Source organism: Klebsiella sp. P1954, assembly GCF_018199955.1.
GTDB classification, from domain to species: Bacteria; Pseudomonadota; Gammaproteobacteria; order Enterobacterales; family Enterobacteriaceae; genus Klebsiella; species Klebsiella pneumoniae.
Genome location: NZ_CP073373.1, coordinates 4396745 through 4452864 on the forward strand (window position 1 = coordinate 4396745; position 56120 = coordinate 4452864).

At 59.5% G+C, this 56120-nt stretch carries 58 protein-coding genes (2 of these 58 running past the window's edge); 41 read left to right on the forward strand and 17 right to left on the reverse strand.

The genetic code is table 11. The features are described 5' to 3' along the window. The 3 genes from ppk1 to purM form a co-directional block, all read right to left on the reverse strand. Window positions 1–199: the beginning of a polyphosphate kinase 1 gene (ppk1, locus tag KB890_RS21220; RefSeq protein WP_002913838.1), read on the reverse strand. Its footprint begins 1862 nt before the window's first position; 199 of the gene's 2061 nt are visible here — the first part of the coding sequence; the start codon lies at window positions 197–199; its stop codon lies beyond the left edge, outside the window. A gap of 180 nt (window positions 200–379) precedes the next feature. Next, window positions 380–1021 carry a phosphoribosylglycinamide formyltransferase gene (purN, locus tag KB890_RS21225; protein WP_004145656.1) on the reverse strand — a complete coding sequence of 214 codons (642 nt, stop codon included), beginning with the start codon at window positions 1019–1021 and terminating at the stop codon, window positions 380–382. Next, on the reverse strand, window positions 1018–2055 hold the full coding sequence (purM, locus tag KB890_RS21230) for a phosphoribosylformylglycinamidine cyclo-ligase (RefSeq protein ID WP_004180872.1): 1038 nt from the start codon (window positions 2053–2055) through the stop codon (window positions 1018–1020). Before purM ends, purN begins: the two co-directional genes overlap by 4 nt. A gap of 263 nt (window positions 2056–2318) precedes the next feature. Between purM and bglK the strand changes: the two genes are divergently transcribed. The 5 genes from bglK to KB890_RS21255 all read left to right on the forward strand — a co-directional run bounded on the left by bglK (window position 2319) and on the right by KB890_RS21255 (window position 7681). After that, complete coding sequence (gene bglK, locus KB890_RS21235; protein WP_002913833.1) at window positions 2319–3212, forward strand: beta-glucoside kinase BglK; 894 nt, start codon at window positions 2319–2321, stop codon at window positions 3210–3212. 9 nt (window positions 3213–3221) lie between these two features. Further along, window positions 3222–4655 carry a 6-phospho-beta-glucosidase gene (locus KB890_RS21240; RefSeq protein ID WP_004174870.1) on the forward strand — a complete coding sequence of 478 codons (1434 nt, stop codon included), beginning with the start codon at window positions 3222–3224 and terminating at the stop codon, window positions 4653–4655. A 217-nt stretch (window positions 4656–4872) separates the two neighbouring features. Continuing rightward, window positions 4873–5499 carry a uracil phosphoribosyltransferase gene (gene upp, locus KB890_RS21245; protein WP_002913827.1) on the forward strand — a complete coding sequence of 209 codons (627 nt, stop codon included), beginning with the start codon at window positions 4873–4875 and terminating at the stop codon, window positions 5497–5499. A gap of 95 nt (window positions 5500–5594) precedes the next feature. Beyond that, window positions 5595–6881 (forward strand): uracil permease, encoded by a 1287-nt coding sequence (gene uraA / locus KB890_RS21250; protein WP_002913824.1) that lies wholly within the window; start codon window positions 5595–5597, stop codon window positions 6879–6881. Window positions 6882–6979: 98 nt separating this feature from the next. Continuing rightward, complete coding sequence (locus tag KB890_RS21255; RefSeq protein ID WP_071527881.1) at window positions 6980–7681, forward strand: DnaA inactivator Hda; 702 nt, start codon at window positions 6980–6982, stop codon at window positions 7679–7681. On the opposite strand, the gene KB890_RS21260 is transcribed toward KB890_RS21255, so the two are convergent. The 3 genes from KB890_RS21260 to bepA all read right to left on the reverse strand — a co-directional run bounded on the left by KB890_RS21260 (window position 7678) and on the right by bepA (window position 10562). After that, the gene (locus KB890_RS21260; RefSeq protein ID WP_004180868.1) at window positions 7678–8601 is read right to left on the reverse strand and encodes an Rpn family recombination-promoting nuclease/putative transposase; all 924 of its coding nucleotides are present in this window, start codon (window positions 8599–8601) and stop codon (window positions 7678–7680) included. The two genes, KB890_RS21255 and KB890_RS21260, sit on opposite strands and share 4 nt — an antisense overlap. A gap of 128 nt (window positions 8602–8729) precedes the next feature. Next, a complete protein-coding gene (gene arsC, locus KB890_RS21265) occupies window positions 8730–9089 on the reverse strand; it encodes an arsenate reductase (glutaredoxin) (protein WP_002913810.1) in 360 nt (119 codons plus the stop codon). Window positions 9090–9098: 9 nt separating this feature from the next. Then, window positions 9099–10562 (reverse strand): beta-barrel assembly-enhancing protease, encoded by a 1464-nt coding sequence (gene bepA, locus KB890_RS21270; protein ID WP_002913807.1) that lies wholly within the window; start codon window positions 10560–10562, stop codon window positions 9099–9101. Between the two features lie 51 nt (window positions 10563–10613). On the opposite strand from bepA, the gene KB890_RS21275 reads away from it, so the two are divergent. Both KB890_RS21275 and KB890_RS21280 read left to right on the forward strand, forming a co-directional pair. After that, a complete protein-coding gene (locus KB890_RS21275; RefSeq protein WP_004221267.1) occupies window positions 10614–10730 on the forward strand; it encodes a hypothetical protein in 117 nt (38 codons plus the stop codon). A gap of 54 nt (window positions 10731–10784) precedes the next feature. Beyond that, the gene (locus tag KB890_RS21280; RefSeq protein ID WP_002913806.1) at window positions 10785–11846 is read left to right on the forward strand and encodes an AI-2E family transporter; all 1062 of its coding nucleotides are present in this window, start codon (window positions 10785–10787) and stop codon (window positions 11844–11846) included. 60 nt (window positions 11847–11906) lie between these two features. On the opposite strand, the gene bcp is transcribed toward KB890_RS21280, so the two are convergent. Together bcp and KB890_RS21290 are read right to left on the reverse strand one after the other, a co-directional pair. Next, on the reverse strand, window positions 11907–12377 hold the full coding sequence (gene bcp, locus KB890_RS21285) for a thioredoxin-dependent thiol peroxidase (RefSeq protein ID WP_002913805.1): 471 nt from the start codon (window positions 12375–12377) through the stop codon (window positions 11907–11909). Between the two features lie 3 nt (window positions 12378–12380). Next, window positions 12381–12947 (reverse strand): glycine cleavage system transcriptional repressor, encoded by a 567-nt coding sequence (locus KB890_RS21290; RefSeq protein ID WP_002913804.1) that lies wholly within the window; start codon window positions 12945–12947, stop codon window positions 12381–12383. 153 nt (window positions 12948–13100) lie between these two features. Here KB890_RS21290 and dapA point away from each other — a divergent pair, with 153 nt between their 5' ends. The 6 genes from dapA to ypfH all read left to right on the forward strand — a co-directional run bounded on the left by dapA (window position 13101) and on the right by ypfH (window position 19740). Further along, window positions 13101–13979: a 4-hydroxy-tetrahydrodipicolinate synthase gene (dapA, locus tag KB890_RS21295; RefSeq protein WP_002913803.1), complete on the forward strand. Its 879-nt coding sequence runs from the start codon at window positions 13101–13103 to the stop codon at window positions 13977–13979. 16 nt (window positions 13980–13995) lie between these two features. Beyond that, window positions 13996–15030: an outer membrane protein assembly factor BamC gene (gene bamC, locus KB890_RS21300; protein WP_002913802.1), complete on the forward strand. Its 1035-nt coding sequence runs from the start codon at window positions 13996–13998 to the stop codon at window positions 15028–15030. A 216-nt stretch (window positions 15031–15246) separates the two neighbouring features. Continuing rightward, the gene (gene purC, locus KB890_RS21305) at window positions 15247–15960 is read left to right on the forward strand and encodes a phosphoribosylaminoimidazolesuccinocarboxamide synthase (protein ID WP_002913801.1); all 714 of its coding nucleotides are present in this window, start codon (window positions 15247–15249) and stop codon (window positions 15958–15960) included. A 119-nt stretch (window positions 15961–16079) separates the two neighbouring features. Further along, on the forward strand, window positions 16080–16955 hold the full coding sequence (locus KB890_RS21310) for a KPN_02809 family neutral zinc metallopeptidase (RefSeq protein ID WP_004180864.1): 876 nt from the start codon (window positions 16080–16082) through the stop codon (window positions 16953–16955). 9 nt (window positions 16956–16964) lie between these two features. Further along, window positions 16965–18968 (forward strand): tRNA(Met) cytidine acetyltransferase TmcA, encoded by a 2004-nt coding sequence (locus tag KB890_RS21315; protein ID WP_004180862.1) that lies wholly within the window; start codon window positions 16965–16967, stop codon window positions 18966–18968. 76 nt (window positions 18969–19044) lie between these two features. Next, window positions 19045–19740 carry an esterase gene (gene ypfH / locus KB890_RS21320; protein WP_002913770.1) on the forward strand — a complete coding sequence of 232 codons (696 nt, stop codon included), beginning with the start codon at window positions 19045–19047 and terminating at the stop codon, window positions 19738–19740. Window positions 19741–19788: 48 nt separating this feature from the next. On the opposite strand, the gene KB890_RS21325 is transcribed toward ypfH, so the two are convergent. From KB890_RS21325 to KB890_RS21335, 3 genes are read right to left on the reverse strand one after another with little or no spacing between them, the layout of a single operon-like run. Next, entirely contained in the window at window positions 19789–19995 is a 207-nt protein-coding gene (locus KB890_RS21325) for a YpfN family protein (protein ID WP_004180859.1), read from the reverse strand. 26 nt (window positions 19996–20021) lie between these two features. Further along, window positions 20022–21149, reverse strand: a complete 1128-nt coding sequence (dapE, locus tag KB890_RS21330; protein WP_002913766.1) for a succinyl-diaminopimelate desuccinylase — start codon at window positions 21147–21149, stop codon at window positions 20022–20024. A gap of 3 nt (window positions 21150–21152) precedes the next feature. Next, window positions 21153–21506, reverse strand: coding sequence for an ArsC family reductase (locus KB890_RS21335; protein ID WP_002913764.1), 354 nt, complete (start codon window positions 21504–21506; stop codon window positions 21153–21155). Between the two features lie 365 nt (window positions 21507–21871). Here KB890_RS21335 and ypfM point away from each other — a divergent pair, with 365 nt between their 5' ends. Continuing rightward, a complete protein-coding gene (ypfM, locus tag KB890_RS21340; RefSeq protein WP_100181659.1) occupies window positions 21872–21931 on the forward strand; it encodes a protein YpfM in 60 nt (19 codons plus the stop codon). A 127-nt stretch (window positions 21932–22058) separates the two neighbouring features. Here the strand turns inward: ypfM and acrD are convergent, their stop codons facing one another. Further along, window positions 22059–25172, reverse strand: coding sequence for a multidrug efflux RND transporter permease AcrD (gene acrD / locus KB890_RS21345; protein ID WP_004180857.1), 3114 nt, complete (start codon window positions 25170–25172; stop codon window positions 22059–22061). Window positions 25173–25544: 372 nt separating this feature from the next. Between acrD and aegA the strand changes: the two genes are divergently transcribed. The 3 genes from aegA to KB890_RS21360 all read left to right on the forward strand — a co-directional run bounded on the left by aegA (window position 25545) and on the right by KB890_RS21360 (window position 29292). Further along, window positions 25545–27527 (forward strand): formate-dependent uric acid utilization protein AegA, encoded by a 1983-nt coding sequence (gene aegA / locus KB890_RS21350; RefSeq protein WP_004180855.1) that lies wholly within the window; start codon window positions 25545–25547, stop codon window positions 27525–27527. A gap of 58 nt (window positions 27528–27585) precedes the next feature. Next, complete coding sequence (gene nudK / locus KB890_RS21355; protein WP_002913754.1) at window positions 27586–28182, forward strand: GDP-mannose pyrophosphatase NudK; 597 nt, start codon at window positions 27586–27588, stop codon at window positions 28180–28182. Window positions 28183–28245: 63 nt separating this feature from the next. Next, window positions 28246–29292, forward strand: a complete 1047-nt coding sequence (locus tag KB890_RS21360; protein ID WP_004180852.1) for a DUF1176 domain-containing protein — start codon at window positions 28246–28248, stop codon at window positions 29290–29292. Here KB890_RS21360 and tkt read toward each other — a convergent pair. Then, a complete protein-coding gene (gene tkt, locus KB890_RS21365) occupies window positions 29282–31276 on the reverse strand; it encodes a transketolase (protein WP_004149269.1) in 1995 nt (664 codons plus the stop codon). The genes KB890_RS21360 and tkt overlap by 11 nt on opposite strands. A gap of 16 nt (window positions 31277–31292) precedes the next feature. After that, window positions 31293–32249 (reverse strand): transaldolase, encoded by a 957-nt coding sequence (gene tal, locus KB890_RS21370; protein ID WP_004174884.1) that lies wholly within the window; start codon window positions 32247–32249, stop codon window positions 31293–31295. 294 nt (window positions 32250–32543) lie between these two features. Between tal and maeB the strand changes: the two genes are divergently transcribed. The 18 genes from maeB (at window position 32544) to eutR (ending at window position 49921) form a co-directional block, all read left to right on the forward strand. Next, window positions 32544–34823: an NADP-dependent oxaloacetate-decarboxylating malate dehydrogenase gene (gene maeB, locus KB890_RS21375; RefSeq protein ID WP_002913731.1), complete on the forward strand. Its 2280-nt coding sequence runs from the start codon at window positions 32544–32546 to the stop codon at window positions 34821–34823. A 219-nt stretch (window positions 34824–35042) separates the two neighbouring features. Beyond that, a complete protein-coding gene (gene eutS / locus KB890_RS21380) occupies window positions 35043–35378 on the forward strand; it encodes an ethanolamine utilization microcompartment protein EutS (RefSeq protein ID WP_002913729.1) in 336 nt (111 codons plus the stop codon). A gap of 12 nt (window positions 35379–35390) precedes the next feature. Beyond that, window positions 35391–35870, forward strand: coding sequence for an ethanolamine utilization acetate kinase EutP (gene eutP, locus KB890_RS21385; RefSeq protein WP_002913727.1), 480 nt, complete (start codon window positions 35391–35393; stop codon window positions 35868–35870). Beyond that, window positions 35848–36537, forward strand: coding sequence for an ethanolamine utilization acetate kinase EutQ (eutQ, locus tag KB890_RS21390; RefSeq protein ID WP_004180849.1), 690 nt, complete (start codon window positions 35848–35850; stop codon window positions 36535–36537). The genes eutP and eutQ overlap by 23 nt, the downstream gene beginning before the upstream one ends. Next, a complete protein-coding gene (eutT, locus tag KB890_RS21395; RefSeq protein ID WP_004180847.1) occupies window positions 36534–37340 on the forward strand; it encodes an ethanolamine utilization cob(I)yrinic acid a,c-diamide adenosyltransferase EutT in 807 nt (268 codons plus the stop codon). The genes eutQ and eutT overlap by 4 nt, the downstream gene beginning before the upstream one ends. Beyond that, complete coding sequence (gene pta / locus KB890_RS21400) at window positions 37330–38346, forward strand: phosphate acetyltransferase (protein ID WP_004185055.1); 1017 nt, start codon at window positions 37330–37332, stop codon at window positions 38344–38346. The genes eutT and pta overlap by 11 nt, the downstream gene beginning before the upstream one ends. 38 nt (window positions 38347–38384) lie before the next feature. Further along, complete coding sequence (gene eutM / locus KB890_RS21405) at window positions 38385–38675, forward strand: ethanolamine utilization microcompartment protein EutM (protein WP_000387720.1); 291 nt, start codon at window positions 38385–38387, stop codon at window positions 38673–38675. Window positions 38676–38803: 128 nt separating this feature from the next. Beyond that, the gene (eutN, locus tag KB890_RS21410) at window positions 38804–39091 is read left to right on the forward strand and encodes an ethanolamine utilization microcompartment protein EutN (protein WP_002913719.1); all 288 of its coding nucleotides are present in this window, start codon (window positions 38804–38806) and stop codon (window positions 39089–39091) included. An 11-nt stretch (window positions 39092–39102) separates the two neighbouring features. Then, the gene (locus tag KB890_RS21415) at window positions 39103–40506 is read left to right on the forward strand and encodes an aldehyde dehydrogenase family protein (RefSeq protein ID WP_004152003.1); all 1404 of its coding nucleotides are present in this window, start codon (window positions 39103–39105) and stop codon (window positions 40504–40506) included. A 9-nt stretch (window positions 40507–40515) separates the two neighbouring features. Beyond that, complete coding sequence (gene eutJ / locus KB890_RS21420; RefSeq protein ID WP_004180842.1) at window positions 40516–41355, forward strand: ethanolamine utilization protein EutJ; 840 nt, start codon at window positions 40516–40518, stop codon at window positions 41353–41355. Further along, a complete protein-coding gene (gene eutG / locus KB890_RS21425; RefSeq protein ID WP_004180840.1) occupies window positions 41345–42532 on the forward strand; it encodes an ethanolamine utilization ethanol dehydrogenase EutG in 1188 nt (395 codons plus the stop codon). Before eutJ ends, eutG begins: the two co-directional genes overlap by 11 nt. Window positions 42533–42731: 199 nt before the next feature. Further along, window positions 42732–43964, forward strand: a complete 1233-nt coding sequence (eutH, locus tag KB890_RS21430) for an ethanolamine utilization protein EutH (protein WP_020325282.1) — start codon at window positions 42732–42734, stop codon at window positions 43962–43964. Continuing rightward, the gene (gene eutA, locus KB890_RS21435) at window positions 43961–45364 is read left to right on the forward strand and encodes an ethanolamine ammonia-lyase reactivating factor EutA (protein ID WP_020325284.1); all 1404 of its coding nucleotides are present in this window, start codon (window positions 43961–43963) and stop codon (window positions 45362–45364) included. Before eutH ends, eutA begins: the two co-directional genes overlap by 4 nt. A gap of 11 nt (window positions 45365–45375) precedes the next feature. Further along, window positions 45376–46737 (forward strand): ethanolamine ammonia-lyase subunit alpha, encoded by a 1362-nt coding sequence (gene eutB / locus KB890_RS21440; protein WP_004152001.1) that lies wholly within the window; start codon window positions 45376–45378, stop codon window positions 46735–46737. Window positions 46738–46757: 20 nt separating this feature from the next. Then, entirely contained in the window at window positions 46758–47657 is a 900-nt protein-coding gene (gene eutC / locus KB890_RS21445; RefSeq protein WP_004213213.1) for an ethanolamine ammonia-lyase subunit EutC, read from the forward strand. Window positions 47658–47666: 9 nt separating this feature from the next. Further along, window positions 47667–48326: an ethanolamine utilization microcompartment protein EutL gene (eutL, locus tag KB890_RS21450; RefSeq protein ID WP_004174905.1), complete on the forward strand. Its 660-nt coding sequence runs from the start codon at window positions 47667–47669 to the stop codon at window positions 48324–48326. An 11-nt stretch (window positions 48327–48337) separates the two neighbouring features. Further along, window positions 48338–48823 (forward strand): ethanolamine utilization microcompartment protein EutK, encoded by a 486-nt coding sequence (gene eutK, locus KB890_RS21455; protein ID WP_004213215.1) that lies wholly within the window; start codon window positions 48338–48340, stop codon window positions 48821–48823. A 45-nt stretch (window positions 48824–48868) separates the two neighbouring features. Continuing rightward, the gene (eutR, locus tag KB890_RS21460) at window positions 48869–49921 is read left to right on the forward strand and encodes an HTH-type transcriptional regulator EutR (protein WP_002913642.1); all 1053 of its coding nucleotides are present in this window, start codon (window positions 48869–48871) and stop codon (window positions 49919–49921) included. Window positions 49922–49964: 43 nt separating this feature from the next. On the opposite strand, the gene hemF is transcribed toward eutR, so the two are convergent. After that, the gene (hemF, locus tag KB890_RS21465) at window positions 49965–50864 is read right to left on the reverse strand and encodes an oxygen-dependent coproporphyrinogen oxidase (RefSeq protein ID WP_002913641.1); all 900 of its coding nucleotides are present in this window, start codon (window positions 50862–50864) and stop codon (window positions 49965–49967) included. Next, on the reverse strand, window positions 50864–51736 hold the full coding sequence (gene amiA, locus KB890_RS21470; RefSeq protein WP_002913639.1) for an N-acetylmuramoyl-L-alanine amidase AmiA: 873 nt from the start codon (window positions 51734–51736) through the stop codon (window positions 50864–50866). Before amiA ends, hemF begins: the two co-directional genes overlap by 1 nt. A gap of 211 nt (window positions 51737–51947) precedes the next feature. Here amiA and KB890_RS21475 point away from each other — a divergent pair, with 211 nt between their 5' ends. The 4 genes from KB890_RS21475 to KB890_RS21490 all read left to right on the forward strand — a co-directional run bounded on the left by KB890_RS21475 (window position 51948) and on the right by KB890_RS21490 (window position 54440). Next, window positions 51948–52373 carry a GNAT family acetyltransferase gene (locus tag KB890_RS21475; RefSeq protein WP_002913637.1) on the forward strand — a complete coding sequence of 142 codons (426 nt, stop codon included), beginning with the start codon at window positions 51948–51950 and terminating at the stop codon, window positions 52371–52373. Further along, a complete protein-coding gene (locus tag KB890_RS21480; protein WP_020325279.1) occupies window positions 52360–52809 on the forward strand; it encodes a DUF2919 domain-containing protein in 450 nt (149 codons plus the stop codon). Before KB890_RS21475 ends, KB890_RS21480 begins: the two co-directional genes overlap by 14 nt. Window positions 52810–52870: 61 nt before the next feature. Then, a complete protein-coding gene (locus tag KB890_RS21485) occupies window positions 52871–53446 on the forward strand; it encodes an RpoE-regulated lipoprotein (protein ID WP_002913630.1) in 576 nt (191 codons plus the stop codon). 94 nt (window positions 53447–53540) lie between these two features. Then, on the forward strand, window positions 53541–54440 hold the full coding sequence (locus KB890_RS21490) for a Dyp-type peroxidase (protein ID WP_004145614.1): 900 nt from the start codon (window positions 53541–53543) through the stop codon (window positions 54438–54440). A 154-nt stretch (window positions 54441–54594) separates the two neighbouring features. Here the strand turns inward: KB890_RS21490 and KB890_RS27840 are convergent, their stop codons facing one another. Beyond that, window positions 54595–54804, reverse strand: a complete 210-nt coding sequence (locus KB890_RS27840) for an endonuclease domain-containing protein (protein WP_349816781.1) — start codon at window positions 54802–54804, stop codon at window positions 54595–54597. Window positions 54805–55079: 275 nt separating this feature from the next. On the opposite strand from KB890_RS27840, the gene cysP reads away from it, so the two are divergent. Together cysP and cysT are read left to right on the forward strand one after the other, a co-directional pair. Then, window positions 55080–56096: a thiosulfate/sulfate ABC transporter substrate-binding protein CysP gene (gene cysP / locus KB890_RS21500; RefSeq protein WP_002913628.1), complete on the forward strand. Its 1017-nt coding sequence runs from the start codon at window positions 55080–55082 to the stop codon at window positions 56094–56096. After that, window positions 56096–56120, forward strand: the beginning of a protein-coding gene (cysT, locus tag KB890_RS21505) for a sulfate/thiosulfate ABC transporter permease CysT (RefSeq protein WP_002913626.1). Its footprint extends 809 nt past the window's final position; 25 of the gene's 834 nt are visible here — the first part of the coding sequence; it begins with the start codon at window positions 56096–56098; its stop codon lies beyond the right edge, outside the window. Before cysP ends, cysT begins: the two co-directional genes overlap by 1 nt.

The following is a 56120-nucleotide window of genomic DNA, read 5'->3' on the forward strand; positions in this document are numbered from 1 at the left end:
GTTCTTCACTGATAATAATCCGGCGCTTCAGCTCAGCGAAGCGCACTTTGTAAAACTCATCTAGGTTGTTGGAGTAAATCCCTAAGAAGCGCATGCGCTCAATCAGCGGGTTACTCTTGTCCGCCGCTTCCTGCAGCACGCGTTCGTTAAAAGACAACCAGCTGAGTTCTTTTTCGATGTATAGCTTTTCCTGGCCCATTACCGCTCACACTCCGTTTTACTCACAGGACGTAGACTATTATGACGAATTTTTCTGCGTAGCGATTTACTGTGTCACAACAATATGACAGTAAGAAGAATTATTTCTGTGAGATGTTTGATTAGTAAACACTTTTAATTAAAAAAAAGCCCCGCGATGTGCTCATGCGGGGCTGGTTGTTCATTCGTCGGCGGCATAGCCCTGCGGGGGAAGCTGTCGCTCATCCAGCCAGGCGTGGTTGCCTGCCATGCGCAGACGTCCATCGACGAACCAGCTGATGACCAGCGGATAAATGGCATGTTCCTGGGCCTGAACCCGCGCCGTGATTTCCTCCTCGCTGTCGCCAGCGAAGACCGGCACCTTGGCCTGCAGGATAACCGGCCCACCGTCCAGCTCATCGGTGACGAAGTGCACCGAGGTACCGTGCTCCTCGTCACCGTTCTCCAGCACCTGACGATGAGTATGCAGGCCAGGATACTTCGGCAGTAGCGAGGGATGGATGTTCAGCAGACGTCCCTGATAGTGGCTGACGAACGCCGGGCTAAGGATACGCATATAGCCTGCCAGCACCACCAGATCCGGGGCGTAGGCGTCGATTTCATGCATCAGCTGACGATCGAACGCTTCCCGGTCGGCAAACTGACTTTGCGCCAGCGCATGGGCCGGGATGCCGGCCAGGCGCGCGCGCTCAAGGCCGAACGCATCAGCCTTGTTACTGAATACCGCACGCAGGGTGCCGTTTATCTGTTTCCGGCCGCAGGCGTCGATGATCGCCTGCAAATTGCTGCCGCTACCGGAAATCAGCACCACGATGTTTTTCATGCAATGACCACACGCTGTTCGGAATCGGAGGCTTTGATATACCCGATTTTCCACGCGTTTTCACCTTTGTCATTCAGCAGGGCAATCGCTTTGTCCGCTTCCGCTGCCGGCAGGGCGATAATCATCCCTACGCCGCAGTTAAAGGTACGGTACATTTCATGCTGGCTGACGTTACCGGCGGTTTGCAGCCAGTTGAAGACGGATGGCCACTGCCACGAGGACTCATCGATGATCGCCTGGGTGTTATCCGGCAGCACGCGCGGAATGTTTTCCCAGAAGCCACCGCCGGTCAGGTGGGCAATAGCGTGGACGTCAACGCTGGCGATCAGATCAAGCACCGATTTCACATAGATGCGGGTTGGCGCCAGCAGATAGTCGGCCAGCGGTTTACCGTCAAGGACGGTAGTTTGTGGGTCAACGCCGCTAACCTCAATGATCTTACGCACCAGCGAATAGCCGTTAGAGTGCGGGCCGCTGGACGCCAGCGCCACCAGCACGTCGCCATCGGTCACTTTGCTGCCGTCGATGATTTCTGATTTTTCCACTACCCCGACGCAGAAACCCGCCACGTCGTAATCTTCGCCGTGGTACATCCCGGGCATCTCTGCGGTTTCACCACCGACCAGCGCGCAACCGGACTGCAGGCAGCCTTCGGCGATGCCGTTGATGACGCTGGCTGCGGTATCGACGTCCAGTTTACCGGTGGCGTAATAATCCAGGAAAAACAGCGGCTCAGCGCCCTGAACCACCAGGTCGTTCACGCACATGGCGACCAGGTCGATACCGATGGTGTCGTGACGCTTCAGATCCATTGCCAGACGCAGCTTGGTACCGACGCCGTCGGTGCCGGAGACCAGTACCGGCTCGCGGTATTTCTGCGGCAGTGCGCACAGCGCGCCGAATCCGCCCAGTCCCCCCATCACTTCCGGGCGACGGGTTTTCTTCACCACGCCCTTAATACGGTCGACGAGAGCGTTGCCTGCATCAATATCCACGCCGGCATCTTTATAGCTGAGAGAGGTTTTATCGGTCACTGCGAAGTCTCCACGCGTTTGCGGTAAGCAAGAAAAATCGGCGCAATTCTAACAGGGAAAGCAAACGTTTGCGAGCCTGCTTTACAGTTGGCGTAAAACCGCTGATGAATGGTTAAATTTGATACTGCTCACGAAAATGAAACCGGGTACAGTCTGGTGCTTGCCTCTACGTAAAGGAATCCTCATTATACGACTGAAACCGGTTTCCGTGTTGGTTTGCCACGCATTTTGTCGGTGATTGACGCGGGTCAGGAGAGGGATGAATGAAGATTGCGGCATTTGATATCGGTGGCACCGCGTTAAAGATGGGCGTGATGGCCCGCGACGGCAGGCTGCTGGAAACCGCCAGGCAGTCAATCAATGACAGCGATGGCGATCGGATCTTACAGGCAATGCTGTCGTGGCTGGCGGCCCATCCGTCGTGTGAAGGAATAGCCATCAGCGCGCCGGGCTATATCGATCCGCACAGCGGTCTTATCACCATGGGCGGCGCTATCCGTCGATTTGATAACTTCGCCATGAAATCGTGGCTCGAGACGCGAACCGGGCTGCCGGTCTCGGTGGAAAACGACGCCAACTGTGTGCTGCTGGCCGAGCGCTGGCAGGGCAAAGCGGCGGAGATGGCCAATTTTCTGGTGCTCACTATCGGTACTGGCATCGGTGGGGCGATTTTCTGCCAACACCAGCTGATCAACGGGGCGCGTTTTCGTGCCGGCGAATTCGGCTACATGCTTACCGACCGTCCCGGCGGACGCGATCCTCGTCGCTATTCAATGAATGAGAACTGCACTCTGCGGGTGCTGCGCCATCGCTATGCGCAACATATTGGCGCGCCGCTGGATAGCGTGACAGGCGAACTGATTTTCGACCGCTATGACGCCGGCGACCCGGTTTGTCAGCGTCTGGTCGCCGAGTTCTTCAATGGCCTGGGCCATGGCCTTTATAACCTCGTCCATATCTTCGATCCGCAGACCATTTTTATCGGTGGCGGCGTTGTGGAACGCCCAGGATTTCTGACGCTACTGCGCCAGCATCTGGCCTGGTTCGGCATTGCCGACTATCTCGATACCGTCAGTCACGGTAACGATGCCGGCCTGATTGGCGCGGTTTACCATTTTAATCAGCTGTATCGTTCGCCAGACGACGATCGACATTAGGGAGAGACTATGTCCGGATTTAAAGCAGGTTTTCTGTGGGGCGGCGCGGTCGCAGCGCATCAGTTAGAGGGCGGCTGGCAGGAGGGCGGCAAGGGGATCAGCGTGGCGGATGTGATGACCGCCGGCGCCCACGGCGTGCCGCGGGAAATTACCGACGGCGTGGTGGCCGGGAAAAACTACCCGAACCATGAGGCGATCGATTTTTATCATCGTTATCCACAAGACCTAGCGCTGTTTGCCGAGATGGGCTTCAAATGTTTTCGCACCTCGATTGCCTGGACGCGTATTTTCCCGCAGGGCGATGAGCTGGAGCCCAACGAGGCTGGCCTGCAGTTTTATGATGATCTGTTCGACGAATGCCTGAAACACGGCATTGAGCCAGTCATTACGCTGTCGCATTTTGAAATGCCTTATCACCTGGTCACCGAGTACGGCGGCTGGCGCAACCGCAAGCTAATCGACTTTTTCGTGCGCTTTGCCAGGGTCGTCTTCACCCGCTATCAACATAAAGTGAAGTACTGGATGACCTTTAACGAGATCAACAACCAGGCCAACTTCCATGAGGACTTTGCCCCCTTCACCAACTCCGGTTTGAAATATTTGCCGGATGAAGACCGGGAACCGGTGATGTACCAGGCCGCGCACTATGAGCTGGTGGCCAGCGCCCTGGCGGTGAAAGCGGCGCGCGAGATCAACCCGGCGCTGCAGATTGGCTGCATGATCGCTATGTGCCCCATCTATCCGCTGACCTGCGCCCCGGACGATATGATGATGGCGATGAACGCCATGCACCGCCGTTACTGGTTTACCGACGTCCACGTGCGCGGTCGCTATCCGCAGCATCTGCTCAACTATTTTGCCCGCCGCGGCTTTACTCTGGATATCACCGAAGCCGATCGTCAGGCGTTAACCGAGGGCTGTGTCGACTACATTGGCTTTAGCTACTATATGTCGTTCGCTACCAAAGCCACCGAAGACAACCCCTTGCTTGATTATGATGAAACCACCAGCCTGGTCTCCAACCCGTACGTCAAAAAGTCGGACTGGGGCTGGCAGATTGACCCGGTCGGCCTGCGCTATTCGCTGAACTGGTTCTGGGATCACTACCAGCTGCCGCTGTTTATTGTCGAAAACGGCTTTGGCGCGATTGATGTCCGCGAAGCGGACGGCAGCGTCAATGACCAGTATCGTATCGATTATCTCTCCGCTCATATCGCGGAGATGAAAAAGGCGGTGGTCGAGGATGGCGTCGATCTGATGGGCTACACCCCCTGGGGCTGTATCGATCTGGTTTCCGCCGGCACGGGGGAAATGAAAAAACGCTACGGCTTTATTTATGTCGATAAAGATAATGAAGGCAATGGCACGTTGGCACGCAGCCGGAAAAAGTCCTTTGCCTGGTATCAGCAGGTAATTGCCAGCAACGGGGAGAACCTGTCGTAGTCGGGTGGCGCTAACGCTTAACCGACCTACAATACACGTAGGCCCGCGTAAGCGTATGGACTGCACCCCGCACCCAAGCCGGAGCCTCGCCTCCGGTTTTTTTGTCTCTAAATCACTTTGCTTGATATACGTCAAGCAAGATGGGTATGGCACAATCCGCAAAAAGCGGTATAATCCCGCGATTTTTTTTGTGGCTGCCCCTCAGAGGAGAAAGAGAATGAAGATTGTGGAAGTCAAACACCCACTCGTCAAACACAAGCTGGGCCTGATGCGCGAGCACGACATCAGCACCAAACGCTTCCGTGAACTCGCCTCAGAAGTGGGCAGCTTACTGACTTATGAAGCCACCGCCGATCTGGAGACTGAGAAAGTCACTATTGAAGGCTGGAACGGTCCGGTGGAAGTCGAGCAGATCAAGGGCAAGAAAATTACCGTTGTGCCTATCCTGCGCGCTGGCCTCGGCATGATGGAAGGGGTGCTGGAGCACGTGCCAAGCGCGCGTATCAGCGTGGTCGGTATCTATCGCAATGAAGAAACCCTCGAGCCGGTGCCTTACTTCCAGAAACTGGTGTCTAACATCGATGAACGTATGGCGCTGGTCGTTGACCCGATGCTGGCCACCGGTGGGTCGATGATCGCCACTATCGATCTGCTGAAAAACGCCGGCTGCACCAGCATCAAGGTGCTGGTGCTGGTGGCGGCGCCGGAAGGGATTGCCGCGCTGGAGAAAGCCCACCCGGACGTTGAGCTGTACACCGCCTCTGTCGATAAGGGACTGAACGAGCACGGGTATATCATTCCCGGTCTCGGCGATGCCGGCGACAAGATTTTTGGAACGAAATAAAATATACCGCGAAAAAAGCCGACTTTGAGAGTCGGCTTTTTTTTGAATAAAAGTAATCCACAGCAAATAACAGACGACTCTCAGAGGAATACACTATGACGCGCCGTGCCATCGGGGTGAGTGAAAGACCGCCGCTTTTACAGACAATCCCGCTTAGTTTGCAACATCTGTTCGCCATGTTTGGCGCAACGGTACTGGTGCCTATTCTGTTCCACATTAACCCGGCCACCGTCCTGCTGTTCAACGGCATCGGTACGCTGTTGTACCTCTTTATCTGTAAAGGCAAAATTCCCGCTTATCTGGGATCAAGCTTCGCTTTTATCTCCCCGGTGCTGCTGCTGTTGCCGCTGGGCTACGAAGTGGCGCTGGGCGGCTTTATTATGTGCGGCGTGCTGTTCTGCCTCGTCTCCTTTATTGTCAAAAAAGCCGGTACCGGCTGGCTGGATGTGATGTTCCCGCCGGCGGCGATGGGCGCCATCGTGGCGGTTATCGGCCTCGAACTGGCGGGCGTGGCGGCTAATATGGCCGGGCTGCTGCCGGCCGACGGCCAGTCACCGGACAGTAAAACCATTATTATCTCGATGGTGACCCTGGCGGTGACGGTGTTCGGATCCGTGCTGTTCCGCGGCTTCCTGGCGATTATCCCGATCCTGATCGGCGTGCTGGTGGGCTATGCGCTGTCGTTTGTGATGGGCGTGGTCGATACCACCCCGATCGCCGAGGCCCACTGGTTCGCGCTGCCGACTTTCTACACTCCGCGCTTTGAGTGGTTTGCTATCTTCACCATACTGCCCGCCGCGCTGGTGGTGATTGCCGAGCACGTGGGGCATCTGGTGGTGACCGCCAATATCGTTAAGCGCGATCTGATCCGCGACCCGGGCCTGCATCGTTCGATGTTTGCCAACGGCCTGTCGACGATCGTTTCCGGCTTCTTCGGTTCGACGCCCAACACTACCTACGGTGAAAATATCGGCGTGATGGCGATTACCCGGGTCTACAGCACTTGGGTAATCGGCGGCGCGGCGATCATTGCGATTCTGCTCTCCTGCGTCGGCAAACTGGCGGCGGCTATCCAGATCATCCCGGTGCCGGTGATGGGCGGCGTTTCCCTGCTGCTGTACGGGGTGATCGGCGCCTCGGGGATCCGCGTACTGATTGAATCGAAGGTGGATTACAGTAAAGCGCAGAATCTGATCCTCACCTCCGTGATCCTGATCATCGGCGTTAGCGGCGCTAAAGTGCACATTGGCGCCGCCGAGCTGAAAGGGATGGCGCTGGCGACTATCGTGGGCATCGCCCTCAGCCTGATTTTCAAGCTTATCAGCGTCCTGCGTCCGGAAGAGGTGGTCCTCGACGCGGCGGATAGCGAAGAGTTTAAATAACGATCGCCTGACCGGGCGGCGATCCCGCCCGGTTCTCTCCTGACCTAAATCTGTGGTAAACTCTTCGCGTTTTTCTGTAAGCCTATGTTGAGGTCCATCTGAACGCACCGGCACAGCTCTCTTTGCCACTGTATCTTCCTGACGACGAAACCTTCGCGAGTTTCTGGCCGGGTGATAATCCTTCCCTACTTGCCGCCCTCCAGAACGCACTGCGCCAGGAACACAGCGGGTACATTTATATCTGGTCACGTGAAGGGGCAGGTCGTAGCCACCTGTTACACGCCGCCTGCGCGGAGCTTTCCCAGCGCGGGGATGCGGTAGGCTACGTGCCGCTGGATAAACGGACGTGGTTTGTGCCCGAGGTGCTGGAGGGGATGGAACAGCTGGCGCTGGTGTGCATCGATAACATCGAGTGCGTCGCCGGCGATGAGCCCTGGGAGATGGCCATCTTTAATCTCTATAACCGGATCCTGGAATCAGGCAAAACCCGGCTGCTGATCACCGGCGATCGGCCGCCGCGGCAGCTGAATCTTGGCCTGCCGGATCTGGCCTCACGGCTGGACTGGGGGCAGATCTATAAGCTGCAGCCGCTGTCGGATGAAGACAAACTGCAGGCGCTGCAGCTGCGCGCCAGACTGCGCGGCTTCGAGATGCCGGAAGATGTGTGCCGCTTCCTGCTGAAGCGGCTGGATCGCGAGATGCGTTCGCTGTTTATGACCCTCGATCAGCTGGATCATGCCTCGATTACCGCTCAGCGCAAGCTGACGATCCCCTTCGTGAAAGAGATCCTTAAGCTTTAGTCCGCCAGGGGAGTCAGCTCCTGCTCCGTCAGCCCGGTCAACCGGGCGACCAGGTCGCGCGGAAGGCCGCTGTGCAGCATAGCGACAGCGATGCGCTGCGCCTCTTCTTTCCGTCCTTCCTGACGGCCTTCCTGTCGCCCCTGCGCCAGGCCCCGCTCCAGCCCCTGTTGTTCCAGATATTCCGCAATCGTCATCAACGTCTCCTTATGCTGCGGCGTACGTAACGCCAGCTCGCGAATGAATTTAATCGGCTCGCGCGTGTTGCCTGCCTGCACCAGATAGTGCATCAGGGCTTGTACCTGCGATTCCGTCGCCAGTCCAGTCAATAATAATTCGCTCAGCTTGTCGAGGAGCTGCGCCAGATCGCGTTGTCGAATATGTTTTTGCAGTAACTCCAGCGTTGCCATGCGCTGGTGGGTGGCAATCTCGTCATCCGGAATGACGGTTATGTCCGCCAGTGGAAACGCCCCGTGATAAAGGTGGCCGGCCAGCTCCGGAGCGATGAATTCATCGAGCCAGCGCAGAGAGAACGGATAGGGGCTCACCAGACCGTGGTAGAAGAGAACAGGGATCACCAGCGGCAGGCGATCGTGGCCGGCATCGAGATGGCGCTGCATGGCGGCGATGGCGTAGCGCATCAGACGAAAGGCCATATGCCGGTCGGGCGTGCTCTGGTGTTCGATAAGCGCATAAATATAACCGTCGCCCGCCGTGGTTTTCAGGGAATACAAAATGTCGGCGTAAAAGGGACGCAGATCGTCTTCGACAAAATGTCCGGACTCGAGATGCAGCGTACGCAGATCGCACACTTTAAGCAGCGTCTCGGGCAGATACAGTTGCAGGAAATCACGGGCGGTATCGGGATGGGAGAGGTAGGTCTTAAACACGGCGTCATGGGGCGTGGAGGTCGGCTTTTTCATGTTCATCCGTCCAGTGGATTGAGCGATGGATGAACAGTAGCACCGTCCGGCGGGCGGGAGATATTGGCGTGAAAGATCTGGAATCGCCCACGTAAAAAAAAGCGCCGCGCAAACGCGGCGCGGGTGAGTTAGCTTACGATCTCAAGAACCTGTTCCGGCGGGCGGCCAATACGCGCCTGGCCGCGGCTGACGACGATAGGGCGCTCGATGAGTTTCGGATTGTCGACCATCGCCTGTATCAGCGCCGCGTTGCTGAGAGCCGGGTCGGCCAGATTGAGCGATTTATACAGATCCTCTTTCTGGCGCATGAGCTCGCGGGGGCTCTCCATACCCAGCAGCTGCAGCAGCTGGCGCAGCGTCCCGGCATCCGGTGGCGTCTCAAGATAAAGCACCACCTCAGGATCGATGCCGCGACTCTGCAGCAGGCTCAGCGTTTCGCGGCTCTTGGAGCAGCGTGGGTTATGGTAAATTTTTACCGCGTCGGTCATGGGGTCTCCTTACATTTTTTGATAGGGACGGAAGCGAGCCTGCAGATCGCGTAGCTGATCGATACGGGCATCGTAACGTGCCTGCTGCAGGCTACCCAGTTTCACCTGCGAGCTGGCGCTGCTGAGCAGGGAAATCGCCTGCTCCAGCTGGCCGACCAGCGCCATGCTTTCAGCCCGCGCCGCCAGCTCCTGATCGCGATTGCCCAGCGCGCCTTCCGCCTGGGCCAGCAGGTCCCAGCCGTTGCCATCCTCTTTATAGGTAAAGGTATACCGGTTCAGAATGGTCGCCGCTTCCCCGGGCTGCCCGCCCTGCAGCAGGGCGTTGGCCAGGTTCAGCTGCAGCACCGGATTAGTACGCAGCTCGCGGGCGTTTTTAAGGCGATTGATGGCGTCGCTGGTTTTCTTCTGTCCGAGGTCGATATCGGTGGCCAGATCGAGATACCAGGCATTTTGCGGGTCGGCGTTGAGCAGCGGCTGCAGCGTTTTGCGTGCCTGGTCAAAGTTATTGCTTTCCATCGCCAGCAGAGCGCGACCATACTGGGCGGCATGCTGTTGGCGGATATTGCCTTTATCCCAGGCGTTCAGCAGATCGGTGCCCAGCTTGTTGTCGCCGTTGGTGTACATCCCGAGGGTACGCGCCTTCGCCAGATAGAAGTCCGCCGAGGACTGTACCACCACCGGGCGCATCTGGTTGGCGCGGTTACGGGCATCGGCCAGTCGGCTTTCCGGCAGGGGGTGGGTGAGCAACATTTCCGGCGGTCGCGTCGAGTAGCGCGACTCGTCAAGCAGTTTACCCATAAACATCGGCATGGCCTGTGGGTCGAAACCCGAGCGCTGCAGAACCTGAATGCCAATCCGGTCGGCCTCTTCTTCGTTCTGGCGGGTGAAGCTGATCATACCCTGCTGAGTACCGGCCAGCGTCCCGGTCAGGGCCGCCATTCCGGCCTGCGGGCTGGCCATCGCCAGCAAAATTGAACCCAGCGCGCCGACCCAGGTCAGCGGCGCGTTGCGCTTCTGATCTTCCATCGCGCGGGCGAGATGGCGCTGCGTCACGTGGGAGATTTCGTGCGCCATGACAGAGGCCAGTTCGCTCTCGTTATCAGAGTAGCGAAACAGGGCGGAGTGGAGGACCACATTGCCGCCGAAGAAGGCGAAGGCGTTGATCTGGTCGTTATTAATCAAATAGAAGTGGAACGGGGTACGCACCGAGTTGGCGTGAGCCACCAGACGCATACCCAGCCCGTTGATATATTGCACCAGCAGAGGGTCGTTGATCAGCGGCGCGCTACCGCGCAGTTGGCGGACGTAGTAATCCCCCATCTGCATTTCCTGACCGATTGACAGCGTGCTTCCTGCGGAGGTTCCCATGTCCGGCAGGGTATCTGCGGAGTCAGCAAAAGCAGGACCTATCGAACCCAGCGTCAGCGACGCGATCGCGGTCGCCACCAGCGTTTTCTTCAACTGCCTGAACATAACCTCTGTCCTGTAATGTGGGTGTGCCAGTTTGACCGATTGTGCGGCGTAATGTTCCCTGGCCGCATCCCAGCGAGTTTAGCTGGCGTTGGCCGCCTTGAAAATATGTTCTTCATGGCGGAGAACGGTTTGACTGCGGCGCATCAAAAAGCGAAGTCTTTTTTGTGACATTTCGATACAATTCCCCGGATTGTCGCCGCTTGGCCCTTCAGGGAAGGTTTTATGCTTGAGATGTTAATGCAGTGGTACCGCCGTCGATTCAGCGACCCTGAGGCGATAGCGCTGCTGGTTATTTTGCTTGCCGGTTTCGGCATTATGTTCTTTTTCAGCGGCCTGCTGGCCCCGTTGCTGGTGGCTATCGTGCTGGCCTATCTGCTGGAGTGGCCGACCGTTCGTCTGGAGCGCATCGGTCTGTCGCGCACCTGGGCCACCTCGCTGGTGCTGATCCTCTTTGTGGGCATCCTGCTGTTGCTGGCCTTTGTGGTGCTGCCGGTAGCCTGGCAGCAAGGGATCTACCTCATCCGCGATATGCCGGGCATGCTAAATAAGCTCTCTGATTTCGCCGCCACGCTGCCGCGGCGCTATCCGGCGTTAATGGATGCCGGCATTATCGATGCGATGGCGGAAAATATGCGCACCCGGATGCTGACGGTGGGCGACTCGGTGGTTAAGTACTCTCTGGCCTCGCTGGTGGGGTTACTCACCCTGGCGGTCTATCTGGTGCTGGTGCCGCTGATGGTCTTCTTCCTGCTGAAGGATAAAGAGCAGATGCTCAACGCGGTGCGCCGCGTTCTGCCGCGCAATCGCGGGCTTGCCGGGCAGGTGTGGAAAGAGATGAACCAGCAGATCACCAACTACATTCGCGGCAAGGTGCTGGAGATGATTGTCGTCAGCGTCGCCACCTGGATAGGCTTTATTCTCTTTGGCCTCAACTATTCGCTGCTGCTGGCGGTGCTGGTGGGCTTCTCGGTGCTGATCCCCTATATCGGCGCGTTTGTGGTGACCATTCCGGTGGTGGGGGTGGCGCTGTTTCAGTTTGGCGCTGGCACCGAGTTCTGGAGCCTGTTTGCGGTCTATCTGATTATTCAGGGGCTGGACGGTAACCTGCTGGTTCCGGTGCTGTTCTCGGAAGCGGTCAATTTACACCCGCTGGTGATTATCCTGTCGGTGGTGATCTTTGGCGGACTGTGGGGATTCTGGGGCGTCTTCTTCGCCATTCCTCTGGCCACGCTGATTAAAGCAGTGGTGCATGCCTGGCCGGATGGTTTGGCGGTCGACGACTAAGGCAATGAGAATAAAAAAGACGCCGGGCGAGGGCTTCCTCTCCCGGCGTCTTGCTTTGCATCAGGCGTTTTCTTTCAGCCAGTTCAGCACCACGTCGTGGTGATTGCTGGTTTTAAAATCATCAAAGACGTGTTCGATTTTGCCATCGGCATCAATGAGGAAACTAATCCGGTGGATCCCGTCGTAGGTTTTCCCCATAAAGGATTTTTCGCCCCAGACGCCAAACTGCTCGCAAACCTGATGGTTTTCATCAGACAGCAGCGTAAAGTTCAGCAGCTCTTTTTCGGCGAAACGGGAGAGTTTTTCCGGTTTATCGGTGCTGATGCCCAGCACTTCAACGCCGGCTTTTTTCAGGTCGTCCATATTATCGCGCAAGCCGCACGCCTGGACGGTGCAGCCCGGGGTCATGGCTTTCGGGTAAAAATAAACCAGGACACGTTGTCCCTGGAAGTCGGTTAAATTTACTTCCTCGCCGTCCTGGTCCGGTAAGCTAAATTTCGGTGCGATATCACCGGCTTTCAGTGGGGTCATGGGTTAAACTCCATCCTGTTCATCATGCTGTGAATAATTAACGATGTTAATACTGCCTTGTGCGTTCAGTTCTGTACATAGGGCTTTGAACGCTTGTTCGATATTTGCTGCATTTTGCGTCGCAGGACTGTGGGCAGTTATCTGGATAAAAAGCTGCGCGGAATCGCCGTCTCCCGGCTGCGTGCGGGACACCAGCTCCGCAATATTCATATTCCATGTATCGCACAGGGCAGTAAAGCGCTCGATGATATGCGGTGAGTCCGGCACCTCAACCTGGACCCAAACGGTGTTTGGCATGGCCTGCGGCGGGCGCGCAGTGGTGCGTTTCATCACGATCAACAGCTCCAGCTCCGCGCCTTTCAGCGGCAGAGTTGATTCGATCAGGTTAATCGCATTCCACGACCCGGAAAGCAGCATGATAAACGTAAACTCATCACCGAGCATGGCCAGCCGGCTGTCTTCGATATTACAACCGCAGCTGCTGACGTGGCGAGTGATCGTATTCACGATGCCGGGACGGTCAGCCCCCAGGGCGGTAATAACCAGATAGTGTTGTAATGAGGCTGTCAAACCTGTTCTTCCTTTAAAAAGGTGAGGTAACATTAGGAAAGCATAAAAAAAACCGCCATACAACATCCCTGATGGCGTCGGGTCTCTTGCTTTTATTACAGCTCCAAACGTAACATTGAGAATCTTGTCGCACTTCTGCTCTGAGGATGGCCCATGTTCACGGGAAGTATTGTAGCGCTTGTCACGCCGATGGATGAAAACGGTAATGTCTGCCGGACAAGCCTGAAAAAACTGATTGATTACCATGTCGCCAACGGAACCTCGGCGATCGTTTCGGTAGGGACTACCGGTGAATCCGCAACGCTGAGCCATGAAGAGCATGGCGACGTGGTGATGATGACGCTGGAGCTGGCCGACGGGCGTATTCCGGTTATCGCTGGAACGGGAGCCAATGCAACCGCAGAGGCGATTAGCCTGACCAAACGTTTTAACGACAGCGGTGTTGTCGGCTGCCTGACGGTCACTCCTTATTATAACCGTCCGACCCAGGAAGGCCTGTTCCAGCACTTTAAAGCTATCGCCGAACATACTGACCTGCCGCAAATTCTGTATAATGTGCCATCCCGTACCGGTTGCGATATGCTGCCGGAAACCGTTGGCCGTCTGGCGGAAATTAAAAATATTGTCGGTATTAAGGAAGCAACAGGGAACTTAAGTCGCGTTCACCAGATCAAAGAGCTGGTTTCAGACGACTTTATTCTGCTGAGCGGTGACGATGCGACCGGTATGGACTTCATGCAGCTCGGCGGCGTAGGCGTGATTTCTGTTACGGCCAACGTGGCGGCGCGCGAAATGGCCGACATGTGCCGTCTGGCGCTGGCGGGTCAATTTGCCGAAGCTCGTGCGATTAACCAGCGTCTGATGCCACTGCATACAAAATTATTTGTCGAACCCAATCCTATCCCGGTGAAATGGGGATGCAAGGCGTTGGGTCTTGTGGCGACCGATACGCTGCGCTTGCCGATGACGCCTATCACCGATCATGGTCGTGAAGCCGTCACTGCCGCGCTGAAGCATGCCGGTTTGCTGTAAAGTTTAGGGAGATTTGATGGCTTACTCAGTACAGAAGTCGCGCCTGGCGAAGGTTGCGGGTGTTTCGCTGGTTCTACTCCTCGCGGCCTGTAGTTCTGACTCGCGCTATAAGCGTCAGGTGAGCGGTGATGAGGCCTATTTACAGGCATCACCGTTGAGCGAACTTCACGCGCCGGCGGGGATGATCCTGCCGATTCAGGTGGGTGATTACAATATTCCGGTGGCTAACAGCACCGGCGCGGTCGGTAAAGCGCTGGACATTCGTCCGCCGGCGCAGCCGCTGGCGCTGGTGAGCGGTGCGCGGACCCAGTTTAACGGCGATACCGCGACGCTGATGGTCGAGAACGGCCGCAGCGGTTCGCTGTGGGCACAGGTCACCAGTATTCTTCAGTCGAAGAACTACGTTATCGCCAAGCGCGATGATGCGAGCCAGACGCTGAACACCGACTGGGTTGAGTGGAACCGTCTTGATGAAGATCAGCAGTATCGCGGTCGTTATCAAATCTCCGTCAAACCGCAGGGTTATCAGCAAGCGGTGGTCGTTAAGCTGGTGAATCTGGAGCAGGCGGGTAAACCGGTTGCCGATCCGGCGTCTCTGCAGCGCTACAGCACCGCTATGCTGAACGTCATTTCGGAAGGCCTTGACATGAATGCCACCAGCGCCCAGAACGCCGCACAGCGCAGCGCGGGGGCCACCTTCGACGTGCAGAGCGCCGCCGACGATACCGGCCTGCCGATGCTCGTTGTTCGCGCGCCGTTTAACCTGGTGTGGCAGCGTCTGCCGGGCGCCCTCGAGAAAGTGGGGATGAAAGTGACCGACAGCACGCGCTCTCAGGGCAGCATGGCGCTGACCTATAAGCCGCTGTCTGACAGCAGCTGGCAGGAGCTGGGCGCACGTGACCCGCAGCTGGTCTCCGGCGACTACAAACTGCAGGTCGGCGACCTCGATAACCGCAGTAGCCTGCAGTTTATCGACCCGAAAGGCCACACCCTGACGCAGTCGCAAAATGACGCCCTGGTAGCCGTATTCCAGGCCGCATTTAACAAGTAATCAAAAGGGCTGGAGCAATCCGGCCCTTTTTCATGTATAGTGACGCAAACGTGTGCGTGGCCATATAATCCTGTAAATCGCCGCGTTAAGGCTGCTCCAGTCGCCTGACTGCAGTTCGCCCCGCAAGCGTACAGCATCCGCTCCAACGCCCGTTGCAGGATGTTATGTAAGACCGACACGTCATTTTTTGGCTCAATATCACTGGAGTAGTGAAAGATGAAAAAGCAAGCTGAGTTGTATCGTGGTAAGGCGAAGACAGTATACAGCACCGATAATCCGGACCTGCTGGTACTGGAATTCCGTAACGATACGTCAGCAGGTGATGGCGCGCGCATCGAGCAGTTCGATCGTAAAGGCATGGTGAACAACAAATTCAACCATTTCATTATGAGTAAACTGGCAGAAGCGGGCATCCCTACCCAGATGGAAGCGCTGCTCTCCGATACCGAATGTCTGGTGAAAAAACTGGATATGGTGCCGGTAGAGTGCGTGGTGCGTAACCGTGCGGCAGGCTCGCTGGTAAAACGTTTAGGCATTGAAGAAGGTATCGAGCTGAATCCGCCGCTGTTCGACCTGTTCCTGAAAAACGATGCTATGCACGATCCGATGGTCAACGACTCCTACTGCGAAACCTTCGGCTGGGTGAGTAAAGAGAATCTGGCGCGGATGCGCGAGCTGACCTACAAAGCCAACGACGTGCTGAAAAAACTGTTCGATGACGCCGGTCTGATTCTGGTGGACTTTAAGCTGGAGTTTGGTCTGTTCAAAGGCGAAGTGGTGCTGGGCGACGAGTTTTCGCCGGACGGCAGCCGCCTGTGGGATAAAAACACCCTCGATAAAATGGACAAAGACCGCTTCCGCCAGAGCCTTGGCGGCCTGATCGAAGCCTACGAAGAAGTGGCTCACCGCCTGGGCGTTAAGCTCGACTAACCCGCCCGCCGCCAGAAGATGGCCTCATCTTCTGGCGTCTCTTGCTGTTTCCTGTGGTAATCCTGCGCTGAACCGCCTACGATCTCTGCTATTGATACATAACAGGGAATGAGGTGCTTATGCGCTGGCAAGGGCGTCGCGAAAGCGACAATGTTGAAGATCGACGTGGACAATCAGGCTCGCCGTTTGGCGGCGGCGGGGGCGGCGGCTTCCGTCTGCCGAGCGGGAAGGGCGGCATTGTACTGCTGATTATTGTGCTGGTGGCGGGCTACTACGGCGTGGATTTGACCGGCATGTTGACCGGCGAACCGATGCCGCAGCAGCAGACCTCCACGCAGCGCTCCATCAGTCCGAAAGACGATGAAGCGGCGAAGTTTACTTCCGTCATTCTGGCTACCACCGAAGATACCTGGGAGCCGATCTTTGAAAAGATGGGCCGCCAGTACCCGCAGCCAAAGCTGGTGCTCTACCGCGGCGCGACCCGTACCGGCTGCGGCACCGGTCAGTCGGTGATGGGCCCCTTCTATTGTCCTGCCGACAGTACGGTCTATATCGACCTGTCATTCTACGATGAGATGAAAAATAAACTGGGCGCCGACGGCGACTTTGCCCAGGGGTACGTCATTGCTCATGAAGTGGGTCATCACGTACAAAAACTGCTGGGCATTGAGCCGAAGGTCCGCCAGCAACAGCAGCATGCCACGCAGGCCGAAGCCAACCGCCTGTCGGTTAAGATGGAGCTGCAGGCAGACTGCTTCGCCGGCGTCTGGGGTCATAATATGCAGCAGCAGGATATTCTGGAAACTGGCGATCTGCAGGAGGCGCTGAACGCCGCCGAGGCCATCGGCGACGATCGTCTACAGCAGCAGAGCCAGGGACGCGTGGTGCCGGACAGTTTTACCCACGGCACCTCGAAACAGCGCTACACCTGGTTCAAACGCGGTTTCGATAGCGGCGATCCGGCGCAGTGCAATACCTTCGGCAGCGCGCTGTAATCGTCCCCCATGATGGACGCGCTGCTTAACCTCACCGCGCAAATGGCGCGGGAGGGGATCCGTCGCCTGCTGGTGCTCAGCGGCGATGAGAGTTGGACGCTGCAGCAGGCGCAGGCGCTACGGGAGAGGCTCGGCGGCGATGGCCTGTGGGTTGGCCCCGAGCCGGTTTCTGCGCCCTGCGTGGCGCCCGGCGCGCTGAAAACGCTGCTGGGGCGGGAAGTGATGCACGCCTTTTTCGATGCCCGGCGCGGGTTTGATGTGGCCGCCATGGCGGCCCTGAGCGGCACGCTGCGGGCGGGAAGCTGGCTGGTGCTGCTGACGCCCCCCTTCGCCGACTGGCCGACCCGGGCGGATGAGGACTCTCTGCGCTGGAGCGATACGCCTGACCCTATCGTTACCCCTAACTTTGTTCACCGCTGCTGTCGGCAGTTTATCGCCGATCCGGAGGTGTTGCTCTGGCGGCAGTCGGACCGGCCACGTTTCCCGCTGGCCGCCCAGCGTCCAGACTGGCATCCCGCCGATGGCCGCCCGCAGGCCGAGCAGGCGGCAATCCTTGAGCAACTGATACGCCTGCCGCCCGGTATCGCGGCGGTGACGGCGGAGCGTGGACGGGGGAAGTCCGCGCTGGCGGGCATGCTCCTGCGCCAGCTTGGGGGCGAGGCCATCGTCACCGCCCCAACGCGTAGCGCTGTCGAGGTGCTGGCCAGCTTTGCCGGGGAGACGTTGCGCTTTATGGCGCCCGATGCGCTGCTGGCGTCGAAAGAAAAGGCGGCGTGGCTGATAGTCGATGAGGCCGCGGCTATCCCGGCTCCGCTTCTCCGGCAGCTGGTGAGCCGTTTTCCCCGCACGCTACTCACCACGACGGTGCAAGGGTACGAGGGCACCGGTCGCGGGTTCCTGCTGAAATTTTGCGCCAGTCTGCCCCATCTGCAATCGTTCACCCTGAGCGCCCCGATCCGCTGGGCGGCGGGCTGTCCGCTGGAGTCAGCCATCAGTCAGTTGCTTATCTTTAACGATGAGGCATTTCGCGACGCGCCGATGGGGGAGATAGCCCTGGAGGCGGTCAATCAGTCCTGCTGGCAAACGCAGCCAGCGCTACCGGAGGCGATGTACCAGCTATTGTCCGGGGCGCATTACCGAACTTCCCCGCTCGATCTGCGGCGCATGATGGATGCTCCGGGCCAGGCTTTCCGCTGCGCTCGCGCCGGCGGCGCGGTAGCGGGCGCCCTGTGGCTGGTGGCCGAGGGGGGACTTTCTCCCGAACTGAGCCGGGCGGTATGGGCGGGTTTTCGCCGGCCGCGCGGGAATCTGGTCGCCCAGTCGCTGGCGGCGCACGGCGGTAGTCCCCTGGCGGCGACGCTGCGCGGGCTGCGGGTCAGTCGGATCGCTGTCCATCCCACCCGCCAGCGGGAAGGTCTGGGGCGGAAGATGATCGCCGATATCGCCGCCGATGCCGCTGGCTATGACTATCTCTCCGTCAGCTTCGGCTATACCGCTGAGCTGTGGCGCTTCTGGCAACGCTGCGGGTTTACCCTCGTACGGCTGGGTACCCATCGCGAGGCCAGCAGCGGCTGCTATACGGCGATGGCCCTCTATCCGTTGACCGCGGCAGGGCGCCAGCTGGTGCAGCGGGAGGCGCAGCGGCTGCAGCGCGATGAATACTGGCTTCGCCCGTGGCGAGAGGAATCCGCGCCGCTGCCGGCCGTCGCAGACGCTATGCTTAGTGATGAGGACTGGCTGGAAGCGGCGAGCTTTGCCTTCGCTCACCGCCCGCTGGCCGCGGCGCTGGGCTGCCTCAACCGCCTACTGATGCAGGCCGACATGCCGTTGCCGGCCCTGCGGGGACGACTGCAGGGCAAAGAGGAGGCCGCACTCTGCGCCGTGCTGCAGCTGACGGGGCGAAAAGCCTTGCAGGCGAGATGGCGTCGGGAGGCCGCTGACGCCTTGCGCTCCCTTGATGCAGCGCGCGCTGATGCGCTGCGTCAGCAGGTGGCGCATCTGCAATTTTTTTAACTAACTCATTCAGTTAAATGGCATGGTCATATCTGGCGAGCGGCGTACACTGCCCGCAAACACTAAGGAGACAGCCATGAAACACGATCATTTTATTGTTCAAAGTCCTGCGACGCCTGCGCAACAGCTGTTGCTGCTGTTTCATGGCGTAGGGGATAACCCGGTCTCCATGGGGCAAATCGGCAGCTGGTTCGCGCCGCAGTTTCCCGATGCGCTGATCGTCAGTATCGGCGGGGTGGAACCTTGCGGCCCCAACGGTCGGCAGTGGTTTTCGCTGCAGGGGGTGACGGAAGAGAATCGTCAGCAGCGCATCGACGCCATTATGCCGACCTTTATTGAAATTGTACGCTACTGGCAGGAAAAGAGCGGCGTCAGTCCACTGGCCACCGCGCTGATCGGTTTCTCTCAGGGGGCGATTATGTCGCTGGAGAGTATCAAAGCGGCGCCGGATCTGGCTTCGCGGGTCATCGCCTTTAATGGCCGCTATGCGACGCTGCCGGAGACGGCAACGACGGCCACTACCATTCACCTGATCCACGGTGGTGAAGATCGGGTTATCGACCTGGCGTGGGCGGTGTCGGCCGAGGAGGCGTTACAGCAGGCGGGCGGCGACGTGACCTTAGATATTGTCGACGATCTCGGGCATGCCATTGACGATCGCAGCATGCAGTTGGCGATCGAGCGTCTGCGTTATACCGTGCCGAAGCACTATTTTGATGAGGCGCTGAGCGGCAGTACGCCAAAAGGGGACGATATCATCGAAATGCTGTAACCCCGGTGAGCGGGGTTACAGGCGGGCGGTACCGCGATAAAGGCAAACTTACGGTTTCTTCGACTGGTCGTGCTTCGGCCAGTCGTCGTCGTCGTCGTCCCATTTATCGTTAAAATCACGGTGCGGCGGCAGATCGGGTTTGTTGTTGAGGAATTTTTTGTGGTCAACGCGATTCAGATCTTTAATCACGTTGATAATTACCCCCACCAAAAAGACCAGCACCAGAATCCACCAGTGTTTAATAAGCCATTCCATGCGCGCTTCCTCTTTACGTCAATTCGTCAGGCGACCAGCTGTTCCATGACGCGTTGATACATCCGCGCCAGCAGCTGCAGGTCGGCGGCGTTCACACATTCATTAATTTTGTGAATCGTTGCGTTTACGGGGCCCAGCTCAACCACCTGCGCCCCCATGCGCGCGATAAACCGTCCGTCTGAGGTGCCGCCGTTGGTTAACAGCTGCGGTTTGATCTCATTATAGTGCTCAATCGCGTTGACGACCGCATCCACCAGCTTGCCCCGTCCGGTGAGGAACGGCTGGCCGGAGAGCCACCACTCCACGCTGTAACGCAGCTGGTATTTTTCCAGCAGGGCGATCACCCGGGATTTGATCATCTCGTCCGTCAGCTCCGTACTGAAGCGGAAGTTGAACTGGACGAACATATCGCCGGGGATCACGTTATTGCTGCCGGTGCCGGACTGCACGTTGGCGATCTGCATGCTGGTCGGCGGGAAGAACTCATTGCCTTTATCCCATTCGATATTGACCAGTTCCGCCAGCATCGGCGCCGCGCGGTGGACAGGGTTATCGGCAAGGTGCGGATAGGCGACATGCCCCTGCACGCCGTGAATAGTCAGGTTGCAGGTCAGCGAGCCGCGGCGGCCGTTTTTCACCACATCGCCGACCACTTCGGTACTGGAAGGTTCGCCGACCAGACAATAGTCCAGACGCTCGTTACGCGCCATCAGCGTCTCCACCACTTTGACGGTGCCGTTTTTGGCGCTGGCCTCTTCATCAGAGGTGATCAAAAACGCCAGTCGGCCCCTGTGGTTCGGGTACTGCGCGACAAAACGCTCTGCGGCAACCACCATCGCCGCCAGCGAGCCTTTCATATCCGCCGCTCCGCGGCCAAACAGCATCCCGTCGCGGATGGTCGGTTCGAACGGGGGATTGATCCAGCGGTCGGCGTCGCCTGCCGGGACTACGTCGGTGTGGCCGGCGAAGGCCAGCGTCTCGCCGTGGCCGCGCCAGGCCCAGAAATTCTGCGTATCGCCGAAATCCATCGGTTCAACGGTAAAGCCGATCGCACGCAGGCGTTCAATCATTAACGCCTGGCATCCCGCATCATCGGGGCTAAGGGAAGGGCGGCGAATAAGCTGCTGAGCCAGCTCAATGACCGGGCAAGACATAGACTATACCTCGTTAAACTGCTGATAACTTGCTTCACTAAAACCCAGCAGCATAGGACGACCGGGCGCGCAGAGCAATGGGCGTTTGATAATTGCCGGCATTTCCAGCATCAATGCGGCTGCGGCGTCGGCATTATCGATGCTATTGCGCAGCGACTCGTCGAGTTTGCGCCAGGTGGTGCCGCGGGTGTTCAGCAGCGCCTGCCAGCCCAGCTCGGCAATAAAGGTATCCAGTTGCGCGCGCTCAAGGCCATCGGCGCGGTAATCATGGAAGCGATACTCAATCTGATGCGCTTCCAGCCAGCGGCGGGCTTTTTTAATGGTATCGCAGTTTTTAATTCCGTACATGGTGAGCATAGATAAACCTTTTACATTCAATTAAGCGGTTAACTCAGATATTTCCGAATATATAAGTCTTACTGAAATAATACGTGATTCAGATGAATAAATATAACTTTTTACCGGGGATCTCATTCGATATATCGGGTGGTTAAATGTTGGCCACCTGTGGGCATGATGTGAGGGCTTTAACATTATTGCAAAAATGTTGTCTGAGGTTGCTCTACGTCACATTATGTTTACATACGAAGCGGCATAGTAGCGACAACCAGAGGTTTTATCTCTGTCAGCGGTCCATAAGACAATCAGAGCAATAGGGGAGCACAACTTCCCATCGGTAATGAAGTTATATAGAATCGACCATAATAATAAGAGAGGCTATTATGATTGAACATGAACTGGGGAACTGGAAAGACTTTATTGAAGGCATGCTTCGTAAATAAATTTCCGCAATGTGAGCAGGGGAATGACGCGAAGTAAATAAGCGCGCTAGGGTTCTGAACACATAAAGAAGGCGACCACCGTGGTCGCCTTTTCTGTTATTACGCCTCGCCGCCGAAGCTCGTCGGTTTATTGCGGACGCTCCTTTAGCGGAAAACGGCGACGCACCAGCACAAAGAACAGCGGCACGAAAAAGATCGCCAGCACGGTGGCGGAGATCATCCCGCCCATCACTCCGGTGCCGACCGCATGCTGGCTGCCGGAACCGGCGCCGGTGCTGGTCGCCATCGGCAGCACGCCGAAGATGAACGCCAGCGAGGTCATCAGGATGGGGCGCAGGCGCTGACGGCAAGCCGACAGCGTGGCGCTGAGCAGATCCTGGCCCTTCTCGTTGAGCTCATTGGCGAACTCGACGATCAGAATGGCGTTTTTCGCCGACAGGCCGATCACCGTCAACAGACCCACCTGGAAGTACACGTCATTCTCCAGACCGCGCATCCAGGTCGCCAGCAGGGCGCCAATCACCCCCAGCGGCACCACCAGCATCACCGAGAACGGCACCGACCAGCTCTCGTACAGCGCCGCCAGGCACAGGAACACCACCAGCAGAGAAATAGCATACAGGGCCGGCGCCTGAGCGCCAGAGAGGCGTTCCTGGTAGGACATGGCGGTCCATTCGAGGCCAAAGCCGGTGGGTAACTGCGCGGCCAGCTTCTCCATCATGTCCATCGCGGTACCGGTACTGATACCCGGCGCCGCCTCACCGACGATCTCGACCGCTGAGTAGCCATTGTAGCGCTCCAGCCGCGGCGAGCCGGTCTCCCAGCGCGAGGTGGCGAAGGCCGAGAATGGCACCATCGTGCCGCTGCTGTTGCGCACGTACCAAAGATTGATATCGTCAGGCAGCATCCGGTATTTCGCCGCCGCCTGGACGTAGACTTTCTTTACCCGGCCGCGATCCATAAAGTCGTTGACGTAGCTCGACCCCCACGCGGTTTGCAGCGTATCGTTGATGTCGTCAATGGAGACGCCCAGCGCCTGCGCTTTACGCTGATCGATATCGACCTGCAGCTGCGGACTGTCATCGAGCCCGTTATGCCGGACGCGGGTCAACAGCGGATTTTTCCCGGCCAGCTCAAGCAGCGTATCGCGCGCCGCCATCAGCGCATCGTGCCCCTTCCCGGCATGATCCTCCAGCTCCATATCGAAGCCTGCCGAACTGCCGAGGCCGCTGATCGCCGGCGGGCTGCTGGCGATAACCCGCGCTTCGTTAATCTGATTAAACGCTTTGGTGGCGCGTTCAATAATGGCAAAGGAGGTGCCGGTTTGCGGGTCGCGCTGGTCCCAGTCTTTGAGACGAACGAACATGCGGGCCACGTTCTGCCCATTGCCGCCGGGGCCGGAGCCAACGGTAGCGAACACCGACTCGACGTTCTGCTTCTCGTTATTGAGAAAGTAATCTTCCGCCTTCTGCACCACCTTCAGCGTCTGCTGCTGGGTGCTGCCGCTCGGCAACTGGACCGAGGTGGTGAACATCCCGCGATCCTCCAGCGGCAGGAACGAGGTCGGCAAATGCAGAAACAGGAACACCATCCCGCCGAGCAGGAGGACGTAGATCAGCATCCAGCGCAGCGAGCGGTGCAGGATTTTGCCGACGAAGGTTTCGTAGCGGCTGGCGCTGCGGTTGAAGGTGCGGTTGAACCAGCCGAAGAAGCCTGTTCTTTCATGGGATTCACCTGGCTTAACCGGCTTAAGCAGCGTGGCGCAAAGGGCAGGGGTGAGGATCATGGCCACCAGCACCGAGAGGACCATCGCCGCGACGATAGTGATTGAGAACTGGCGATAGATGGCGCCGGTGGTGCCGCCGAAGAAGGCCATCGGCACAAATACCGCCGACAGCACCATCGCGATCCCTACCAGCGCGCCCTGAATTTGTCCCATCGATTTGCGGGTCGCCTCGCGTGGCGACAGGCCCTCCTCGCTCATGATGTGCTCGACGTTCTCCACCACCACGATGGCGTCATCCACCAGCAGGCCGATCGCCAACACCATCGCGAACATCGTCAGGGTGTTAATGCTGTAACCACAGGCATACAGCACCGCGAAAGTGCCCATCAGCACCACCGGCACGGCGATGGTCGGGATCAGGGTGGCGCGGAAGTTCTGCAGGAACAGATACATCACGAGGAAGACCAGCAGGATTGCCTCCAGCAGGGTTTTCACCACGTCGGTGATGGAAGCCTTCACGAAGGAGGTGGTCTCGTAGGCGACCTTATATTCCAGACCGTGGGGGAAAAACTGCGCCAGCTCATTGAGGCGATTGATCACGCGCTCCGCGGTGGCCATTTCGTTGGCGCCGGAAGCCAGCTTGATCCCGAGGCCTGAGGCCGGCTGGCGGTTGTAGCGGCTAAGATAGTCGTACTTCTCCGCCCCCATCTCGACGGTGGCGACATCGCCCAGCGTCACCTCTGAACCATCCTGATTGACGCGCAGAGTGATATTGCGGAACTGCTCCGGGGTTTGCAGCAGAGATTGCGAGTTGATGGTGGCGTTCAGCGCTTGCTTATCGACCGAAGGCGTCCCGCCAAGCTGGCCGACGGCAATCTGGGCGTTCTGCGAACTGATGGCGTCGGTAACATCCTTGGTGGTCATCTGGTAGCTGTTGAGCTTCGCCGGGTCGAGCCAGATGCGCATTGAGTATTGCGAACCGTAGGCGTCGATATCCCCCACGCCGTTGACGCGGCTGAGCGGGTCCTGGATGTTACTGGCGACGTAGTCGGCGATATCTTGTTTATCCATACTGCCGTCAGTGGAGACGAAGGCGAGCGTCAGGATATTGGTATCACCGGTCTTGCGCACCGTCACCCCCTGGTTTTGCACCGCCTGCGGCAGCTTACGCATCGCCGACTGTAGCTGGTTCTGAACCTGCTGCACGGCTTCATCCGGGTCGGTACCGGCGGTAAAGCTGAGGGTGATCGTCGCCTGGCCGGTGGCGCTGCTCTGGGAGGACATATACATCAGGTTATCGAGGCCGGTCATATTCTGTTCGATAACCTGAGTGACGGTATTCTCCAGGGTTTGCGCGGAGGCGCCGGGATAGTTGGCGGTGATCCGCACATTCGGCGGGGCGAGGTCGGGATACTGTTCAACCGGCAGCGACAAAATGGCAAGGGCGCCCGTCAGGCATAACAGGATTGCCAGCACCCATGCAAAAATGGGGCGATCGATAAAGAAATTCGCCATCAGAATAAAAACCTCATATGCACATTTTCTTGTTATTGCACAGCCTGTGCCACTTTAGCGCCAGCCTCTCCGGCAATCGTGGAGAAATTAAGGAGATAGTGTAATTTATCATGTTGCTTTTGCCGTATCGTAAAGAAACCTCGAGCTTTCCTGCCAGCAGGTAGCGAGTCTGCTTCGTCACCGCAGACCGGCGCATTATCCCTTGCCGGTGTGAAACCTCATTTCATTTAAGTCAAAAAAATTGATCCAAAACGGATTCTCTCCAGAAAAAGTTTATCCTGGGCAATTGGACATTGTTCCGGCGTCATCTTGTCGGGTAATAAATAGGCATGCGCATTGAGGGGTTATTCACCAAGAAGACAAAAGGAAGCCATGAACCACTTTATTTTGAGCGATAGCCGAAAGTGCATCGGCTGCCAGGCCTGCGAAGTGGCCTGCGTGATGGCGCATAACGAGGAGCAACACGTGCTGACCCCGCAGCGCTTTTTGCCACGTATCACCGTGATCAAAGCGGAGGGCCAGCGTAACGCCATCACCTGCCGCCACTGCGAGGACGCCCCCTGCGTCCGCAGTTGTCCCAACGACGCCATCGCCCAGTCCGGCGACAGCGTTCAGGTCCGTCAGGAGAAATGCATTGGCTGTAAATCCTGCATGGTGGCCTGCCCGTTCGGGGTGATGCAGGTGGTGGTGACGCCGCAGGCCGCAGGCCTGGTGAAAGCCAGCGCGCACAAGTGCGATCTATGCCAGGGCCGCGAGGCGGGGCCGGCCTGTGTGGAAAACTGTCCCGCGCAGGCGCTGACCCTCGCCGACGATGAGACGTTGATCACCCTGGCGAAGCAGCGGCGACTGCGCTCGGCATGCCAGGAGGTACAGCCGTGGCAGCGCGCTACGCCGCTCTGCAGCCAGCCCAATGCTGGCGCGAAGGTCAGGCAAATGGCGATGACGCCCCCGCGCGGGGAGCCGGATAAGCTGGCGGCAGAGGTGCGTAAGAGCCACTTTGAGGAGATCTATCAGCCGTTCACCCCGCAGCAGGCGCAGCAGCAGGCCGCCCGCTGTCTCACGTGTGGGGAGCACAGTATTTGCGAATGGACCTGCCCGCTGCATAACCATATCCCGCAGTGGATCGAGCTGGTTAAAGCGGGGAATATCGCCGCCGCGGTCGCGCTTTCCCATCAGACCAACTGCCTGCCGGAGATCACCGGCCGCGTCTGTCCCCAGGACCGGCTGTGTGAAGGCGCCTGCACCCTGCGCGATGAAAGCGGGGCAATCACCATCGGCAATATTGAGCGCTATATTTCCGACCAGGCGCTGGCCAGCGGCTGGCGTCCGGACCTTTCGCAGGTTAAGCCGAGCGGCAAGCGGGTGGCGATTATCGGCGCCGGGCCGGCCGGGCTGGCCTGCGCCGATATGCTGGTGCGCCACGGCGTCCAGCCGGTGGTCTTCGACCGTCATCCGGAGATTGGCGGTCTGCTGACCTTCGGCATTCCGGCGTTCAAGCTGGATAAATCGCTATTGGCCCGGCGGCGGGCGATCTTCAGCGAGATGGGTATCCGCTTTGAGCTCAATTGCGAGGTGGGGAAAGATATCTCCATGGCGACACTGCTGGCCGATTATGACGCGGTGTTCGTCGGCGCCGGAACCTATCGCTCCATGAAGGCGGGGCTGCCGAACGAAGAGGCCCCCGGGGTCTACGATGCGCTGCCGTTCCTCATCGCCAACACCAAACAGGTGATGGGGCTGGCGGCATCGGCGCAAGAGCCTTATGTCAACACCGCCGGGCTGAACGTGGTGGTGCTGGGCGGCGGCGATACGGCGATGGACTGCGTGCGCACCGCGCTGCGCCACGGTGCCCGCCAGGTGACCTGCGCCTATCGGCGAGATGAAGCCAACATGCCGGGCTCGAAAAAAGAGGTCAAAAACGCCCGCGAAGAGGGGGCGCTCTTTGAGTTTAACGTCCAGCCGGTGACGCTTGAGCTGGACGAGAACGGGCGGGTTAACGGGGTACGCTTTTTGCGCACCGAGCTGGGCGCTCCGGACGCCGGGGGAAGATGCCGTCCGACGCCGATCCCCGGCAGCGAGTTTGTTATGCCGGCAGATGCGGTGATCATGGCCTTTGGCTTCCACCCGCACCGCATGCCCTGGCTGGAAGCGGCGGGGGTGGCGCTGGACAGTCAGGGGCGTATTAAAGCCGGAGTGGAGAGCCGTTACCGTTATCAGACCAGTCAGGAGAAGATCTTTGCCGGCGGCGATGCCGTGCGCGGCGCAGACCTTGTAGTGACGGCGATGGCGGAAGGCCGTCACGCGGCGCAGGGGATCCTGGACTATCTGGCGCGGAAAACGACGCCGCTTCACTGACGACAAACCCGGCTCCGCAGCGTAGTATGAGGGCGTCCTTTTACGCTGTGGGGTCGGTATGTCACTCAATATTCACGTCATTAAAGATAAAATCCTCTCTGAGAACTGGTTCGTACTACGCAACATGACCTATGAGCTGACGCGGGCGGACGGCAGCGTCGTGCGCCACAAGCGCGAGGTCTACGATCGCGGCAATGGCGCCACCGTACTGCTGTATAACCGCCATAAGCAGACGGTGGTCCTGGTGCGTCAGTTCCGTGTCGCCACCTGGGTCAATGGCAATCATGACGGCATGCTGATTGAAACCTGCGCCGGGCTGCTGGACAACGACGAGCCGGAAGCCTGCATTCGTAAAGAGGCGGTGGAAGAGACCGGCTACGAAGTGGGCGAGGTGAGAAAGCTGTTTGAGCTGTTTATGTCGCCAGGGGGCGTCACCGAGGTAGTGCATTTCTTTATCGCCGAGTACAGCGACGCGCAGCGAACCACCAGCGGCGGCGGGGTGGATGATGAAGCCATCGAGGTGCTGGAGCTGCCTTTTAGCCAGGCGCTGCAGATGGTCGCTGACGGGGAGATCCGCGACGGTAAGGCGGTCATTCTGCTGCAATATCTGCAAACCTCCGGCCTGATGTCGGGGAACTCTGACAAATCCGATTGAGTAACCCGCTGCCGTTGTCCAGGATAGGCGCCGTGGTCGGGTTTATCTGGGGTCGGGCGGTTCATGCTTTTTCGCGTCATCTTTTTCCTTTTTCTGGCGGTGCTGCCTTGCTCGCAGGCATGGTCGGCACCGACGCAGCAGCGCTTCAACGACTGGCTGGTCACCTGTAACAACCAAAATTTCTGCGTCACCCGTAACGTGGGGCTGCATCATGGCCTGGTGATGACCCTCAGCCGCAGCGCTGGGGCAGTCACTGACGCCAGTCTGCGTATCGAGCTGGGCGGCACCGGCAATCCAGTGGCGACGCTCGCGCCGATAGCGCCGCGCCTGCTGCTGGATGGTAAACCGCTGTCCCTGACCGACAAGCGCTGGCACATTGAAGATAAGCTCATTAAAACCGCCGACAGCGTGACGATCGATGCGTTTCTCCAGCAGGTTCAGGAGGGTAAAGCGCTCTCGCTGGCCAATGGCCTGCAGACCATCTCCCTGCAGGGGTTGAAAGCGGCTCTGTTTTTAATCGACGATCGGCAAAAGCGGGTAGGTAGCGAAACGGCCTGGGTCGGCAAAGGGGAAGAGCCGCCGCTCAGCGTACCGCCGGCGCCGGCGCTGCGCGCGGTGGCGAGCGCGGAAACGGCGCAGTCGCCGCTGGGGCGTGAGGAGCTCAACGATCTGATGGACTACGGTAATGAGCGGATGACCAACAGCCACTGCTCCCTCGATCCCTTCCGCCGTGAAATTCGCGTTACTGCGCTGACGGATGACAAAGTGCTGCTGATGACCAGCTGCGAATCCGGCGCCTACAACACCGTCTGGCTGGCCTGGCTGGTCTCCCGCCAGCGCCCCTATGTCGCCCGTCAGGTGCGGCTAACGTTGCCATTCCAGCCGCCGGGCGAGGCGCCGCGTGAGATTGAGCTGATCAACGCCAGCTATGATGACCGCCGCCATGAGCTGGTGACCCTGGATAAAGGCCGCGGGGCCGGCGATTGCGGGATCCAAACCCGCTGGCGTTTTGACGGCCAGCGGTTCAGCCTCTCCCGCTACGCGCAGCAGCCGACGTGCGACAACTGGCAGGGGCCAGATGCCTGGCCCACGCTGTGGATCACCCGTTAAGCACCTGTTCGGCGGTGGCGACGATATGGTCGACCGTAAAGCCAAAGAACGGGAACAACTGCTCTGCCGGGGCGGATTCGCCATAGCCGGTCATGCCGACGATCTTGCCTTTTAAGCCGACATATTTATACCAGTAGTCCGCTATCCCGGCTTCGACCGCCACCCGGGCGCTGACGTCCGACGGCAGCACGGATTCGCGCCAGGCCTCATCCTGGGCGTCAAACACATCAGTGGAAGGGAGCGAGACGACCCGCACATTTACCCCTTTGGCCAACAGTTTTTCCGCGGCCAGGACGGTGATCTCCACTTCCGAGCCGGTGGCGATGAGGATCAGGTCGGGCTTGCCGCCGGCATCCTTAAGCACGTAGCCACCCCGGGCGATATCCTGCACCTGTTCCGGGGTACGCGGCATCTGCGCCAGGTTTTGTCGCGACAGGATCAGCGCCGTCGGCCCGCCCTGTCGCGCGATAGCCGCCTGCCAGGCGACGGCGGTCTCCACTTGGTCGCAGGGGCGCCAGGTGCTGAAGTTGGGCGTCAGCCGCAGACTGGCCAGCTGTTCCACCGCCTGGTGCGTCGGCCCGTCTTCCCCAAGACCGATCGAGTCATGGGTATAGACCATGATCTGCCGGGCCTTCATCAGGGCTGCCATGCGCGCGGCGTTGCGGGCGTACTCCACAAACATCAGGAAGGTCGAGGTATAAGGAATAAAGCCCCCGTGCAGGGCAATGCCGTTGGCCACCGCGGTCATGCCAAACTCGCGCACCCCGTAGTGGATATAATTGCCCGCAGGATCTTCTTTAATCGATGTCGATCCAGACCAGATGGTCAGGTTACTCGGCGCAAGATCCGCAGAACCGCCCAGTAGTTCCGGGAGGTGCGGGCCGTAGGCGTTCAGCGCGTTTTGCGAAGCCTTGCGGCTGGCGATTTTCGCCGGCTCGGCCTGCAGTTTCGCCACGTAGTCGCGGGCGGTCGCGGCAAAGTCTTCCGGCAGGGCGCCATTCATACGTCGGGTTAGCTCAGCGGCCAGCTCCGGGAACTGCTGCTGGTAGGCGGCGAATTTCTCGTTCCAGGCGTGCTCCGCTTTTTCCCCGCGCGGACGCGCATCCCAGCCCGCGTAGATCTCTTTCGGGATCTCGAACGGAGGATATTTCCAGCCAAGCTGCTGGCGGGCCAGCGCTACCTCTTTTTCGCCAAGCGCCGCCCCGTGAGACTCCTCTGAGCCGGCTTTGTTGGGCGAACCGAAGCCGATGATGGTCCGGCAGATAATCAGTGACGGTTTATCTTTCACCGCCTGCGCTTCCGTTATCGCCTGTTTGATAGCCTGCGGATCGTGGCCGTCGATATCGCCTATGACGTGCCAGTGATAGGCGCGGAAGCGTTCCGCCGTATCATCGGAAAACCAGCCTTCGGTTTTGCCGTCGATGGAGATGCCGTTGTGATCGTAAAAACCGATCAGCTTGCCCAGTCCGAGCGTGCCGGCCAGCGAACAGGCCTCATGGGAGATCCCCTCCATCAAACAGCCATCGCCCATGAACACCCAGGTGTGATGGTCAATGATCTCATGGCCGGGGCGATTAAACTGCGCCGCCAGCGTCCGTTCGGCGATGGCCATCCCGACGGCGTTCGCCAGCCCCTGGCCCAGCGGGCCGGTGGTGGTTTCCACCCCAGGGGTATAGCCATGCTCCGGGTGGCCGGGCGTTTTAGAGTGCAGCTGACGGAACTGCTTCAGTTCAGACAGCGGCAGATCGTAGCCGGTCAGGTGCAGCAGACTATAGAGCAGCATCGACGCGTGGCCGTTGGACAAGATAAAGCGGTCGCGGTCCACCCAGTCAGGGTTCTGCGGATTGTGCTTGAGAAAATCGTTCCACAGCACTTCGGCAATATCAGCCATCCCCATCGGCGCACCGGGATGGCCGGAGTTGGCTTTCTGCACGGCGTCCATACTCAGGGCGCGGATGGCGTTGGCAAGCTCTCTTCGGGACATATTTTTCTCCGTGAGACTAAAGTGACAGTTTGGCGGCAAGCAGATCTTCCAGTTTGCGCTGATCGACGGCGAACAGGCGGATCCCCTCCGCTAGCTTTTCGACCGCCATCGGATCCTGATTATGTTCCCAGCGGAACTCCGCTTCACTGAGCGGCACCGGACGCGGCAGGATCTGGCTGGCAGGGATCAGTTTGCGCACCACCGGGGTATCGCTGGCCTGCAGCTCTTTTAATAAAGGCGGGGCGATGGTCAACCGGTCGCAACCGACCAGCGCCAGGATCTGCTCGGTGCGGCGGAAGCTGGCGCCCATCACGATGGTGTTGTATTTATGCTGTTTGAAATAGTCATAGATATTGCGCACCGATTTCACCCCCGGATCTTCCTCCACCACGTAAGGCTCCAGCGGTTTGCGCGCCTGATACCAGTCATAAATACGCCCAACGAACGGGGAGATGAGATAAACCCCGGCCTCGGCGCAGGCCCGGGCCTGGGCGAAGGAAAACAGCAGCGTCAGGTTGCAGTGGATCCCCTCTTTCTCCAGCACCTCCGCGGCGCGGATCCCCTCCCAGGTGGATGCCAGCTTGATCAGGATCCGCGACTTATCAATGCCCATCTCCTGATACAGCGCCACCAGGTGGCGAGCCTTCTCGATACTTTTCTCGCGGTTGAAGGAGAGCCGGGCGTCCACCTCGGTGGAGACCCGTCCCGGAATGCTTTTGAGGATCTCCGCGCCAAAATTGACCGCCAGCTTATCGCAGGCGTGAGCCACCTGCGCTTCGCGGCCGCCACCCTGTTTTTTGGCCCAGGCGATAGCGTCGTCGATGAGGCCGCTATAGGACGCCAGGCCGGCGGCCTTCAGCAGCAGAGAGGGGTTGGTGGTGGCGTCTTCCGGATGGTAGTGGCGGATGGATTCGATGTCTCCGCTGTCGGCGACCACCGTGGTGAACTGCTTGATGCTGTCTAACTGATTCATGGATAAGTCCTCCTGGAACAAGGTGTTACATGAGTGCTTGCCGGTATACGGTATAAACATTGATGAGGTACATAACCAAAAAGCATAGCAGACAGGGCTATTATTGGCGGCGAATCCGGGTAACATAACCGCTATAAATTGATAACAACAAAATCATAACGATGGCCAGAGTTTGGCGGTGTTCAAAGTTTATCGCCCCGCCAGGAGGGATACTGTCTGCCACTGAAAGGTGAACGACAGGATGGTCATCACGCTTTTCCCCTACGAACGATACGTGAAAGAAAGGAATAGAAAATGGATGAGCAGTTAAAACAGAGCGCCCTCGACTTCCACGAATTTCCGGTTCCCGGAAAAATCCAGGTCTCGCCGACCAAACCTCTCGCCACCCAGCGCGATCTGGCGCTGGCCTACTCGCCGGGCGTCGCAGCCCCCTGCCTGGAAATCGAAAAAGATCCGCTGGCCGCCTACAAATACACTGCCCGTGGCAACCTGGTGGCGGTCGTCTCCAACGGCACCGCGGTGCTGGGGCTCGGCAACATCGGCGCGCTGGCCGGTAAGCCGGTAATGGAGGGCAAAGGCGTCCTGTTTAAGAAATTTGCCGGTATCGATGTGTTTGATATCGAAGTCGATGAGCTGGATCCGGACAAATTCATTAACGTCGTCGCCGCCCTCGAACCAACCTTCGGCGGTATCAACCTGGAAGATATTAAAGCGCCGGAGTGTTTCTACATCGAGCAGCAGCTGCGCGAGCGGATGAATATCCCGGTCTTCCATGACGATCAGCACGGCACGGCGATCATCAGCACCGCGGCGATCCTCAACGGTCTGCGCGTCGTCGAGAAGAATCTGTCCGACGTGCGGATGGTGGTCTCCGGCGCGGGCGCGGCGGCGATCGCCTGTATGAATCTGCTGGTGGCGCTGGGGATGCAAAAGCACAACATCGTGGTCTGCGATTCGAAAGGCGTTATCTATAAAGACCGTGAGCCGAACATGGCGGAAACCAAAGCGGCCTATGCGGTGGAAGACGACGGCAAACGCACCCTCGATGACGTGATCGACGGCGCCGACATTTTCCTCGGCTGCTCCGGTCCGAAAGTGCTGACTCAGGAGATGGTGAAGAAGATGGCGCGGGCGCCGCTGATCCTCGCCCTGGCCAACCCGGAGCCGGAAATTCTGCCGCCGCTGGCGAAGCAGGTCCGCGATGACGCCATCATCTGTACCGGCCGCTCCGACTACCCTAACCAGGTCAACAACGTACTTTGCTTCCCGTTCATCTTCCGCGGCGCGCTGGACGTCGGCGCGACGGCGATCAACGAAGAGATGAAGCTGGCGGCGGTGCATGCGATTGCCGAGCTGGCCCATGCCGAGCAGAGCGAAGTGGTGGCCTCCGCCTACGGCGATCAGGATTTAAGCTTTGGTCCGGAGTACATCATTCCGAAACCGTTCGACCCGCGGCTGATCGTCAAGATCGCCCCCGCGGTGGCGAAGGCGGCGATGGATTCCGGTGTGGCGACGCGCCCGATCGCCGATTTTGACGCCTATATCGAGAAGCTGAGCGAGTTCGTCTATAAAACCAACCTGTTTATGAAGCCTATCTTCTCTCAGGCGCGCAAAGAGCCGAAGCGCGTGGTGCTGGCGGAAGGGGAGGAGACTCGGGTGCTGCACGCCACCCAGGAGCTGGTGTCTCTGGGACTGGCCAAACCGATTCTGGTGGGCCGCCCGAGCGTGATTGAAATGCGCATCCAGAAGCTGGGCCTGCAGATCAAGGCCGGCGTTGACTTTGAGATCGTCAATAATGAATCCGACCCGCGGTTTAAAGAGTACTGGAGCGAGTACTACCAGCTGATGAAGCGCCGCGGCATTACCCAGGAGCAGGCGCAGCGGGCGGTGATTAGCAACACCACGGTGATTGGCGCCATCATGGTTCATCGCGGTGAAGCGGATGCGATGATCTGCGGGACTATTGGCGAGTACCACGATCACTACCGCGTGGTGCAGCCGCTGTTTGGCTATCGCGACGGCGTCAGCACCGCCGGGGCGATGAATGCGCTGCTGCTGCCGAGCGGCAACACCTTTATCGCCGATACCTATGTCAATCACGATCCGTCGCCGGAAGAGCTGGCGGAGATCACCCTGATGGCGGCGGAAAGCGTGCGACGCTTTGGTATTGAACCGCGCGTGGCGTTGCTGTCGCACTCCAACTTTGGCTCTGCCGACTGTCCGTCAGCCAGTAAAATGCGTAAAACCCTGGAGCTGGTGAAGGCGCGCGCCCCGGAGCTGATGATCGATGGCGAAATGCATGGCGACGCCGCGCTGGTGGAAAGCATCCGCAACGATCGCATGCCGGACAGCCCGCTGAAGGGGGCGGCCAATATTCTGGTGATGCCGAATATGGAAGCCGCCCGGATCAGCTATAACCTGCTGCGCGTCTCCAGTTCGGAAGGGGTGACCGTCGGGCCGGTGCTGATGGGGGTGGCGAAGCCGGTGCATATTCTGACGCCGATCGCCTCCGTACGCCGGATCGTTAATATGGTGGCGCTGGCGGTTGTTGAAGCGCAAACCGAACCGCTGTAATTTTCTATTTCCCCCGCTAACGCGCGGATCCGTTTCCGCGCGCAATATCAGGCAGGCCGGTGAGTAAAAAACGCTGAGCCTGCCTTTTTAATTCCACCGCAATATTATTTTCTCTCCTGAGTGATCCACTTCACCTTTTAACCCCACTTGCCGAAATTTGTTATTTGCCGCGCTGAAATGTCGTCACCATGAGGACAGATTTCAGGGGGGCAATCAGTCATGGATAAAGAACGCATTATTCAGGAATTCGTACCAGGCAAACAGGTCACGCTGGCGCATCTGATTGCCCACCCGGGAGCGGAGCTGGCGAAAAAGATCGGCGTACCCGAATCCGGCGCGATCGGCATTATGACGCTGACGCCGGGAGAAACGGCGATGATCGCCGGCGATCTGGCGATGAAGGCCGCCGACGTGCACATCGGTTTTCTCGACCGGTTTAGCGGCGCGCTGGTGATCTACGGCTCGGTCGGCGCGGTGGAGGAGGCGCTTCTGCAGACCATCGGCGGATTAGGCCGCTTATTAAATTATACCTTGTGCGAATTAACGAAAAGTTAATTGAGAGCGACCATGAAGCGTATTGCGATTGTCGGCGCCGTCGGTGCAGGAAAAACCACGTTATTTAATGCCCTGCAGGGGAATTATTCCCTCGCCAGAAAAACGCAGGCGCTGGAATTTAACGATCGTGGCGACATCGATACACCCGGGGAATATTTCAGCCATCCGCGCTGGTATCACGCCTTAATTACCACCTTGCAGGATGTGGACACCCTGATTTATGTCCATGCGGCCAATGATACCGAAAGTCGCCTGCCACCCGGGTTGCTGGATATTGGCAGCCGAAAGCACCTTATCGTGGCGATCAGCAAAACGGATCTGCCGGATGCCAACGTCGCCGCGGTGCGGCAGCTGCTGGACGGGATGGGGTTTCAGGCGCCGGTTTTCGCCCTCAACGGTTGCGATCCGCAAAGCGTCGCGCCGCTGGAAAATTACTTGAGTGAGCTCAGCCAAAAGGAGGAAGGGCCAGGTGAAGAAACTCATTACCGCTAACGATATTCGTGCCGCCCACGCGCGCGGCGAACAGGCGATGTCAGTAGTTCTGCGCGCCAGCATTATCACCCCGGAAGCGCGCGAAGTCGCCGAGCTGCTGGGATTCACTATCACCGAAGACGATGGCGCCGCGCCGGCGGCGACAGCGGCGGACAGCGACAAAACGGAAAGCCAGCGGATCCGGGAAACCATCCTGGCGCAGCTGCCGGAAGGCCAGTTTACCGAAAGCCTGGTGGCGCAGCTGATGGAAAAGGTGATGAAGGAGAAGCAGTCCCTGGAGCAGGAGGCGATGCAGCCGGGATTTGAGGCAGTGACCGGCAAAGGCGGCATCAAAGTGATCGATGGCAGCAGCGTGAAGTTTGGCCGCTTCGACGGCGCCCAGCCGCACTGCGTCGGCTTAACGGACCTGGTGACTGACCAGGATGGCAGCAGCATGGCGGCCGGATTTATGCAGTGGGAGAACGCCTTCTTCCCGTGGACGCTGAACTACGACGAAATCGATATGGTGCTGGAGGGCGAGCTGCATGTGCGCCATCAGGGGGAAACGCTGGTCGCCAAAGCGGGGGACGTCATGTTCATCCCGAAAGGCGCCAGCATCGAATTCGGTACCCCGTCGACGGTGCGCTTCCTGTACGTCGCCTGGCCGGCAAACTGGCAATCGCTATGAACGATTTCATTACCGAAGCGTGGCTCAGAGCGAACCATACGCTCAGCGAAGGCGGCGAAATCCATCTTCCTGCCGATGCTCGCCTGACGCCCTCGGCGAGGGAACTGCTGGAAAGTCGGCATCTGCGGGTCAAATTTCTCGACCGCCAGGGGCGCCTGTTTGTCGAGGATGACGAACAGACGCCGCAGCCGGTGCATGTCCTGACCAGCAGCGACCATCCGCCCCAGGCCTGCTGCGAGCTTTGTCACCAGCCGGTGGGCAAAAAGCCGGACACCTTAACTCATCTGACGGCCGATACCCTGGTGGCGAAAAACGATCCGCGGCTGGCCTTCCGCGCGGTGCTGGACAGCACCATCGCCCTGACGGTGTGGCTGCAAATTGAACTGGCGGAGCCCTGGCAGCCGTGGCTGACGGATATCCGTTCGCGGCTGGGCAACATCATGCGCGCCGATGCGCTGGAGGAACCGCTGGCGGCGCAGTCGATAGCCGGATTCAGCGAGGCGCAGCTGCATCGTCTGTCCCATCAGCCGCTGCGTTACCTGGGTCACGATCACCTGGTGCCGGAGGCCCGCCATGGGCGCGATGTCGCGCTGCTTAATTTGCTGCGCGGCAAAGTGCGCGAGGCGGAGGTGACCGCGGCGCAGGTGTTTATTACGCCGCAATTTGCGGTCCGGCGCGCCGATATTATGCAAGCGCTCAACCGCCTCTCCAGCGCGGTCTACGTGATGATGATCCTGGGCGTGACGGACGCGCCGCCGGCGCTCAGCCAACTGCAGCAGCTGGGAGGTGAAGATGATCATTGACCAGTGTCGCAAACTGGCGCTGCGCGCCCCCGCCAGGGTGGTGTTCCCGGATGCGCTGGACGTCCGCGTGTTGAAGGCGGCGCATTATCTGCAGCAGCAGGGCCTGGCGCATCCGATCCTCGTCGCCAGCCCCTTCGCGCTGCGGCAGTTCGCCCTTGGCGAACGTCTGCCGCTGACCGGGGTGCAGGTCATCGATCCGCACAGCAACCTGGCGATGCGCGAGGCGTTTGCCGCCGCCTGGCAGGCGCGCGCCGGCGATAAAGCGCCCGCTGACGCGGTCGACAAGCTGGCCGACCCGCTGATGTTCGCCGCGGCGATGGTCAGCGCCGGGCAGGCCGAGGTGTGTATCGCCGGAAATCTCTCGTCAACCGCCAGCGTGCTGCGCGCTGGTCTGCGCCTTATCGGCCTGCAGCCGGGATGTAAAACGCTCTCTTCGCTGTTTCTGATGCTGCCGCAGTATGCCGGCCAGCCGCTGGGGTTTGCCGACTGCAGCGTGGTGCCGCAGCCGACCGCGGCGCAGCTGGCGGATATCGCGATTGCCAGCGCCGAGACCTGGCAAGCGATCGCTGGCGAAGCGCCGCGGGTGGCAATGCTGTCCTTCTCGACACACGGCAGCGCCCGGCATCCCTGTGTGGCTAACGTCCAGCAGGCCACGGAGATCGTGCGTCAGCGGGCGCCGCAGCTGATGGTCGATGGCGAGCTGCAGTTTGACGCCGCCTTTGTACCGGACGTCGCTGCGCACAAAGCGCCCGGCAGCCCGCTGCAGGGCCGGGCCAATGTGCTGGTCTTTCCGTCGCTGGAGGCGGGCAACATCGGCTACAAAATCGCCCAGCGGCTGGGCGGGTATCGCGCCATCGGGCCGCTGATCCAGGGCCTGGCCGCCCCGCTTCACGACCTCTCGCGAGGCTGTAGCGTAGAGGAAATTATCGAACTGGCGCTGGTGGCGTCGGTACCGCGCCAGACGGACGCAAGCCGGATCCCCGACTCGTCCACGCTGGTTGAATGAATGGTCCCCTTCAGGACCCCTTATGAGAGGAAAACACAATGGAAGCATTAGGAATGATTGAAACCCGGGGCCTGGTTGCACTGATTGAGGCCTCCGACGCCATGGTCAAAGCGGCTCGCGTCAAGCTGGTGGGAGTGAAACAGATCGGCGGGGGCCTGGTGACCGCCATGGTGCGCGGCGATGTCGCGGCGTGCAAAGCCGCGACGGATGCCGGGGCGGCGGCGGCTCAGCGTATCGGTGAGCTGGTCTCTGTACATGTCATCCCGCGCCCGCATGGCGATCTGGAAGAGGTCTTCCCGATTAGCTTCAAGGGCGACAGCAACATCTAACGGGGGAGGGGGTGCCGGAAAGTTCTGGCCGGATAAGACGCCAGCGCGTCGCTATCTGGCCATGAAAAGGCATGAATGCCGGATGGCGTTGCGCTTTTCCGGCCTGCACATCACACGCGGAGACGGACATGAAGCTGGCTGTGGTAACCGGATATGTGGTCTGCACCGTACGCCATGAAGGTCTGGCCCACGACAAACTGCTGATGGTGGAGATGCTCAATGCCCGCGGCGAGCCCGACGGGCAATGTGCGGTCGCCATCGACAGCATCGGCGCGGGATGCGGAGAGTGGGTACTGCTGGTCAGCGGCAGCTCGGCGCGGCAGGCGCACGCACACGGCGCCTCTCCGGTCGATCTGTGCGTGATTGGTATCGTGGATGAGGCTGCGGCCGATGGTCAGGTGCTCTTCCATAAGTAGGGTGAAAAATCATGAATCAACAGGACATTGAACAGGTAGTGAAAGCGGTACTGCTGAAAATGAAAGACAGCAGCCAGCCTGCCGGCACCGTTCATGATATGGGCGTTTTTGCCTCACTGGATGACGCTGTCGCGGCGGCAACGGTGGCCCAGCAGGGATTAAAGCGGGTGGCGATGCGTCAGCAGGTGATTCAGGCCATTCGTGAGGCGGGTGAAAAGTATGCCCGTGAACTGGCGGAGCTTGCGGTGACGGAGACCGGCATGGGACGCGTTGAAGATAAGTTTGCCAAAAACGTGGCGCAGGCGCGCGGCACGCCGGGCGTGGAGTGTCTGACTCCGCAGGTGCTCACCGGCGATAATGGCCTGACGCTGATTGAAAATGCGCCCTGGGGCGTGGTGGCCTCGGTGACGCCGTCCACCAATCCGGCGGCGACGGTGATCAACAACGCCATTAGCCTGATAGCCGCCGGCAACAGCGTGGTCTTCGCCCCCCATCCGGCGGCGAAAAAGGTCTCGCAAAGGGCAATTACCCTGCTTAACCAGGCGGTAGTGGCCGCCGGCGGTCCGGCCAACCTGCTGGTGACCGTGGCGAACCCGGATATCGACACCGCCCAGCGGCTGTTTAAGTACCCTGGCATCGGCCTGCTGGTGGTGACCGGCGGCGAAGCGGTGGTCGAGGCGGCGCGCAAACATACCAACAAACGCCTGATCGCCGCCGGGGCTGGCAACCCGCCGGTGGTGGTGGATGAGACTGCCGATCTACCGCGCGCCGCGCAGGCGATCGTCAAAGGCGCCTCGTTTGATAACAACATCATCTGCGCCGACGAGAAGGTGCTGATCGTGGTCGATAGCGTCGCCGACGAACTGATGCGCCTGATGGAAGGCCAGCAGGCGGTGAAACTCACGGCGGCGCAGGCCGAACAGCTCCAGCCGCTGCTGCTGAAAAATATCGACGAGCGCGGCAAAGGCACGGTCAGCCGCGACTGGGTCGGCCGCGATGCGGGCAAAATCGCCGCGGCGATTGGCCTGCAGGTGCCGGCGCAAACCCGCCTGCTGTTCGTGGAAACCCCCGCCAGCCATCCGTTTGCGGTGACTGAACTGATGATGCCGGTGCTGCCGGTGGTGCGGGTGGCGAACGTCGAGGAGGCCATCGCCCTGGCGGTGCAACTGGAAGGCGGCTGCCACCATACGGCGGCGATGCACTCGCGCAATATCGACAACATGAACCAGATGGCGAATGCCATCGACACCAGCATCTTCGTCAAAAACGGGCCGTGCATCGCCGGGCTTGGGCTGGGCGGTGAGGGCTGGACCACCATGACCATCACCACCCCAACCGGGGAAGGGGTAACCAGCGCGCGGACCTTCGTTCGTCTGCGCCGCTGCGTGCTGGTGGATGCGTTTCGAATCGTATAAGGGATGAACATGGCGCACGACGAACAACGCTGGCTTTCGCCGAGACTGCAAAAAGCCGCTGCCCTGTGTAACCAGGCGCCCGCCGCCAGCGAGTCGCCGCTGTGGCTGGGCATCGATTTGGGCACCTGCGACGTGGTGTCGATGGTGGTTGACCGTGACGGCCAGCCGGTTGCGGTATGCCTTGACTGGGCCGACGTGGTGCGCGACGGCATCGTCTGGGATTTCTTTGGCGCCGTCACCCTCGTGCGCCGACATCTTGCGACTCTCGAGCAGCAGCTGGGCTGCCGCTTCACCCATGCGGCGACCTCGTTTCCGCCCGGCACCGATCCGCGCATTTCGATCAATGTCCTGGAGTCCGCCGGGCTGGAGATCAGTCATGTGCTGGATGAGCCTACCGCGGTGGCGGATCTGCTGCAGCTCGATAACGCCGGGGTGGTGGATATCGGCGGCGGCACCACCGGGATCGCCATCGTTAAACAGGGCAGGGTGACATATTCGGCGGATGAAGCCACCGGCGGCCACCATATCTCCCTGACTCTGGCCGGGAATCGCGGCATCGGGCTTGAGGAGGCGGAGCAGTACAAGCGCAGCCACGCCGGGGAGATCTGGCCGGTGGTTAAGCCGGTGTACGAGAAGATGGCCGAAATTGTCGCCCGACATATTGCCGGACAAGGGATTGTCGATTTGTGGCTGGCAGGCGGCGCCTGTATGCAGCCGGGCGTGCATGAGCTGTTTCGTCAGCGCTTCCCGGCATTACCGGTGCATTTGCCGCAGCACAGCCTGTTTATGACCCCGCTGGCAATCGCCAACAGCGGGAGGGAAAAAGCGGAGGGGATGTATGCAAGCTGAACTGCAGACGGCGCTGTTCAATGCCTTTGATACGCTGAATCTTCAGCAAATGAAAAGCTTCAACGTTCCGCCGGTGACGCTGCACGGCGTCGGCGCGCTGGCGGCCTGCGGTCCGCAAGCGCAGTCCCGGGGCCTTAGGCATCTGTTTGTCATGGTTGACAGTTTTCTCCATCAGGCGGGAATGACCGCCGGGCTGGAGCGTAGCCTGGCGATGAAAGGGATTGCTATGACTCTCTGGCCCTGTCCCGCCGGCGAACCCTGCGTCACCGATGTCTGCGCCGCCGTCGCCCAGCTGCGGGACGCGCGCTGCGACGGCGTGGTGGCCTTTGGCGGTGGATCGGTACTGGATGCGGCGAAGGCGGTGGCGCTGCTGGTCGCCAATCCTGAGCAGACGCTGGGGGAGATGACGGAGCACAGCGAGTTGCGCCCACGTCTGCCGCTGATCGCGGTGCCGACCACCGCTGGCACCGGGTCTGAAACCACCAATGTGACGGTGATTATCGATGCGGTGAGTGGACGCAAACAGGTGCTGGCGCATGCCTCGCTGATGCCGGATGTGGCGATCCTCGACGCCGCGCTGACCGAGGGCGTCCCGCCGCATATCACGGCAATGACCGGGATTGATGCGCTGACCCACGCCGTCGAGGCCTACAGCGCCCGCCACGCCACGCCGTTTACCGACAGTCTGGCGATGGGGGCGATAGCCATGATCGGCGAGGCGCTGCCGAAAGCGGTGGGCTGCGGTCAGGATCTGGCGGCGCGGGAGAACATGCTGCTGGCTTCCTGCATGGCGGGGATGGCGTTTTCCAGCGCCGGGCTGGGGCTATGCCATGCCATGGCGCATCAGCCGGGGGCGGCGCTGCATATTCCGCACGGTCTGGCCAACGCCATGCTGCTGCCAACGGTGATGGAGTTTAACCGCATGGTGCGCCGGGCGCGCTTCAGCCAGATCGGCCGGGCGTTAACCGGCAAGAAAACCGATGACCGCGAGGCTATCGCCGCCGTGCGCGAGCTGATCGCCGAGGTCGGTCTGACGATGCGGCTGACGGAGGCTGGCGCGACGTCCGCGCACTACGCCGCCTGGGCGCAAGCGGCGCAGGAGGACATCTGTTTGCGCACCAATCCACGCACCGCCAGCCGGGAGCAGATTATCGAGCTGTACGCGGCGGCGCGATAAATGCCGATTTTCCCGGAGGCGTGTGGCTGTGGCTTTCCCGGCTCGCGCTGCGCTTAGCCGGGCTACAGGATCACAGCCGTCTGCTATGCCGTAGCCCGGGTAAGGCGTTCACGCCGCGGCCCGGGAAAGTCGCCTGAGTGCGGCTAATGTCCCGGTATTCACAGTATCTACAAATCATAAATGACAGGGAGTAAGGGCTATGGGAATTAACGAAATCATCATGTACATCATGATGTTCTTTATGCTGATTGCCGCCGTGGACAGGATCCTGTCGCAGTTCGGCGGCTCGGCGCGCTTTCTCGGCAAACTGGGGAAAAGCATTGAGGGATCCGGCGGTCAGTTTGAAGAAGGGTTTATGGCGATGGGCGCGCTGGGCCTGGCGATGGTCGGGATGACCGCCCTGGCGCCAGTGCTGGCTCATCTGCTTGGTCCGGTGATTATTCCGCTGTATGAGATGCTCGGCGCCAACCCGTCGATGTTCGCCGGCACGCTGCTGGCGTGCGACATGGGCGGTTTCTTCCTCGCTAAAGAACTCGCGGGCGGCGACGTGGCGGCCTGGATGTACTCAGGCCTGATCCTCGGCTCTATGATGGGTCCGACCATTGTGTTCTCCATTCCGGTGGCGCTCGGCATTATCGAACCAACCGATCGCCGCTGGCTGGCGCTCGGCGTGCTGGCGGGCATTGTCACCATTCCCATCGGCTGTATCGCCGGCGGTCTGGTGGCGATGTATTCCGGGGTGGAGATCAACGGCCAGCCGGTAGCATTTACCTTCGCGCTGATCCTGATGAATATGATCCCGGTGATCATCGTCGCCGTGCTGGTGGCGCTGGGGCTGAAGTTTATTCCGGAAAAAATGATCAACGGCTTCCAGATCTTCGCCAAATTCCTCGTGGCGCTGATCACCATCGGCCTGGCGGCGGCGGTGATCAAGTTCCTGCTCGGCTGGGAGCTGATCCCGGGGCTCGATCCGATCTTTATGGCGCCTGGCGACCAGCCCGGCGAGGTGATGCGCGCCATCGAAGTCATTGGCTCTATCTCCTGCGTGCTGCTCGGCGCTTATCCGATGGTGCTCCTGCTGACCCGCTGGTTTGAAAAGCCGCTGATGCGCGTTGGTAATCTGCTAAAAATCAACAATATGGCTGCCGGCGGCATGGTCGCTACCCTGGCGAACAATATTCCGATGTTCGGCATGATGAAGCAGATGGATACCCGCGGAAAAGTGATCAACTGCGCCTTCTCGGTGTCAGCGGCGTTCGCCCTCGGCGACCATCTCGGTTTTGCGGCGGCCAATATGAACGCCATGATCTTTCCGATGATTGTCGGCAAGCTGGTCGGCGGCATTACCGCGATTGGCGTGGCGATGCTGCTGGTGCCAAAAGATGAAAACGTACCGGCGCCTGCCAACAACGAAGCGGAGGCGCACTCGTGAACACGCGCCAGCTGTTGAGCGTCGGTATTGATATCGGCACCACCACCACGCAGGTGATCTTCTCGCGCCTCGAGCTGGTGAACCGCGCGGCGGTTTCCCAGGTGCCGCGTTATGAATTCATCAAACGCGACATTAGCTGGCAAAGCCCGGTCTTCTTTACGCCGGTTGATAAGCAGGGAGAACTGAAAGAGGCCGAGCTTGAGGCGCTGATTCTGGCTCAGTACCGGGCCGCAGGGATCGCTCCACAAGCGGTGGATTCCGGGGCGATCATCATCACCGGCGAAAGCGCGAAAACCCGCAATGCCCGCCCGGCGGTGATGGCGCTCTCGCAGTCGCTGGGCGATTTTGTCGTCGCCAGCGCCGGGCCGCATCTGGAGTCGGTCATTGCCGGACACGGCGCCGGGGCGCAGACCCTGTCCCGGCAGCGGATGTGCCGGGTGCTCAATATCGATATTGGCGGCGGTACCTCGAACTATGCCCTGTTTGACGCCGGAAACGTCAGCGCCACCACCTGCCTCAACGTCGGCGGCCGCCTGCTGGAAACCGACGCTCAGGGGCGCGTGGTCCACGCGCACCCGCCGGGGCAGCGGATTGTTGATGCGCTGTTTGGCGCCGGCACTAACGCCCTGGCGCTGACCGCCGGGCAGCTGGCGCAGGTGGCGAGCCGGATGGCGGCGCTGATCGTCGAGGTGATCGACGGCATCCTCTCACCGCTGGCGCAGGGGCTGATGCAAACCGAAGTACTGCCTGCGGGTGTTCAGCCGGAGGTGATTACCCTTTCCGGCGGAGTGGGGGAGTGCTACCGCCATCAGCCCGCCGATCCTTTCTGCTTTTCCGATATCGGGCCGCTGCTGGCCACGGCCCTGCATGAGCATCCGCGCCTGCGTGAGATGAACGTGCAGTTCCCGGCGCAAACCGTGCGCGCCACGGTGATTGGCGCCGGGGCGCATACCCTGTCCCTGTCCGGGAGCACCATCTGGCTGGAGGGGGTTCCATTGCCGCTGCGCAATCTGCCGGTGGCTATCCCGCAGGATGCCGCCGATCTGCCGAACGCCTGGCTCCAGGCGCTGACGCAGCTCGATCTGGCCCCCGAGGCGGACGCTTACGTGCTGGCGCTTCCCGCTTCACTTCCGGTGCGCTACGCCACCTTACTGACCGTAATTGACGCCCTGCTGGCGTTTGTCGCCCGCTTTCCCAATCCCCGTCCACTGCTGCTGGTGGCCGAGCAGGATTTTGGCAAAGCGCTGGGCATGCTGCTGCGGCCACAGCTTCCACACCTTCCGCTGGCGGTCATCGATGAGGTGAGCATCCGGGCGGGAGACTATATCGACATTGGTACGCCTCTTTTTGGCGGATCGGTTGTGCCGGTGACGGTGAAATCACTCGCATTTCCTTCCTGAGGGAACGACTTATGAAACTAAAGACCACATTGTTCGGCAATGTTTATCAGTTTAAGGATGTAAAAGAGGTGCTGGCGAAAGCCAACGAACTGCGTTCGGGGGATGTGCTGGCGGGGGTAGCGGCGGAGAGTTCGCAGCAGCGCGTGGCCGCCAAGCAGGTGCTCTCCGATATGACGGTAGCCGATATCCGTAATAACCCAGTGATCCCGTATGAGGAGGACTGCGTTACGCGCCTGATCCAGGATGACGTGAACGAAACCGCCTATCAGCGGATTAAACACTGGACCATCAGCGACCTGCGGGAATACGTGCTCAACGACGAGGTCACCAGCGACGATATCGCCTTTGTCCGCAAAGGGCTGACCTCCGAGGTGGTGGCTGCGGTGGCCAAGATCTGCTCCAACGCCGATCTGATCTACGGCGGTAAAAAAATGCCGGTGATCAAAAAAGCCAATACCACCATCGGTCTGCCGGGGACCTTTAGCTGCCGCCTGCAGCCGAACGATACCCGCGACGACGTGCAGAGTATTGCCGCGCAAATCTATGAAGGGCTCTCCTTCGGCGCGGGCGACGCGGTGATTGGCGTCAACCCGGTCACTGACGACGTGGAGAACCTGAGCCGGGTGCTGGATACGGTGTACGGGGTGATCGACAAGTTTAACATCCCGACCCAGGGCTGCGTGCTGGCGCACGTCACCACCCAGATTGAAGCCATCCGCCGCGGCGCGCCGGGGGGGCTTATCTTCCAGAGCATCTGCGGCAGTGAAAAAGGGCTTAAAGAGTTCGGCGTCGAGCTGGCGATGCTCGATGAAGCGCGGGCGGTGGGGGCGGAGTTTAACCGCATCGCCGGGGAGAACTGTCTTTACTTTGAAACCGGGCAGGGCTCGGCGCTTTCCGCGGGCGCTAACTTCGGCGCCGACCAGGTGACCATGGAAGCGCGTAACTATGGCCTGGCGCGGCACTACGATCCGTTCCTCGTCAACACCGTGGTGGGCTTTATCGGGCCGGAGTATCTCTATAACGACCGGCAAATCATTCGCGCCGGACTGGAAGACCACTTTATGGGCAAGCTGAGCGGCATCTCAATGGGCTGCGACTGCTGCTATACCAACCATGCCGATGCCGACCAGAACCTCAACGAAAACCTGATGATCCTGCTGGCGACCGCAGGCTGCAACTACATCATGGGCATGCCGCTCGGCGACGACATCATGCTCAACTACCAGACCACCGCCTTCCACGATACCGCGACCGTGCGCCAGCTGCTGGGCCTGCGGCCGTCGCCGGAGTTTGAACGCTGGCTGGAAACGATGGGCATTATGGCAAATGGTCGCCTGACCAAACGGGCGGGCGATCCGTCACTGTTCTTCTGATGACGCGGGGATGACACATCATGGATCAAAAACAGATTGAAGACATTGTACGCAGCGTAATGGCGTCGATGGGACAACCACAGTCGCAGCCGCAGGCCCCCGCAGCGTCGACGCCGGCCTGCCATGCCGCCTGCGCCAGCGAAGCGGTGGTGGAAAGCTGCACGCTGGACCTGGGCTCAGCGGAAGCGAAAGCCTGGATTGGGGTACAACATCCGCACCGCGCCGAAGTACTGACTGAACTGAAACGCAGTACCGCGGCGCGCGTTTGCACCGGCCGCGCCGGCCCGCGTCCGCGCACTCAGGCGCTGCTGCGCTTCCTGGCCGATCACTCGCGCTCGAAAGACACGGTGCTCAAAGAGGTGCCGGAAGCGTGGGTGAAAGCGCAGGGGCTGCTGGAAGTGCGTTCCGAGATTAGCGATAAGAACCTCTACCTCACGCGTCCGGATATGGGCCGTCGCCTCAGTCCGGAAGCGATTGATGCGCTGAAGGCGCAGTGCGTGATGGATCCGGATGTGCAGGTGGTGGTGTCCGATGGCCTGTCGACGGATGCCATCACCGCCAACTACGAAGAGATCCTGCCGCCGCTGCTTGCGGGCCTGAAACAGGCGGGTCTGAAGGTCGGGACGCCGTTCTTCGTGCGCTATGGCCGCGTCAAGATTGAAGATCAGATCGGCGAGATCCTCGGCGCGAAGGTGGTGATCCTGCTGGTTGGCGAGCGCCCGGGGCTCGGCCAGTCGGAGAGCCTCTCCTGCTACGCGGTGTACTCCCCGCGGGTGGCGACCACCGTCGAGGCCGACCGGACCTGTATCTCCAATATCCACCAGGGTGGCACCCCGCCGGTAGAAGCCGCCGCGGTGATCGTGGATTTAGCCAAACGCATGCTGGAGCAGAAAGCCTCCGGCATCAACATGAGCCGTTAAGGAGGCATCATGCCAGCATTAGATTTGATTCGACCCTCGGTTACCGCGATGCGCGTGATTGCCTCGGTGAATGACGGTTTCGCGCGCGAGCTTAAATTACCGTCGCATATACGTAGCCTCGGACTCATCACGGCAGATTCTGACGATGTGACGTATATTGCCGCCGACGAAGCGACAAAGCAGGCGATGGTGGAGGTGGTCTATGGCCGCTCCCTCTACGCCGGCGCGGCCCATGGTCCGTCGCCTACCGCCGGCGAAGTACTGATCATGCTTGGCGGCCCGAACCCGGCGGAAGTTCGCGCCGGGCTGGATGCCATGATGGCGCATATTGAAGGTGGGGCGGCATTCCAGTGGGCTAACGACGCGCAAGATACCGCCTTTCTGGCGCACGTGGTGTCGCGTACCGGCTCTTATCTTTCATCGGCCGCTGGCATCGCGTTGGGCGATCCGATCGCTTATCTGGTGGCGCCGCCGCTGGAGGCGACGTTTGGTATCGATGCGGCGATGAAGTCGGCCGACGTTCAGCTGGTGACCTACGTCCCGCCGCCATCGGAAACCAACTATTCGGCCGCCTTTTTGACGGGAAGCCAGGCCGCCTGTAAAGCCGCCTGCAATGCCTTTACCGATGCCGTTCTCGATATTGCCCGTCATCCTGTACAGCGTGCGTAATGGAGGGAGCGATGATCAATGCGCTGGGATTGCTCGAAGTGGAGGGCATGGTCGCGGCTATAGACGCTGCGGATGCCATGCTTAAGGCGGCCAATGTGCGCCTGCTCAGTCATGAAGTGCTCGACCCGGGCAGGTTAACGCTGGTGGTGGAGGGCGACCTGGCGGCCTGCCGCGCCGCGCTGGATGCCGGGTCCGCCGCTGCCCGGCGGACCGGCTGCGTGATCAGCCGTCGGGAAATTGGCCGCCCGGAAGAGGATACCCAGCGGCTGATCGGCGGTTTTCAGCCACCGCCGCCAGCGCCCATGCCGCCTGCTGACCCGGCTTCATCGGAAGCCTTACTGACGCTGCTGGCTTCAGTTCGTCAGGGCATGACGGCCGGCGAGGTCGCCGCGCATTTTGCCTGGCCGCTGGATAAGGCCCGCCAGGCGCTGGAGCAGCTCTTTTCCGCAGGGACGCTACGAAAACGCAGTAGCCGCTATCGTCTCAAAAATCCATAACCTGTCGGAGGTGCCGGGAGCGGCTTGCCCCCGGCTTTAACGATTATGAAAAAGCGTCGTTCTGCAAATTTGCACCATCTCTGTTGCGAGGCGTTGCCGGAAGACACCAGGCTGACGCCTCAGGTTGAAATTGACAATATTCATCAACGACACACAACCGATGTGTATGAGCACGCCCTGACCATTACCGCCTGGCAACAGATCTACGATCAGCTGCATCCGGGGCAGTTTCGCGGCGAGTTTACCGAAATCCTGCTCGATGAGATCCAGGTCTTCCGCGAATATACCGGGCTGGCGCTGCGCCAGTCCTGCCTGGTCTGGCCGAACTCCTTCTGGTTTGGCATTCCGGCGACCCGGGGTGAACAGGGGTTTATCGGCTCGCAGTGTCTGGGCCGGGCAGAAATCGCCACCCGTCCCGGCGGTACGGAGTTCGAGCTCAGCACGCCGGATGATTACACCATTCTCGGGGTAGTGATTTCGCAGGAGGTGATTGCGCGTCACGCCAGTTTCCTGCACCACCCGGAACGGGTGCTACATATGCTACGCAACCAGTCAGCGCTGGCGGTCCGCGAGCCGCATAAGGCCGCGCTGTGGGGGTTTGTCCAACAGGCGCTGGCCACCTTTAGCGAGCATCCGGATACCCTTCATCAGCCGGCCGTGCGTAAGGTCCTGCGGGATAATCTGTTGCTGGCGATGGGCACGATGCTGGAAGAAGCGCAGCCGATGGTAAGTGCAGAGAGCGTCAGCCACCAGAGCTACCGCCGCCTGCTGGCGCAGGCGCGCGAATATGTGCTGGAAAACAGCGCGGAGCCGTTAACCGTTCTCGATCTGTGCCAGCAGCTGTATGTCAGCCGTCGCACCTTGCAAAACGCCTTCCATGCGATACTGGGGATTGGTCCTAACGCCTGGCTCAAACGGATCCGCCTGAACGCCGTGCGTCGGGAGCTGATAAGCCCCTGGTCAGAGCGCGAGACGGTCAAGGAGGCGGCCATGCAGTGGGGATTCTGGCATTTGGGGCAGTTCGCCACCGACTATCAGCAGCTGTTTGCTGAGAAACCGTCGATGACGCTGCACCATCGCCTGCGCCAGTGGGTGTGAGGGAAGAGACTCCGCTACCGGGTGGCCAGCCGCCATCCGGCCGTTACAGCCAGTCGCGCACCTGAATAAACTCGCTCAGCGCCGCCTCGGGGCTGCCGGGCTCGGGCTGATAATCATATTCCCAGCGCACCAGCGGCGGCATCGACATCAGAATCGACTCCGTACGCCCGCCGGTCTGCAGGCCGAACAGGGTGCCGCGGTCCCAGACCAGATTGAACTCGACATAGCGGCCGCGACGGTAGAGTTGAAAGTGGCGCTCGCGTTCGCCGTACGGCGTGGCTTTCCGGCGTTCGACGATAGGTAAATAGGCGTCAGCATAGCCGTTCCCGACCGCCTGCATAAAGGCGAAGCAGTGGTCAAAATCCGGGGTGTTCAGGTCGTCAAAGAACAGGCCGCCGATGCCGCGCTGCTCCTGGCGGTGCTTGAGATAGAAGTAATCATCACACCATTTTTTATAGCGCGGATAGACTTCCTCGCCGAACGGCAGACACAGATCGCGGGCGGTACGATGCCAGTGGACGGCATCCTCTTCAAAGCCGTAGTAAGGGGTTAAATCAAAGCCGCCGCCGAACCACCACACCGGGTCGGCGCCAGGCTTTTCGGCAATAAAGAACCGCACGTTGGCATGGCTGGTGGGCACGTAGGGGTTCAGCGGATGAACCACCAGCGAGACGCCCATGGCTTCAAAACTGCGTCCGGCCAGCTCCGGGCGGTGCGCGGTGGCGGAGGCAGGCATGGCGTCGCCATGGACGTGGGAAAAGTTGACCCCCGCCTGCTCGAACACCCGGCCTTCGCGCAGCACCCGGCTGCGTCCGCCGCCACCGCCTTCCCGCTGCCAGGCATCTTCAATAAACGGCGCGCCATCCACGGCGCTCAGCTGCTGACAGAGGTTGTCCTGGAGCTGGAGCAGAAAAGTTTTTACCTGCGCGGCATCGGGTTTCATTAACGTCTCTTCGAATGGGCTTTCTGGTTATCGAACCAGTGGAAATAGCTGATAATGCCGTTGGCAATCGCGGTGGCGATTTTCTGCCGGAAGGCGGTGGTGCCGAGCAGTTTCTCCTCGTTCGGGTTGGTGATAAACGAGGTTTCCACCAGCACAGACGGTATGGATGGTGACTTCAGCACCACGAACGCCGCCTGCTCGGTATTGCGGCTGTGCAGCTTATGTACCGGCTTGATCTTTTTCAGGATATGCGAGCCCAGCGTCAGGCTGTTTTTGATGGTGTCGGTCTGCACCAGATCGAACAGTACCTGCTGCAGCAGATGGTCTTTATCCGTCGCTTTCTTACCGGCGACCTCATCGGCGCGGTTTTCGCGATCGGAGAGGTATTTCGCCATGGCGCTACTGGCGCCGCGGTTTGACAGGGCGAACACCGAGGCGCCGGCGGCGCTCGGGTTGGTAAAACCATCGGCGTGGATTGACATAAACAGATCGGCGCCGTGCTGATGGGCGATCTCCACGCGGTCGTACAGCGGGATAAAGGTATCCCCGGTGCGGGTCAGGCGGGCGTCGATGCCGTTGCTGCGCAAAATGCTGCGCACGTTCTTAGCGATCGCCAACACCACATGCTTCTCTTTCGAGCCGTTATGGCCGATAGCGCCGGTATCGATGCCGCCGTGGCCCGGATCTAACATTACAATCCGGCGACCCCCGGCCTTTTTGGCGGCGGGTTTGCTATGTCCATTTGACGTTTTCAGTGGCTGTTCTTTTGCGCTGACCTGTGAGGCGACGCCGCTCAGCGTCATCGCAGCCAGCCCGGCTTTCAGCACCTGACGGCGCGAAGCAAGTATTTTTAAGGGTTTAAAAGTGCTCATTCGGCCTGAATTGTAAACAAGTGATGTCCAATGTTATATCGTATCGCGTTTGCCGTTACGACCATTCAAAATAAGAATTGTTTTACTTTTCATTTCAATACATGACAAAGTCATATTATGCCATTTTTTGTCGCTGATTTCGCCTGATATTGGCTATCAGTTATATTCGCGCCATAATCACTGTTTTTAACCGTCAATGGTGGGGAATACCATGGAGATTCGCGTTTTTCGCCAGCAGGATTTCGAAGAGGTTGTGACGCTGTGGGAGCGCTGCGATCTGCTGCGCCCGTGGAACGATCCGGAGATGGATATTGAGCGCAAGCTGAATCACGACGTCAGCCTGTTTCTGGTGGCGGAAGTGAATGGCGAAGTGGTCGGCACGGTGATGGGCGGATATGACGGTCATCGCGGATCGGCCTATTATCTCGGCGTCCATCCGGAATATCGCGGCCGGGGTATCGCGAACGCGCTGCTCAACCGTCTGGAGAAAAAGCTGATTGCCCGCGGCTGCCCGAAAATCAACATTATGGTCCGTGAAGACAACGACGTGGTGCAGGGAATGTACGAGCGGTTGGGCTATGAGTACGCCGATGTCCTGACCCTGGGCAAGCGCCTGATCGAAGATGAAGAATACTGAGTTTATCCCCGCCGATTTTGATGCCCATGGCCGTCTGCGCCTGCCTTTGCTTTTCTGGTGCGTGCTGTTGTTGCAGGCCCGCACGTGGGTGCTGTTTTTGATGGCCGGCGCATCGCGCCAGCAGGGCGACGCGATTCTTAATCTGTTCTATCCCGATCACGAGCGCTTCTGGCTTGGTTTACTGCCAGGCGTGCCGGCGGTGCTGGCCTTTCTGCTTAGCGGCTATCGTCAGCGCCTGCCGCGCCTGTGGCGGGCGATGCGCTGGCTGCTGGTGCTATCGCAAGTGCTGCTGTTGCTGTGGCAGCCGATGCTATGGCTGAGCGGCGAATCTCCCTCCTCGTTGACCATTGCGCTGCTGGTCGCGGATGGCTATGCCCTGTGGTGGCTGTTAACCAGCCGTCGCCTGGGCGCCTGTTTTCACCAGGCCACCTTTTAATGGCACTTTTTGCCGATCGTGAACTCCAACATGCGTTGAATGACTCAGAAAGGATTGAGATATGAAATCGCTACGTGTAATGCTCTGTGCGCTTCCGCTGGCGCTGACCGGCTGCTCCACGATGAGCGCAGTCAACTGGTCGGCGGCCTATCCGTGGAACTGGTTTGGCGCTTCCACCGAGGTGACCGAGCAGGGAGTGGGTAAACTGACGGCTTCCACGCCGCTCAATGAACAGGCGATTAGCGATGCGCTGGGCAGCGACTACCGTTTACGCAGCGGAATGAAGACCGATAAGGGCAATATCGTCCACTACTTTGAAGCGCTGAAAAACAACAGCGTGGCGCTGACCATCAATGGCGACAACGGTGCTATCAGCCGGATTGACGTGCGTGATGCGGATATCAAAACCGCCAGCGGCGTGAAAATCGGCACACCGTTTAGCGACCTGTACAGCAAAGCCTTCGGCAACTGCCAGAAAGGCAGCCATGACAACGGGGCGGTCGTCGAGTGTCAGGCCGAGGGGAGCCAGCATATCAGCTATGCCTTCACTGGCCACTGGAGCGGTCCGGACGAGCTGATGCCCTCCGACGATACGCTGAAAAACTGGAAGGTCAGCAAGATTATCTGGCGTCGCTAAATTGATCTGAAGAGACACGACAGCTCTGAAAAACGGTTACAATGGCGCGTTAGCAACGCGACAGCGTTGTGGTTGCATCATTTCAGGAGGAGCGATGTCTCAGGTTCAGAGCGGCATTTTGCCGGAACATTGCCGCGCGGCGATTTGGATTGAAGCCAATCTCAAAGGGGACGTTAACGCCCTGCGCGAAGCGAGCAAAATTTTTGTCGATAACGTGGCCACCTTCCAGGCTAAATTCCCCGACGCCAAACTCGGTGCGGTGGTGGCGTTCGGCAATAACGTCTGGCGTCAGCTGAGCGGCGGCGAAGGGGCGGATGAGTTAAAAGATTTCCCGGTCTATGGCAAAGGGCTGGCGCCGTCCACCCAGTATGACCTGCTGATTCATATTTTATCCGCCCGTCATGAAGTTAACTTCTCGGTGGCGCAGGCCGCGCTGGCCGCCTTTGGCGACGCTATCGACGTGAAAGAAGAGATCCACGGCTTCCGCTGGGTGGAAGAGCGTGACCTCAGCGGCTTCGTCGATGGCACCGAAAACCCGGCGGGGGAAGAAACCCGCCGCGAAGTGGCGGTCATTAAAGACGGCGTGGATGCGGGCGGCAGCTACGTGTTCGTCCAGCGCTGGGAGCATAATCTCAAACAGCTGAACCGCATGAGCGTGCCGGATCAGGAGATGATGATCGGCCGTACTAAAGACGCTAACGAAGAGATCGATGGCGATGAACGTCCGGTCACGTCGCACCTGAGCCGCGTGGACTTAAAAGAAGATGGCAAAGGGTTGAAAATCGTCCGTCAGAGCCTGCCGTACGGCACCGCCAGCGGCACCCATGGCCTCTATTTCTGCGCCTACTGCGCGCGCCTGTATAACATCGAGCAGCAGCTGCTGAGCATGTTTGGCGATACCGACGGTAAACGCGACGCGATGCTGCGCTTCACCAAACCGGTGACCGGCGGGTATTACTTCGCGCCGTCGCTGGAGCGTATCCAGGCGCTGTAATTTTTCCCCTCACCCTAACCCTCTCCCCAAAGGGGAGAGGGGACGGTAAGGTGCGGCTATGGGATCTGCGTGCGGATTCTTTTACTCCCTCTCCCTCAGTCAGAGGGGAGGGGTGAGGGCATCGGCGACTCAGGCGCTTCAAGTATCCCCTCCATCACCGCATCACCATGCTCTTCAAACTCAATATTCCAGAAGCGTAAAACTCGCCATCCCTCGCTCTGTTGCCAGCGGGTGCGGCGTCATCGTGTTGGCCGCCGTCCAGTTCAATCGCCAGCCGTATTGCGCAGCAGGCGAAATCGAGAATATAGGGGCCAACGGGGTGCTGACGGCGAAACGTGTCGCTAGCAAAACGGCGGTTGCCCAGTCAGTACCCTGGTCGACGTTCTGCGGGCGTTAAGCTACGTCTGAGCTGACGAGCAAATATCTGTGTGTTTTTCATATAAACACAGTGCACGCCTGGCTGCCGTTTGTCACAATGACCCGTCTAATCTGCGAGCCGCTTTCAGCTAAGCTTTGCCAGTTGCTTATTCCCTTTTCGACTTCCAAATCGCCAAACGGTATATAAAACCGTTACTCCTTTCGTACCCGTTATAAATATGATGATCATCAGAAAATGTTCAACGTTGATAAGGGTGCGCAATGGCCGTTAAATCACTGAAAAAAGGATATCTGGCGCTGGCGGCTTCCATGCTGCTGGTGGCGCAGGCGCAGGCGACGGAGCTGCTGAACAGCTCCTATGATGTCTCCCGCGAGCTGTTTGCCGCCCTTAACCCGCCTTTTGAGCAGCAGTGGGCGAAGGACAATGGCGGGGACAAGCTGACCATCAAGCAGTCGCATGCCGGTTCATCCAAGCAGGCGCTGGCTATTTTGCAGGGCCTGAAGGCGGACGTGGTCACCTACAACCAGGTGACGGACGTGCAGATCCTGCATGACAAAGGCAACCTGATCCCGGCCGACTGGCAAAGCCGTCTGCCGAACAACAGCTCACCGTTCTATTCGACGATGGGTTTCCTGGTGCGTAAAGGCAATCCGAAAAACATTCATGACTGGAACGACCTGGTTCGCTCTGACGTTAAGCTGATCTTCCCGAATCCGAAAACCTCGGGTAACGCCCGATACACCTACCTGGCGGCATGGGGCGCGGCGGATAAAGCTGATGGCGGCGATAAAGCTAAAACCGAACAGTTTATGACTCAGTTTCTCAAGAACGTCGAAGTCTTTGACACCGGCGGGCGCGGAGCGACCACCACCTTCGCCGAGCGCGGCCTCGGCGATGTGCTGATTAGCTTCGAATCGGAAGTGAATAATATTCGCAAGCAGTATGAGGCGCAGGGATTTGAAGTGGTTATCCCGAAAACCAACATTCTGGCGGAGTTCCCGGTAGCCTGGGTCGATAAAAACGTCAAAGCCAATGGCACGGAAAAGGCGGCGAAAGCCTACCTGAACTGGCTCTATACGCCACAGGCGCAAACTATCATTACCGACTACTACTATCGGGTAAACAACCCGAAAGTGATGGATGCTCTGAAGGATAAATTCCCGCAGACCGAGCTGTTCCGCGTGGAAGATAAGTTTGGCTCCTGGCCTGAGGTAATGAAAACCCACTTCGCCAGCGGCGGCGAACTGGACAAACTGCTGGCGGCGGGGCGTAAGTAATGTTTGCTGTGTCGTCCAAGCGCG

Excerpts from the sequence above, each read along its gene's own strand:
- purN (WP_004145656.1), bottom strand. The coding sequence starts at position 1,021 with ATGAAAAACATCGTGGTGCTGATTTCCGGTAGCGGCAGCAATTTGCAG.
- bglK (WP_002913833.1), top strand. The coding sequence starts at position 2,319 with ATGAAGATTGCGGCATTTGATATCGGTGGCACCGCGTTAAAGATGGGC.
- KB890_RS21240 (WP_004174870.1), top strand. The coding sequence starts at position 3,222 with ATGTCCGGATTTAAAGCAGGTTTTCTGTGGGGCGGCGCGGTCGCAGCG.
- upp (WP_002913827.1), top strand. The coding sequence starts at position 4,873 with ATGAAGATTGTGGAAGTCAAACACCCACTCGTCAAACACAAGCTGGGC.
- uraA (WP_002913824.1), top strand. The coding sequence starts at position 5,595 with ATGACGCGCCGTGCCATCGGGGTGAGTGAAAGACCGCCGCTTTTACAG.
- KB890_RS21260 (WP_004180868.1), bottom strand. The coding sequence starts at position 8,601 with ATGAAAAAGCCGACCTCCACGCCCCATGACGCCGTGTTTAAGACCTAC.
- arsC (WP_002913810.1), bottom strand. The coding sequence starts at position 9,089 with ATGACCGACGCGGTAAAAATTTACCATAACCCACGCTGCTCCAAGAGC.
- bepA (WP_002913807.1), bottom strand. The coding sequence starts at position 10,562 with ATGTTCAGGCAGTTGAAGAAAACGCTGGTGGCGACCGCGATCGCGTCG.
- KB890_RS21275 (WP_004221267.1), top strand. The coding sequence starts at position 10,614 with ATGTTCCCTGGCCGCATCCCAGCGAGTTTAGCTGGCGTTGGCCGCCTT.
- KB890_RS21280 (WP_002913806.1), top strand. The coding sequence starts at position 10,785 with ATGCTTGAGATGTTAATGCAGTGGTACCGCCGTCGATTCAGCGACCCT.
- bcp (WP_002913805.1), bottom strand. The coding sequence starts at position 12,377 with ATGACCCCACTGAAAGCCGGTGATATCGCACCGAAATTTAGCTTACCG.
- dapA (WP_002913803.1), top strand. The coding sequence starts at position 13,101 with ATGTTCACGGGAAGTATTGTAGCGCTTGTCACGCCGATGGATGAAAAC.
- bamC (WP_002913802.1), top strand. The coding sequence starts at position 13,996 with ATGGCTTACTCAGTACAGAAGTCGCGCCTGGCGAAGGTTGCGGGTGTT.
- purC (WP_002913801.1), top strand. The coding sequence starts at position 15,247 with ATGAAAAAGCAAGCTGAGTTGTATCGTGGTAAGGCGAAGACAGTATAC.
- KB890_RS21310 (WP_004180864.1), top strand. The coding sequence starts at position 16,080 with ATGCGCTGGCAAGGGCGTCGCGAAAGCGACAATGTTGAAGATCGACGT.
- KB890_RS21315 (WP_004180862.1), top strand. The coding sequence starts at position 16,965 with ATGATGGACGCGCTGCTTAACCTCACCGCGCAAATGGCGCGGGAGGGG.
- ypfH (WP_002913770.1), top strand. The coding sequence starts at position 19,045 with ATGAAACACGATCATTTTATTGTTCAAAGTCCTGCGACGCCTGCGCAA.
- KB890_RS21325 (WP_004180859.1), bottom strand. The coding sequence starts at position 19,995 with ATGGAATGGCTTATTAAACACTGGTGGATTCTGGTGCTGGTCTTTTTG.
- dapE (WP_002913766.1), bottom strand. The coding sequence starts at position 21,149 with ATGTCTTGCCCGGTCATTGAGCTGGCTCAGCAGCTTATTCGCCGCCCT.
- KB890_RS21335 (WP_002913764.1), bottom strand. The coding sequence starts at position 21,506 with ATGCTCACCATGTACGGAATTAAAAACTGCGATACCATTAAAAAAGCC.
- acrD (WP_004180857.1), bottom strand. The coding sequence starts at position 25,172 with ATGGCGAATTTCTTTATCGATCGCCCCATTTTTGCATGGGTGCTGGCA.
- aegA (WP_004180855.1), top strand. The coding sequence starts at position 25,545 with ATGAACCACTTTATTTTGAGCGATAGCCGAAAGTGCATCGGCTGCCAG.
- nudK (WP_002913754.1), top strand. The coding sequence starts at position 27,586 with ATGTCACTCAATATTCACGTCATTAAAGATAAAATCCTCTCTGAGAAC.
- KB890_RS21360 (WP_004180852.1), top strand. The coding sequence starts at position 28,246 with ATGCTTTTTCGCGTCATCTTTTTCCTTTTTCTGGCGGTGCTGCCTTGC.
- tkt (WP_004149269.1), bottom strand. The coding sequence starts at position 31,276 with ATGTCCCGAAGAGAGCTTGCCAACGCCATCCGCGCCCTGAGTATGGAC.
- tal (WP_004174884.1), bottom strand. The coding sequence starts at position 32,249 with ATGAATCAGTTAGACAGCATCAAGCAGTTCACCACGGTGGTCGCCGAC.
- maeB (WP_002913731.1), top strand. The coding sequence starts at position 32,544 with ATGGATGAGCAGTTAAAACAGAGCGCCCTCGACTTCCACGAATTTCCG.
- eutS (WP_002913729.1), top strand. The coding sequence starts at position 35,043 with ATGGATAAAGAACGCATTATTCAGGAATTCGTACCAGGCAAACAGGTC.
- eutP (WP_002913727.1), top strand. The coding sequence starts at position 35,391 with ATGAAGCGTATTGCGATTGTCGGCGCCGTCGGTGCAGGAAAAACCACG.
- eutT (WP_004180847.1), top strand. The coding sequence starts at position 36,534 with ATGAACGATTTCATTACCGAAGCGTGGCTCAGAGCGAACCATACGCTC.
- pta (WP_004185055.1), top strand. The coding sequence starts at position 37,330 with ATGATCATTGACCAGTGTCGCAAACTGGCGCTGCGCGCCCCCGCCAGG.
- eutM (WP_000387720.1), top strand. The coding sequence starts at position 38,385 with ATGGAAGCATTAGGAATGATTGAAACCCGGGGCCTGGTTGCACTGATT.
- eutN (WP_002913719.1), top strand. The coding sequence starts at position 38,804 with ATGAAGCTGGCTGTGGTAACCGGATATGTGGTCTGCACCGTACGCCAT.
- KB890_RS21415 (WP_004152003.1), top strand. The coding sequence starts at position 39,103 with ATGAATCAACAGGACATTGAACAGGTAGTGAAAGCGGTACTGCTGAAA.
- eutJ (WP_004180842.1), top strand. The coding sequence starts at position 40,516 with ATGGCGCACGACGAACAACGCTGGCTTTCGCCGAGACTGCAAAAAGCC.
- eutG (WP_004180840.1), top strand. The coding sequence starts at position 41,345 with ATGCAAGCTGAACTGCAGACGGCGCTGTTCAATGCCTTTGATACGCTG.
- eutH (WP_020325282.1), top strand. The coding sequence starts at position 42,732 with ATGGGAATTAACGAAATCATCATGTACATCATGATGTTCTTTATGCTG.
- eutB (WP_004152001.1), top strand. The coding sequence starts at position 45,376 with ATGAAACTAAAGACCACATTGTTCGGCAATGTTTATCAGTTTAAGGAT.
- eutC (WP_004213213.1), top strand. The coding sequence starts at position 46,758 with ATGGATCAAAAACAGATTGAAGACATTGTACGCAGCGTAATGGCGTCG.
- eutL (WP_004174905.1), top strand. The coding sequence starts at position 47,667 with ATGCCAGCATTAGATTTGATTCGACCCTCGGTTACCGCGATGCGCGTG.
- eutK (WP_004213215.1), top strand. The coding sequence starts at position 48,338 with ATGATCAATGCGCTGGGATTGCTCGAAGTGGAGGGCATGGTCGCGGCT.
- eutR (WP_002913642.1), top strand. The coding sequence starts at position 48,869 with ATGAAAAAGCGTCGTTCTGCAAATTTGCACCATCTCTGTTGCGAGGCG.
- hemF (WP_002913641.1), bottom strand. The coding sequence starts at position 50,864 with ATGAAACCCGATGCCGCGCAGGTAAAAACTTTTCTGCTCCAGCTCCAG.
- amiA (WP_002913639.1), bottom strand. The coding sequence starts at position 51,736 with ATGAGCACTTTTAAACCCTTAAAAATACTTGCTTCGCGCCGTCAGGTG.
- KB890_RS21475 (WP_002913637.1), top strand. The coding sequence starts at position 51,948 with ATGGAGATTCGCGTTTTTCGCCAGCAGGATTTCGAAGAGGTTGTGACG.
- KB890_RS21480 (WP_020325279.1), top strand. The coding sequence starts at position 52,360 with ATGAAGAATACTGAGTTTATCCCCGCCGATTTTGATGCCCATGGCCGT.
- KB890_RS21485 (WP_002913630.1), top strand. The coding sequence starts at position 52,871 with ATGAAATCGCTACGTGTAATGCTCTGTGCGCTTCCGCTGGCGCTGACC.
- KB890_RS21490 (WP_004145614.1), top strand. The coding sequence starts at position 53,541 with ATGTCTCAGGTTCAGAGCGGCATTTTGCCGGAACATTGCCGCGCGGCG.
- cysP (WP_002913628.1), top strand. The coding sequence starts at position 55,080 with ATGGCCGTTAAATCACTGAAAAAAGGATATCTGGCGCTGGCGGCTTCC.